Consider the following 57,671-nt stretch of genomic DNA (forward strand, 5'->3'; position numbering starts at 1 on the left):
ATTAACCACCCACAAAATCAGCGTTAATCTATCAGGAGCGCAGTTTAAACAATCAGACTTATTTCATCAAATAACTCAAACTTTGTTTAAAACGTCATTAGAGCCTCATTTTTTGGAATTAGAATTAACCGAATCTATTTTAGTAGAAAATATCAAAACTACTGTTCACAGATTAAATCTGCTCAAAAAAATAGGCATTCAAATATCGTTGGATGATTTTGGTACAGGATATTCTTCTTTGGGGTATTTACAGCAATTTCCTTTTGACACTTTAAAAATAGATGCTTGCTTTATTCGGGATATTAATCAGAATAAGGTCAATGCAGTAATTACTAAAACAATAATTGAAATGGCGCAGCAATTAGGTTTAAAAGTTGTTGCTGAAGGAGTCGAAACTACGGCAGAATTAGAATTCCTAAAAAATGCGCAATGCGATGCAATCCAAGGATTTTTGTTTAGTCGTCCTTTATCGGCACAAGAGTTTCAAAAACTAGCAATGGATTATCTGCATTCAAGTAGGCAGTCATGATTATTTTTTAGCTATTAGCTATTAGCTGTTAGCTGTTAGATTTAAGACTCCGCTAAACTTTCTTTTAGCGGTACATCTTGCTCATGCTTCAGATTGATATTTCTACTTTTCAAGTAGTAATATAAAATCCACAAATGAATTCTACAAATTACTCTTTTACTTCCTCTACTTCCCTACTTTTCATTTCTAGCTAACTTTAAAGTATTTCATATAATAATGAGCTTATATTATCCTAATAAATTAGTTGAAATTCATACTAATGATCGATTTAAACTTGAACGAATGATTGATGAATCAAGTCAAGATTTAGTATTAATAAAAACCTATAGTTCTCAAGTATCAGAAATTGAAGCAAAAAAAAGCTTAAACAGAGAATATGCTTTACTAAAAAGTTTTCAGAATAAAAGTATAGTTAAGCCTTTGAGACTAGAAAATTATGAAAATAAGCTGGGTTTAATTTTAGAAAATTTTGAGGGACAGAGTTTAGTTGAATTTTTGCAGACTCAAACAGTTTCATTTCCCACTTTTGTAGCGATTAGGCTCCGCCTATGCTTCGCGATCGCAATTCAGCTAGCCGAAACTCTACAAGCAATACATCGTCAAGGAATAATTCACCGCAATTTAGAACCTGGCTGCATTTTAATCAATCCTAACAGCTTTGAGCTAAAGCTAATTAACTGTGCTTTTGCTACTACTAAAACGGATTCAGTTGCCAAGACAGCATCAGAGCTATTTTCAGGCTTAAACATAGCCTATGTTGCCCCAGAACAGACGGGGAGAATGAATATTGCTCTTGATTATCGTGCTGATTTTTATTCCTTGGGAATTCTGCTCTATCAAATTGTAACTGGTGTAATGCCCTATGATCCTCAAGATTCTCTAGAGTTAATCCACTGTCATCTGGCTCAAACTCCCCCCACACCTCATGAGTTAAACAATCGCATTTCTCAAGTAATCTCCGCAATGATTATGAAGCTGCTGGCTAAAAATCCTGATGATCGATATCAAAGTGCTGAAGCAATTAAAGCCGACTTGGAACATTGCCAAACACAGTATGCTCACTGCGGTGTAATTGAAGAATTTGAATTAGCTAGATTAGATCGTCGTGGTCAATTTAAGCTTTCAACTCAGCTTTATGCTCGTGCTAGCGAATCAAAAGCGATCGCCGAATCGATCGCGAGAGTTAAATCCTCAGCAAAAGCTGAATTATTGCTTCTCACAGGAGAATCAGGGATGGGCAAAACTGCCTTAGTCAAACAGGTTATTCCTACCCTAATCGGCAAAGAAGGTCACTTTGTTACAGGCAACTTTGAGGATATCAGCAGTATCCCTTACCAAGGAATGATTCAGGCTCTACGGGAGTTAATCCAGCAGTTGCTAACTGAAAATCCAGCCAGTCGTCAGCTTTGGGAGCAAAAAATTCAAACGGCGATCGCCAACAACGGTAAAGTAATTACTAATATACTGCCAGAATTAGAGTTGATTATTGGTTCGCAGCCAGATATACCCGAACTTGCCCCTCAAGAAAGCCAAAATCGTTTTAATACTGTATTTGTTAAATTCTTACAGGTTTTTACTCAAGCAGAATGCCCTTTAATTTTGTTTTTGGACAATCTGCAATGGGCTGATGTTAGCTGTTTGAAATTAATTGAGCTGTTGGTAGAAAATTATCAAAGCCAGTATTTATTAATCATAGGAGCGTATCGCGAAGTAGATTCAGATCACTTCTTAGTTCAAGCGATCGCCAAAATCTCACAAATCACTCAAGTTAAGCAAATTGCCCTGCAACCATTAGCGATCGCCGATATCAATTGTCTGCTGGTGGATACTTTGTGCTGTGAACCTAAAATATCATTACCTCTGGCTCAATTACTGCTTCAACGTACCCACGGCAATCCTTTTTTAATCCATCTTCTCTTGCAATCTTTTGAGCGAGAAAAGCTGCTAACCTTTGACTTTGACTCTTTAAGCTGGCAGTGGTCGATCTCTGAGCTTCTGACTACTTCCGTTGTCAATCATAATATCTTGGAATTAGTTTGTAATAATTTAAATCAACTTCCCGATACCTGTCTGCAAATCTTAAAACTTGCTGCTTGTATAGGTAATCGGTTTGACTTAACGCTTTTAACTCATATTTGGCAGAAGACCGCAAAATTCAATAATAGTAGTAATAGTTCTACTATACAGCTCGATCAAGAAGCAATCGCCCAAGAACTAAACTCTGCTCTCCAAGAGGGAATTATTATTGTTGAGCATCTACAATCAACAGCCTCTTATCAATTTTCGCACGATCGCGTTTATCAAACGGTTTATTCACTCCTCCCAGCAGCAGAATTAAGCCGACTGCATTTGCTCATTGGTCAATTTCTTCTACAGCAGACATCCACTATCGAGATGGAGGAGAAAATCTTTGTTATAGTTCATCATTTAAATCTTGCCAGAACATTACTAATTGAGCAGCCAGCTAAAAACCGTTTAGTTAAATTAAATTTAACTGCGGGCAAAAAAGCTAAAACTGCTAACGCTTATAAAGTGGCGGCCAATTATCTAGAGATCGCGCTGAACCTATTGCCAAGATCTGCCTGGCAAGATAACTATCCTCTAATGTTAGCCGTCTATCAACAAGCAGCTGAAATTCAATATTTGCTCGGTAATTTTATTTATGCTGAACAGCTAGGAAATATCTTACTAACTCAAGCAGAAACTGTACTAGATCGAGTTCAAGTCTACAAAATTAAAATTCATGCCCATATTGCTCAAAATCAAATGCAATTAGCGGTAGATTTAGGCTTATCTGTGCTGAAATTATTAAAGATCTATTTACCCAATGATTTTACTGACAATCCAGAATATACTCTCCGTTTAGATATCAGTCAGCAAAATATTAAGTCTTTAAAAAAACTGCCGATTATGCAGAATTGCTCTGAGATTAGAGCAATGGAAATATTAACGATTATTATTCCTCCTGTTTATATTGTGCGATCGCAACTATTTCCTGTAGTGGTTGCGAAAATGCTTGATCTTTGTCTGCAATACGGTAACTCTTCCCTGTCTGCCTATACTTATGGTCTTTATGGAATGCTGCTGTGTGCTTCAGGCAATATCGAGACAGGATATCAATTGGGTCAATTAGCTTTAGAACTGCAAGAACAATTTCATGCTCAAGAAATTCAATCTAAACTTAGTTTTTTGTTCAACAACATGATTCGTCATTGGCGAGAACCAGCAATTACTATCCTAGAACATTTTTTACAGGGAATTCAAACTGGGATCGATGCTGGAGATCTCGAACATGCCTGTTTCCACGCTAAATACTATTGCACCTATTTATTTTTGTTAGGAGAGCCGTTGCCGACGGTTGAAGCACAATCCTCTAAGCAAATTGAAATGATTGCTCAGTTTAAACAGGATTTTCAGTTAAATTATGCTCGAATTTGGCATCAGCTAAATCTTAACTTCCAGGGAAAAGCCACAGACAAATTCTTACTAATTGGCAAAAGCTTTGACGAATCAGAGGTGATAGTTAAGTGGCAACAAGAGAATAATGCTACCTCCTTATTTGCTCTTTATCTGGCAAAGTTAATTCTCTGCTATTTCTTTCAAGATTATCAGCAGGCTGTAGTTTATGGTCGCCAAGGAAAGCAATATCTGAATGCTAGCGTGGGTACGATATGCTTTGGGGAATATCATTTCTACTATGGTTTAGCTATGCTAGCTACATATCCTCCCAAAACTAAAATTCAACCAATTAATTTACCAGCAGATATTGTTGATTGTAGGCAGAAAATTCAACATTGGGCAAGTCATGCACCCAATAATTATCAGCATAAATATGAGTTGATCAGCGCTGAAATAGCTAGGATATGTGGAGATAATGAACAAGCAGCTACTTGTTATGATCGAGCAATTGCCGAGGTAACTAAAGTCGGGTATCTGCATCTATCTGCATTAGCAGAAGAATTGGCAGGAGAGTTTTATCTATCAAGAGGAAAAATCAAAATAGCAGGTTATTACTTGACTGATTCTTATCAAGGTTATTTACAGTGGGGTGCGTTAGCCAAAGTCCAAGAATTAGAATCAAAGCATTTAACTCTACTCAACTGCATTCCCAAACAAGAATTAATCACTAACCATAATCATCAAGCTGAAGAAATTACTGCTGATGACTATACATCCTGCTCAAATTTGGCTAATTTAGATCTCTTTTCGATCATGAAAGCATCACAAGCAATATCTTCGGAAATTGTTTTAGATAACTTGTTAGCTAAAATGATGAGGATCGTCATGGAAAATGCAGGAGCGCAAAAAAGCACTTTACTGCTTGAGCAAGATTCGGCCTGGATAGTTGCAGCTTCAACATCCATTGATTTAAAAACAATTGATTTACCTAATATCTCAATCAATGAGTATCAAGATTTGCCCAGCTCGATTATTAACTATGTTCAAAGTACTCGCAGTACAGTAATTCTCAAGCAAGCTCATCAAGAAGGGATGTTTATTAATGATCCCTACATTATTAAGCATCAAGCTAAATCTGTTTTATGTTGCCCGATGATTTATCAAGATCAACTACAGGGAATTATTTATTTAGAAAATAGTTTGATTCAGGGTACTTTTTCCGATCAAAAATTATCAGTTTTGCAAGCTTTACTGTCTCAAGTATCTATTTCGATTGCCAACGCTAAATTATATAAAGAACTTGAAGATCATGCTTCGGTGCAAAAGTCGCTCAAACAAAAAGAGATTTTGCTTAAGGAAATTCATCATCGAGTTAAAAACAATTTGTTTGTTGTTTCCACTCTGTTGGATTTTCAGAGCAACTATGTAGACGATCCCAAAGTAATTAAACTGCTGGAAAACTGCCAAAATCGTATTACAGCCATGGCAATGATTCATCAACATCTTTATGGCAATAGTAAGCTAGATAGAATCAATTTTGCTAATTATATTGAATCTTTGCTCGACAATTTAGCCTACTCTCAAGCTAGTCAAGAGAGAAATATCAACTTGATTCTCGACCTTGAACCAATTGAACTGAATATTGAAAGCGCAAACCCTTGCGGTTTAATTGTCAACGAGTTGATTTCTAATGCTATCGAACATGGTTTTTGCGATCGCAGTAGTGGTAATATTTGGCTGAAGCTAAAACATAATTCAGTAAGTAAAGTTGTCATGACTATTCAAGACGATGGCGTTGGCTTTAAACCAGGTTTGGATTTATACAATAGTGATTCCTTGGGACTAGAGTTAGTCTGTACTTTAGTTGAACAGTTAGAAGGTGAAATAAAACTCGATCAAACGCAAGGTACTAAGATTGAAATTGCGTTTGAAGAACTAAATTACGGCAGTAGAATTTAATTGATGAGAATTTATAACCAAATTCATTGTAAGAGCTAAGTATTACTCAACTCTTACACTTAACTATAAGCTTATACGGCTTTTAACATCTGACTGTATTCAAGCTGGCACTCTAAAGACTGAGCTTGGGCGTAAGTTAATAATCCTTGATTCCATTGAGTAAAAAGTTCAAAGACCTTTTCAACTAATTTTATGCTGTGTTGCTTGTTTTCTTCTGGAATATAAATGTTTTGAATATACTCATGCATATCATCTGAATGAGCTTCATGATCCTGTTCTGCTGCTACATGAAGACCACCAAAATATTTATACTCTTTATTAGTAGTCAATTGCAGTTCCTCAGTAACTTTTTTAGTAAAAGATAAAAAGATATCTGCCAGACCTTCAAGTGATTCTAAAATAACTAGCTTTTCGATTTCTGTACTCTCGGCAATATATTTGTACAACTCGTAAGTAACCAACCGTGAGGCTTTAGTTTCCTCATGCCATAAAAAAAATAGGGCATCATTCATTTCTAATTGACAATTAAATCCTAAACTTTCCATATCTTCAAGAAACCATTGCCAGTGATTGGCATCTTCATAGGCATGTTGATTTAAAATTGACTGAATCTTACTATTTGTATGTTCTTGATAAAAAGCATATTTACATAAATCTGTAAATCCCAAAATAAAAGGCGCAGAACAAGGAACAAAAGCTAATCTTTTTAAAGGATTAATACTCTGGTCTTTCATAAAGTGGAATAGAGGAGACTGAGCATAAACTTTCTGTTTTGATTCAATCAAAGCTAGGATACTTTTCATCTCATTCAAATAATTATTGGGTAGTTTGATATTAGGCAACCGAAAATTTGGGGATAAGAATTGTCTAATTCATTCACCCAAGAGATTGCCAATTGATAAAGAAGTTTTCAGAACTAAAGATTAACTTTGCTCAAATACCTCTTAAATTAAACTATCATATTAAGCGCTTAAAATCTAGATATTAATAGATATTATGAAGAAAATATTAAAAATAGAAAAAAAACCAATATTTTAGAGAAAACTAATTATCTTAAAATTTAGTATATTGGTTGACAAAAAAAAGGCAGGAATAAGATAATACCATTTTTAAAAAATAACTAGATCGATACAAAGATAGATATAAAGGGATGGTTAAAGGTTAAAGGCTTGCACCGCTTAGTTCGGTGTAAAGGGTAAAAGGCTTAGTCTATGATGCTTTCTCCTTTCTCCTTTCTCCTTTTCCCTTTGACCAACTGTACTAAGTCTCTTGTTACTTTCGAAAATTGGTATAATAGCGATACGCACTTATATTAGGACAATCATTACTCGTTACTTGTTACTTACGGGCAAATAACTTGAATACGTCCTAACCTAATCTGGTACGGCTATAAATCTTGTTTCTGCCTTGATTGAAGATCAATACCTATTGATACTATTTAAATCATCCCTTCCACGACAGGATGGAAAAAGAAAGCGAGTGCTACCACTGCATAAGTCGCCAACAGTAAACTACCTTCAAGCCAGTTTGACTCACCATCAGAACTAATCGAGTTAGCAATTAACACCGCTACTGTTACCGCAACTAGTTCAAAGGGATTGAAGTTAAGATCCATTGGTTGACCAATAATCCAGCCAGCAATTACCAACACAGGGGCAACAAACAGGGCGATCTGCATACTTGAACCTACCGCCACGGAGACAGAAAGATCCATCTTATCTTTCATCGCTACCGTTACCGCCGTTGCGTGTTCCGCTGCGTTACCAATGATAGGTAGCAAAATTACCCCCGTAAACAAAGCGCTTAAGCCTAATTCAGACGTAGCCACTTCTAAAGAATCCACCAGGAGTTCTGATTCTACTGACACGGCTAAGGTAACAACTAACAGAATAAAAATCCAAAAAGGTAAGTTGACTTTGGGTTCACCTTCTCCTCCCTCTTCTAAACCCACATCGGCTACTTCACAAAGATAGGCATGAGTTTTCATCGAAAAGAGTAGAGTTAGTCCATAAACTAAAATTAGAATTACTGCTACGGCTACAGAGAGATTTTGCAAGGTTTGTTCTTCAATCCCTGATGAAGTATATTGAACCGCTGTCGGTAACAATAAGGCGATTACTGCTAAGTTCATCGTCGAGGCATTTAGCCTGGCTACGGTTGACTGAAATTTTTGCTCTTTAAACTTCAAACCCCCTAGCAACATGGAAAATCCCATGACCAACAGTAGGTTACTGACTATTGAACCTGTAATGGTTGCCTTGACTACTCCAACTAAACCACCTTTGAGGGCAATAAAAGCCAAAATTAGTTCAGTTGCATTGCCAAAAGTGGCGTTGAGCAAACCGCCAATATTAGGGCCTGTAACAACAGCAATTTCTTCGGTGGCTTTACCCATAAAAGAAGCCAGAGGCACAATACCCATAGCAGCGGTGATAAAAACAACTGTCTCCCCCCATTCCAAAAAATGTGCGGCAATAGATACGGGAATAAACACCAGTAAAATTAAGAAAAATGTATCTTTATTGAACATATTTTTAGATCTGCAATTCCTTACGCTAATGACTTCACTGTAATAGCACGTCAGCTAATATTAGTCTTTCTTGAGAAGGAAGACCTTGAGAATTAGCTATTTTGATAGAATTTAGACAGTACTAACTATAAGCTAGACTGACTATCATCAACTTTTTTAATGCTGGAATTTTTACAAACGCAATTATATTTATTAGAACGATTTGCCGATCGCCTTGTCTCCACTCAATTAGATCATCTTAGTCTGGTTAGTATTGGCATTATTTTTTTGGCAGGACTTGTTACCAGCCTTACTCCCTGTATGCTATCGATGTTGCCCATTACTGTCGGCTATATTGGCGGTTATGAATCTGAGGGAAAACTACAAGCAGCAGTGCAGTCTAGCTGGTTTGCTTTGGGCTTGGCGACGACGCTAGCTATTTTAGGTATTATTGCTACTTCCATCGGTAAAGTATACGGACAAATTGGAGTGGGTTTACCCATTGTAGTTAGCTTAGTCGCGATCGCTATGGGACTCAATCTCTTGGAAATTTTGCCGTTGCGCTTTCCTTCTCTAGGCGCAACAGACTGGATTAGCGCTGATTTACCCCGTGGAGTTCGTTCCTATTTACTCGGTCTTACCTTTGGCTTAATTGCTTCTCCTTGCAGTACTCCAGTGCTAGCAACACTTTTAACTTGGGTGGCAACTACGCAAAATTTAGTTTTAGGAGCAGGTTTATTAGTGGCATATGCGATCGGCTATGTTACGCCGTTGGTTATTGCCGGAACTTTCACAGCCTCGATTAAAAAGATTCTAGAACTACGTCGTTGGTCTAGCTGGATTAATCCTATTAGTGGTGCTTTGTTACTAGGATTTGGTATTTTTTCTTTATTATCTCGCTTACCAGCTATGAGCTTTATATAAGATTTTGTGTCCAAACAGGGGCCTCTATCCTTTTAAAGTTTTGGCAAACAGACCGCTCATACGCTGCAATGCAGGAGATACATCTTCGGATAATCAGGGAAAATCAATAATCCTGAAACTTTCGCTTTGATAAGCTTAATCAATAGAAGGCAATCATATTTATTTTTCTATTGATTCTGAACTACTTTATTGTATTTAAAATGGTAGATATTAACTAATAGTTAGTAATCTAATGGCAGTAGTAAATCACACCTTCGTTTTTGACATAACGCTCGTATTAGGCTCATCAGCGATTGGTGGATTTCTTGTTCATCGCTTACGGCAGCCAGTTTTGCTGGGTTATCTGCTGGCAGGTTTGATAATTGGTCCTTTTGGCTTGGGTCAAATTACTCAAATTGAAGAAATTAAATCCTTGGCTGAAATAGGTGTGGCTTTTTTACTATTTGCTTTGGGGGTAGAATTTTCTTTAGCTGAATTGAAACGAGTTAAAGACATTGCGATTAGGGGTAGCTTACTACAAATTGGCTTGACGATCGCCTTAGTTGGTTTGTTAACTACTGTCTTGGGGTGGGTGCAAACTCCCGTAGAAGGAATCTTTATGGGCGCGGTGCTGTCTCTTTCTTCCACAGCAATAGTACTGAAAACACTAACAGAAAGAGGAGAAGTCAATACTATTCATGGTCAGGTAATGCTGGCAATTTTGATTGCTCAAGATTTGGCTTTAGGATTGATGCTGGCTGTATTGCCAGCCTTAAACCAGCCCGATAATTTATTTCCAGCGTTGGTTATAGCGGTATTAAAAGCTGTACTATTTTTTACTGGTGCGATCGCTGCGGGGTACTGGGTTATTCCTCACCTAATGACTACCGTTGCCAAAACTGAGAATAGCGAGTTATTTCTACTGACAGTAATTGCTCTATGTTTGGGTATAGCCCTAGTTACCGCTAGCTTGGGTTTATCAATTGAAATGGGTGCGTTTGTAGCAGGATTAACCATTGCTGAAATTGACTATGCCGATCAGGCATTAGCTAAGATGATCCCGCTAAGAGATACCTTTGCTAGTTTATTTTTCGCATCTATCGGCATGTTAATCAATCCCGTTACTCTCTGGCAAAACTTGGGTGTAATTATTGGTTTGGTCGTATTGGTGATGATCGGCAAGGCAGGGATTATTTTGCCGATCATTTGGAAATTTGGTTATTCTTTCAAAACGGCTGTCATAAGTAGCTTAGGTTTAAATCAAATTGGTGAATTCTCTTTTGTCTTAGCAGCATTAGGGGAAAGATTGGGATTGATTAACCAAGAACAATACGATCTATTAATTGGGACAACGGCGATTACTCTGGTATTGACTCCGATTAGTATGAAACTTGCACCAGAGATAGCTCAAAGATTAGCTACTACTCCTATAATTGCTGAGTTATTAAAACAACGACAAAATAAAGGTGTATCTATTCCGCAAACTATTTGTGACCATGTTGTTGTAGCAGGTTATGGCAGAGTGGGACAAGTCTTAGTTAGGGTATTACGCGATCGCCATTACACTGTCTTAGTCATTGAAAATAGTGAAGCTGCTGTTCGGAGTTTACGCCAGGCGAAAATTCCCTATATCTTTGGTGACGCAGATTCTGAATTAGTTTTGGAAAAGGCGCACTTAGATAAGGCCAAGGCGATCGCGATCGCCCTTCCCGATCCTTCTAGTACCCGTATTTTACTCAAGCTAGTAACCAAAATTAATTCTCATCTTGATATAGTTGTTCGCTCTCACAGCGATAAAGAAATCGATCTATTAACTCAACTTGGTGCAGTAGAGGTAGTACAGCCAGAATTTGAAGCGGCGTTAGAAATGGGCAGGCAGATTTTAAGTACCTTGGGAGAAGATAAACAAAAAACAATTAACGTTATTCAAGAAATTCGTACAGATCGTTATCTTCGTGTCCGAGATTCTCCTTAGCTAACTACATTAGAATAACTTTCCGACTCTGATTGGGGTTTAGCAAAAATCATTCGTCCTGCGGAGGTTTGCAGAGAGGATGTGACTACTACCTGTAGTTCTCCACCAACACTGTCGCTACCTTCTTCAACCACTACCATTGTGCCGTCTTCGAGATAGCCAATACCCTGTTCGGGTTCTTTCCCTTGCTTGAGAATTTTTAGCTCTAAATAATCACCTGGAAGATATACAGGGCGAAGTGCGCGAGCTAGATCGTTGATATTGAGGATCTGAACTTTTTGCAGATTAGCTACTTTGCTTAAGTTGTAGTCATTAGTTAACAAAGTACCGCTTATTTCTTGCGCTAAATTTACCAACTTCGCATCAACTGTCTCGATCTCTTCATAATCCGCTTTGTTGATTACAATGCGATCGGGATAATTTTCTTGCATTTGGTTGAGGATATCCAGACCCCTTCTACCCCGAATGCGCTTCTGAGAATTGCTAGCATCCGCTAAGTTCTGTAATTCTTGCAGCACAAACTGAGGAATCAATACTTGTCCTTCCAGAAAGCCTGTTTTAAGTAGCTCTTCTACCCTCCCGTCGATAATGCAGCTAGTATCTAAAATCTTGGTTGGCATCGCTTCTAGAGTACCTTCTGCGACCAACATCGACTCAATACTATTAGGATTAATCAGGCGTAAAAAAGTTCGTCCGTGGGTATCAGCTAAACTAATCCCCAGATAGGAAAACATGACGCTACCAAGCACGGCAAAAGCTGGTTTAAAAAAGCTCAACTCTTTGGGAATTGGCAGCAGAAAGACTGGTGCTAAAGTCAAATTAGCTACCAATAAACCCATGACTAGACCGATCGCTCTGGTAATAATAACTTCAATCTTGGTTTGACGAATTTGATTTTCCAAACGCCGATAGGTAGTTTGGACTGCAACCCCTACACCCAAACCGATAATGGCAGCAAATCCTGCAATCACAAACCGCAAAGCTTCAATGTTAGATACCCCTTCCAAGATATCTTGAGGTAGCAACTGTAACCCATCGAATCCGATGTTTACTGCTGCAATAATGCAAATGATAATTATGATGGCATCAACCATTGTTTTAGTTGAATAAAATGATTTAGATATATTTCTTCTTTACTGTAATAAATTCTGAGGGATTATGTGCAAAACAATGGGAGTTCTTAATATTGGTCTAATCTATTAGTCTGATTATGATTAGCCAAAATTTCAGACGCAGAACATATTAACCAAAAAATTGAACAGTTTTGCCAGAAAAATTACTCAAATTAATTTCTGGTTAAGTACAGAAAATTGCTGAATGACTATGGATAAATGATCCCAAAACTACTGTTAGCAGCTTGGTAGCAAACTTAAAATACCTATTTGCCAAACTTTATTTTATTCCTTTGAACTGTTGTAAATCTTTGAATATTATCCTGGGCGGTTTTTAATGTAGCAAAATTGATTGTGCGCTAGAAAACTTTTTCTATATTAAAGCAGACTCAGCGTCTAAAATTAGTAAAAGTTTTGATGAGTTAGTTAAGATTGGGGTATAAATTGTCCAATTAAAAATGACTCATACAAGATCGTCTAAAAACGATGATTTAGCATATACTTGTTCGAAAATAATTCCTACTGCCGCCTATATACATATTCCCTTTTGTCGTCGCCGTTGCTATTATTGCGATTTTCCCATTTCGGTAGTGGGCAAAGGTAAATCGACGTTGACAATGGTTGAAGATTATCTTGCTGCTTTAATTAAAGAGATTCAGTTAACTCATCCTCTACAACAACCTTTAACCACAGTTTTTTTTGGTGGAGGGACTCCTTCTTTACTTGATCCAAAACAGCTTGCGCGAATCATTCAGGCGATCGCTTTACAGTTTGGTATTGCCAGTAATGCAGAAATCTCGATGGAAATCGATCCAGGTACGTTTGATCGCGATCGCTTACTCGGATATTTAGCTGCTGGTGTCAATCGTTTTAGTCTAGGGGTACAGACTTTTGATGAAGAACTATTAAAAATCTGTGGGCGCTCTCATACCCGATCAGACGTGATGCAGGCAGTAGAGATAATTCAACAATTGGGCATTAAAAATTTTAGTTTAGATCTCATTTCAGGTTTACCCCAGCAAACTCTACAGCATTGTCAGACATCTTTACAAAAGGCGATCGCGATCGCGCCACAGCACCTGTCTTGCTACGATTTGGTACTTGAACCCGTTACTGCTTTTGGCAAACAGTATCAGCCAGGAGAAACTCCCCTACCTAATGATGATGATACCGCCATGATGTATCGGTTAACCCAGCAAACTCTCACTGCTGCGGGATATGAGCATTACGAGATCTCTAATTATGCTCAATCTAGTTATCAATGTCGCCACAACCGAGTTTATTGGGAGAACAAACCTTATTATGGTTTTGGCATGGGTGCAGCTAGCTATGTTGCAGGACAAAGATTTAGCCGTCCGCGCACCCGTAAAGAATACTATGCTTGGTTAGAAGCAGGGGCAGTTATTGACGTGCCAGAGACATCGCCAACAGACTATTTATTAGAGACTTTGATGTTGGGTTTACGTCTAGCTTCAGGGGTTCATTTAGAGCAGTTTAGCCCACAGGTTCAACAGGCAATTTTGTCTGCTATTAAGCCTTATTTACAGCAAGGATGGGTAAAAATTATTGTTAAGGATAATCAATCAGGTAAACGTAAACTACGCCTAAGCGATCCTGAAGGATTTTTATTTTCTAATCCGATTCTTGCTACTTTATTTGAGAAATTTGCCTGAAATCTGGTTTTAACAATGTTTGTCAAAAGTAACATGAGACTTAGTTATTGACTTTTGACTTGTGAACAACTTGGGCTAAAAGCGATCGCCTATATCGAAAATAAATTTTGTCTCCCCTTCGTCATTGAGGGCAAATTCTGTCCGTACTGTACCAATAGGAGTTAAAGCACGTAGCCCTAAACCATAACCGAAGCCGTTTCCAGGACGATTACGCACAATAGCGGGTTGACCAATCACCGCATCTGCTGAACCTAAGTCGTTAGTGTAGTCCAGAAAAAATGTTCCCCCGAGATCGATCTCGGTTTTAAATGCATTAACGGTCAAAATCGGGTAACGGTATTCTATTGTTCCCTGAACAAAACTACGAGCCGTGCTAATTTCACTTGCGCCATAACCCCGCACTAGACTAGAACCACCTAAGATAAAAGATTCATAGGGAACAGCATCTCCCAAAATTGTACCTGTTTGAAGATTGAGAACTAGAGTTTTTGCCCCTTTACTAAACCCAAACAAAGGCAAAGGAAAATAATGAGTATAGTTAGCAGCCAAACGATTAGCCAAAATACTGGCATCACCAATCGGTAAATACTGATCGCTACCAAACTGAAACTTATAACCACGAGTCGGATTGCGGGGATTATCCGCGCGATTTAAAACAGTGGCGAAGTTGAGAGTTAGTAAATCGTCTTGTCCATTATCACTCACGGTAAGGCGATTACCTAGAGCATCCTGAGATTCAATATTAGCCGAAAATACCCCGTCCCTGACAGACACTCGCTGGTAAGAAATTCCTACTGCACTTTGCCAATCTTTAGCCAAGGACTGAAAATACTCTACTCCACCGCCAAAACGATGCACTACAGGATCTGTGCCATTATCTAGATTTATCTCAGGGTTACCCTCATCATATTCTGCCTCTATGCCCCTGCGATTATATAGGTTGATGCCAAAACCGCGATCATACCTAAGAAATTTTCGATATCCAAGATTAAACCCGAAAGCTTCTGTGCCACCTTCCACACCTAGACTAACTCCCTGATTACTTCCTCCAAGGTTAAGCAGTCCAATCTGTACTCCAGTCGTAAAACCACTGCTACTATCCGACAGTGCCTGAACTGTAAGTGGTCTAACCGATCCCTGTAAGGCTGTTGGTGGGGGGAGAGTGAGGTCAAAACCAATCGACAGATTGCTATTTTCCTCTATAGCGATCGCCATAATTACCTGATTAGCGCCTACTTTTTCGAGGCTAAGACTGGCGCGATTAACAATAACTAAGTTGAAAATTCTTTGTAAACCTGATTGAGCTAAATCTTCTCGATAAATATCTCCTGGCTGTAATTTAAATTCTTGAGTAATAATTTCTGGCTTAGTTTTACTTTGAATTAAATTACCTTCTGCATCGACAAAAAGCACTACAATATCGGTAATAATTTCTTGATTACCAACAGGAACAACTACTTTATCCTTAACTTTTTGCCATGAAAATATAGGAGTTTTTGCTCGTTGCTTTGGCTTTTTAATGAAACTATTTGTTTCGACTGCAATTAATTGTTGATTGTCGAAACTAGGATTAAATTGAGCAATAACATTATAATCTATCAAAATCTAAAAATAATAATCATATTGCCATAATCAAGACTAAATTTCAAATAGCGATTTGAAACACAATAACAATCTTATAGTGAAATTGAAATATTTAAGATTTTTTAAATATTAGTTTTCAAACATTAAAACCAGAGGTCAAAACTTTTGAGCGGGAAAAGGAACGGGATTAATAACTACAGAAACCGCAGGATTTGACTTAAGTAAAACTAAAAAATCCTGTACTCCAGGAATATAATCAATGATGTGAAAGTATGAGCCAAAAACTCTAATTACTTCGGCACGAGTTTGAATTACATCCCAGCCAGAACCACCCAGGCGGGTAGAATAGGTAGCATTAGAATCTTTAGAAGTTAAGGTAAAGCTACCTTCAGTTTCTAATTCTTGTAGTTGCTGATTACCTAACAATGTTGAGGCGTGAAATTTACCTAATACTGAACAGATGAAGATTCCACCAGGACGTAAAATTCTTTGCATTTCTGCTAACCATAATTCTTGAGTATTTAAAGGAATATGAGTAAATACGGAAGAGGCTAACATTAGGTCAAATGAGTTATCTTCAGCAAAAGCAAGCGGTGGCTTTAGTTCGTTGCGATAAAACTCAATTTCAGGAAGATTTTGCTGACACCATTCAATCATTTCAGGATTCACATCTGAACCTACAAGCCTGACTCCTTCAATACAGCGAAAATGCCTTAATAATCGGGCTGTACCACAGCCTAATTCATAAATTGAACCAATTGTTCTTGGGTTAATCGAAAAATGCTCTAGAATCTGGAATAAACGTAAAATTTCCCAATATCCAGTTTCAAAATAAACATCGTTATTACTTTGCCTGTCTAGTTCTTGCTCATTGAAAGCAGCGGTTTTAGCAATCAATTCTTTCGGTGGGGCAAAACCTGAATCGACTAAACGGTAATTAAGTTCTAACTTTTCTTGAGTATATTTTTGAAACCGCTTTTCTTCTCTTTGACGTTTGATGCTATAAATAGTAGATTTTGGTAGTAATGTTTTGGCTATTTCACGAGCGATTTTTAGCATATAAATTTATCAAATTTATCGAGGCTAATTTTGCAGGTCAACTTATTATAAAATCAGAAAGCTTCAAATCTAATATATTGATAATAATAAAGCAATAATGAGTAGAGAAAATAGGGCGCTATTCATAACGTCCCTATTGTGCAGTATTTATTTGTGAAAAAATTGGTAATTTGTAATCAATTAACAGGATTTAAACTATCGTCGAACTATGCAGCGCGACGGGTTAGTAGACCCCAGATAAAGATTAACAACATTGCACCCACCACGGCAGTAATAATGCCTGGAAGACTAAATGCGGTTGTGCCGACCCCCAGCAAGGTTTGTCCAACATATCCCCCAACTAAAGCGCCTAAAATACCTAAACCGATAGTTGCGATAATGCCACCGCCTTGATTACCAGGATAAATTAATTTTGCTAAAGCTCCTGCGATTAAACCTAATACTACCCAAGCTAAAATACCCATGTCTTGCTCCTAGATTTCTAAATAATTTATGTAAGTAATTTGTTATTAATAATATATATATTTTCAACTTAGACTTCTTCTATCTAAATACATACATTTACATAGATTAGCTATCTATCTAAAGAAGGATAGTCAGTAGACCGGTGTGATTAAATATAAAACGGTGATGACAGGTAAGTAACTAGGCATAATTAATTTAAACACTGATGTGAGGTAGTGGAGTACTGGCGATAGGGGAGAAAAATAAGAATCCATTATTTTATATTTAACTCCACCCACCTACTTAATTTAAAATTTCATTATTTAAATTTAATTTGCTAAAAATTGAGCCTTGTTTTGCCTAAAATCGCTATAAAGACGTAAAAAGAACCATGCTTTATTTTTTGGTGGTTAATTATAACTCTAGTGAGTTGATTCGCCGTTTAGTTAATTCATTAAGCGTTCATTCTTCTGGAGAATATCAAATAATTATTATTAATAATTCTCTTGGTGATCGAAAAATTTTCCAGCTTCAAAGTGAGAAGGTAAAAGTAATTGAGGCTCAAGATAATCTTGGCTTTGGTAAAGCCTGTAATTTGGGTTTAAATTGGATTTATGCTCAAAATAGCCAAGCAGTTGTCTGGTTAATTAATCCTGATGCCTATTTTGATTCAGCATTAGTCGATTTAGATCCAGGTAGATCTCCAACTAGCCTGGCGATCGCTTTTTTTACTCAGCACCCTGAAATATCAATCTTAGGTACAATCGTCTACAATTGTACAGGTGAAATAACCACAGCGGGGGGAACATTTACTCCTGGTACTGCTGCTTTAGCAACTTTAGATTCACTGCCTAAATTAACAGAAGACTATTTTCATACCGACTGGGTAAGTGGCTGTAGTTTACTACTCAATCTGGCTAACTTTCCTCAATGTCCCAGTTTTGATCCTCGTTATTTTTTGTATTACGAAGATTTAGATTTTTGCCTTCGTTATGGTCAACAAGGGCATAAAATTGCTGTAACCTCCTTGCTCAAAGTTTTTCATGACACTTCTGCCATTAGCGATCGCAATTTATTGACTAAATATCAACACGTAACCAAAAGCTATCTAATTCATATTGAAAAACATGGCAGTTTAGCTACTTTTGTTTTAATTAATATTCGTATGTCTTTAAATACGCTCAGGCTCTTAATATTCAAGCCACAGCAAGGTTTAGGCAAACTAATCGGCATTTATAGTTATTGGCAGACAAGATTATCGCAATAGGATAAAAGGGAAAATTGATCCTAAATCCTGTTTGTATAGGTGGTTTATCTATTTTTCAAATCAGAAGTCACAGTTAATTTTAATTTGTCCTACCTACTTAATTTAATATTGGTTTAATATTGATTGAAAAACTCTTGCTCATAGAGATGCTTGACAATGGTTGCATCGGTTAGATTGTATTGCAAGGGAGTAATGGTAATATAGCGATCGCGAATTGCCTGTACATCAGTCAAAATATGCGGTGGCAGATTAATATCCTCTGGTTGTTCAATATCTTCCACAATTTCTCCTTCCAACCAGTAATAACTTTTGCCACGGGGATCTAATCGTTGCTCAAACTTTTCAATATAGCGCCGTAAACCTTGACGAGTGACTAATACCCCCGCTATCTCTGAAGCTGCTACCGCAGGAATATTAACGCTGAGTAATGGAGGTTTGGGATAATTATTGGTCAACTGAGATAGTAATTTGACGGCAAAATCGGCTGCTGGCTGAAACTCCAAAGAGGAAAAACTGGTAAGACTAAATGCCACACTAGTAATGCCTTCTAAGACTCCTTCCATCGCCGCCGATACCGTACCTGAATACAAAACATCCGTACCCAGATTGGGTCCATGGTTAATTCCTGAAAAAACGAAATCGGGGCGGGTTGCTAAAACTGCACTGAGAGCAAATTTAACACAGTCTGCGGGAGTTCCCGAACATGACCAGGCAACCACAGATCGATCAAACACTGACTCAACTTCTTTTGCTCTAATTGGTTGATGTAGTGTTAAACCATGTCCTGTGGCCGAACGCTCGCGATCTGGACAGACCACCGTTACCTGATGACCAGCTTGAGCTAAAGTATTTGCTAGAGTACGTATCCCTAAAGCAAAAATACCGTCATCGTTACTAATCAAGATATTGCTCATCAATTACCCGCTCGATTAAAATTGGTTATTGCTACAAACCATACCAAAAAATAGCTTGAACAAATCTAACGCTGGTGATTGAATTAAATATATTAGTTGCTGATTAGACTGTTACCCTAGGATAAACTTTGAATGACAATATGACGATCTTGGTCAAAATAAACCAAATTTTGCTCTTGAAAATCTCCTAATATTCTCGTAACCGTGACTCTGGTGGTGTGAATAGCCTCTGCCAGATGCTGATGAGTAAACCTAACGGGCAAACGAATACCGTCCTCCATCGATTGTCCAATCTCTTGTTTGAGGAATAAAAGTAAATCTTTTAAGCGATCCTCAACTTTGCTAGTGGCGATAATAGTCAATAATTGCTGTGACTTGAGCAAGCGATCGCTAAACTGCGCTAAGAACTGCCTTGCCAACATCGGATATGCAAGCAGATCATGAGCAGAGTAACGCTTGGCATAAACATCTCCTAAAGCTAACGCACGATAAAGTGAAGGGTTTTCAGTAATATTACCGAAAACTCCATTTGCTGTAATCCAGCCTGAAATTATCTCTCCCCCATCTGGCTGAATCCTGCTCAACTGAACTACACCACGGTATACTTGCCAAATTTCTGAATTTTGAACATAAATTTCATCTCCTTTATGATAATGCTGCAACAGCAATTCTTTTTCTCTTGTTTTTAAGCTGGAGCTGCTTGTCTGGCTAAGTAACATAATTTTAAAGAGTTATTCTTCATTAACCATCTTAACGTTTAGTTTAGATAGTTAAAGTAAACATTGCGTGAAGAGAGGGTTAAGCTGAAAATGTGCTGTGTTGAGAATTATTTAGGTGAATTTTTAGTTTTCAATTTTAATTGGTGCTGTTCACTGGAAGAGGTGTTGGAAATCTGGCGAGATTTCTGCTTTAAATCGAGCAAAAACTGCATCCAGGCGATCGCTGGAAGATGATAGAAAGTGAAAATATCACCATAGGCTAATTGAGCATTTTGATGATGTTGCAAATGTCTTTCTGGGGTAGTAATAAACAGCAATCGGCAACAAAAAGCGATTCCTTTGGGGGTTTGCCAGTTAATAATGGAAACGTGTCGCCAAATTACATGTAATTCTCCCAGAATCAACGCCAAAATCGTTCCTGTTGGTGAAGTTTTCCAGGCGAAAGGAACAAAAATGAAGTATGGTAAAGCTCCTAAAAAGCCATCTAAAATTACTAACGGATTATGACTTAAAACCGCATAGTGAATAAAGCTGCGGTTTTTACCATGATGAACTAAAGTATGAAATTTGCCAAAAACGTGTTCGGGAACATGGTAGAAAAAAGTAGATAAGAAATCACCAATTAGTAGCAATAACATAGTAACAACAATAGTTTGCACAAAAAACATAGCTAACTCCATGGATACAGGTGTTAGCTTATTAGTTATTAGTTAAGAATATTTTATTAAATATTTAAACTATGATTGTTCCAGGATTAAATTGCATTTATTCCTGTTTCATTGGTTCTAATTCTAATTGTTTCATCAATATTTGAGACAAAAATTTTACCGTCGCCAATCTCTCCAGTACGTGCTGCTAAAGATATTTGCTCCACTGCCAAATCGGCTATTTCATCTTCAATAACGGCTTCTAGTTTAATTTTAGTTGTCAAATCAATTTTACGTTCCGTACCGCGGTAGCGAGTAGTCATGCCTTTTCTATGTCCATAGGCTTTAACTTCTGAAATTGACATCCCGATCACTCCTGCGGAGATCAAACGATACTTAACATCTTCCAGTTTATGAACATGAATGATAGCTTCAATTTTTTTCAAGTTACACCTCAAGGATCTAAGGTATGGATTTGTGGGTTTTGTGCCAAAAACCGTATTAATCACTAATGGCACTTAATTGAAACTATAGAATGCCGGGACGCAGACTTGAACTGCGGACACATGGATTTTCAATCCATTGCTCTACCACCTGAGCTATCCTGGCTTACGTTTTTTGGCGCTCAATTAATTTAACAGACTGAATGTCCAATTTGCAACCCCACGAGCAAAATAATTATGCTGCTTGTTATAGCTGAACAGATATTCACACTATAATAAATTAATAAAAGTAATCTACAAATGAGAACTAAAGCAATACTATGACAAACGCCACTGTAGTAAAATGCGATTGCGATCGCTGTAATTGCGAAATTTCTTTAGAGAATGCCATCAAAAAAAACGATCAATATTATTGTTGTGAAGCTTGCGCCAATGGGCATGTTGACGATCAAAGCTGTAAAATGTCAGACTGCAATTGCGGTTAGTTAGATTGAAAAATTCACAATAAAATAAACGGCGTTGGTAATTTGATGTATGACGTATAAAGTGTTTCGGTTCGTAGCTATTAGCTATTAGCTGTTAGCTTAAAAGCAAATGTGTATCAAGCAAATGAATCTAATTTTCATACCTTGATTCACCAACGCCAAATAAACATCTAAATGATGGAGATCTCAATCTTTCAGGCAAACATCATTAGTTAGAGCCTAACATTTGATGCAGCCTACTTTAAGCTAAAAACAAACTGAATTATTCGGGAATTAGTAATTAATAATTAGCAATCAGTAATTAATTATGTCGATTACACCAGATCAATACTTATCCCCTGAAGAATCAGCCGAGATCGATGCAGCGTTACTCTCTTCTAGCGAAAAGTTTCTTACTCGCCTGACTATTTCCTCCCAAAGGTTATTACAGTCGATTGCCCAAGATTACCAAATAGAAATTTCTCAATTAACTCACACCCAGATTATTCAATGGTTTGAGAATGATAGTAAAGTTAAACGAGAACAGGGAGATAATGCAGGAACTTTACAATGGTAGACAAACCAAGCAACACAAACAGGATTTCGTAGTCGCGCGCTAGGGAAAGTAACTTACTTGTAGAAAAAATGTATTTTTTAGCTGTTCAAGAATTTTATCTAGCAGAATTAGCATAGATGGCTATCTGGGATCGATTGCGTAGATTTAGTCGGTTGAGAATATGGGTCACATGAGTTTTGACTGTACCTTCAGCAATATAAAGTTTTTGTGCTATTTCCCGATTAGTACAGCCAGTACCAACCAGATTTAATACCTCGATTTCTCTGGGAGTTAACTCTTCTAGTTCTGGTCTATCTGTTTCAGTTTCAGTTGCGCTGGAATCTAAGACCCCATCCAGCATTTTTTCCATCAGTCCAGGTGCCATTTGGCTATATCCTCGGTATACTAGCCTAATCGACTGAGCCAATTCGTCAACAGGCATGTCTTTGAGTAGATATCCTTTCGCCCCCGCTTTGATCGCCTGAGCAATATAGTCATCTTCATCAAAAGTGCTGACAACTAAAACTTTGGTATCGGTAAATTTTTGACCAATAATTCTTGTTGCTTCTCTGCCATCCATAATAGGCATTCTAATATCCATTAAGACAACATCTGGTTGGAGAGCCTCTACTTGTTGAACAGCGATGCAACCATTATTGGCAATTCCTACTACCTCTATATCTGGCTCTAGATTTAACATTGTCTTTAATCCTTGGCAAACCAGTTCTTGATCGTCTACGAGTAAAAGGCGAATCATGATAATTAACTCCAGAGTTGTAATGTCGACAAGATTTAATTGTGATAATTTTATAATCGGGTATATCTAGCTTAGGAAAGTTGTTATGAATTTATGCAGTTAAGTATTTGTGCTTAAAACATTCAAGATAATAGTTGAATAATAGTATGGTTATATTTAACTTAAAATTCAAACTATCATAAGTTCAAGCTTAATTATTTTTCAACCACTCAACCTCATAAAACTCATCTAAAACCTCATTAATTTTTATTTAAAATCTTTAATCAAACTGGTTCAGCCGATATGCATTTAAACTGCATTTTATTAAACTAGACAATCCCTTTCCTCCACAGAAGTTCTAAAGGATATATCTAAAGCTTTATCCTTTAGAACTTCCATCACAGATAAACCTGCGTAAATTAATTGAAATGACTGTCGCTTATTTAACTCTTAATGCTGACTGATCTTGAGTCTCATTATTAACCTTGATTATTTGAGATTCTAAAATTCGGTTGAGCCACCTGGTCAAATATTTGCGATTAGCTAGCTTTTCTTCGGGGTCATTGGTATCAAGAGGATGGGGGGCTAATCCTTTGACAGCAGCGGTAGTGACGCAAAACATTGATTTTTGAAAACTTTCGCAAATTTGTACCCGTAAATCTCCTAGTCCACGGACACTTTTGACCTGATAAAGTTGGCGGAGATAATCTGGGAGAAAATGGCGCATATCCTGCATTAATAAGGTTGGGGGAATGCCAGCGCCCCCGATAGGCAGAGGATCGGCATAGAGCGCTCCGTAGTTAAACATACCTAGATCGTAAGGAATTTCGTAGGCTTGAGCATTATAAGAAACAGTTCCCGCAAAAGGAGTGCCACGAAAAAAGATCGCCTCTATGTAAGGAACACCAGTATCCATTAAAAAAGTTAATCCTGCTGATTTGGGGATAATGTTGTATTCTTGACCCCGTAAATGAACTGTATAGGTAATTGGGAGGGCTGCATCGGCAACTAAACCATCAAGCACAAACTGCACTACATCTGGAATGGATTTAACTTTTCCTTTCTCATAACTATCAGACAAATTAATAAAGATATCGCTCATTACCCGCCAAAACTGACCCAATGCACTGTAATAAGCCATTTGACGCATTTGCTCGCACATAAAGTCAGGAAATGCTTTGTGGAGCGCCAACATCAATGGATTGTAGCGATGGTAGGCTTTAATCAGGCGTTCTGTTTCTGTGGCAAATTCCGGCGTATCAAGATAGGCATCGACACCCCCACCACCATGCCAAAACATTGCTTTCATACAATATTCAGCATATTCGTAGTTTAGGCGATCGTGAGCAATAAATTTAGCTATGGTATTGGCATTTACCTTGCCGTTGAAATATTTAAAGAAGGGAAACAGCTTCAAAAATTGAGTATCAGCAATATAGTTTAAATTGACGGAATAAGCATCCAAAACTACCCCATAGCTTTTGAGTATGCCCACAACTTCAATCAAGTTCTGTGGAGAATCGTCAAGTAATGCAGATCCTTGTTCGAGTCTAGTAATGTACTCCTCGACCAGCAAGGATTTAGAGCTTTTGGAGATACGAGCCATGGTTATTGATCTAAACAGTATTGAATTGAAGATTTAAGATTGAGAATTTTAAATTAGATTAAAAACACTAATAGCTTAACTACCTGGCAAAAGTGCGATCGCCTGAACCTCGCTCCAGTGAGTCACCCAGTCTGGCTTAAGACCAAAAGCGATGATCAGCAGTAGTAAGACAAAGGCAGGAGCATGTTCTTTCCACTTTACAGGGGGAATCTGCGCTAGTCCTTCAGTCAAACGACCAAAAAACACTTTGTTGATTACCAACAGGAAATATACGGCGGTCAAACCCGTTGCCACTAAGCAAAGTAGAGTTGGGATGGGAAAAATTGGAAAACTGCCTCGAAACACGAGAAATTCGGAGATAAAACCCACCATGCCTGGCAATCCAGAACTTGCCATGACCCCCAAAATCATCATGCCTCCCGTAACAGGAAGTCCTTTTTCTGGGTTGAGCAAACCCCTAAGAAAGTCAACATCTCGTGAACCTGTCTTTTTATAGACCATCCCTACCAAGAGAAACAGAAAAGCAGAGATTAAGCCATGACTCACCATTTGAAATATAGCAGCGCTCATACTGAGACGAGTTGTAGCGCTGGCTGCCAGGAGGATATAACCCATGTGAGATACGGAAGAATAAGCTACTACTTTTTTCATATCTTTTTGCGCGATCGCACAAGAAGCTCCATACAAAGCACTAATGGCAGCTAAAATCGCTAACCAAGGGGCAAGATATAACCAACCATCAAAGAATAAACCAACAGCAAAACGCAAGAGTGCATAAGTACCTAGCTTTAAAAGTACTCCTGCTAGTAAGACAGAAATTGGAGTAGATGCTTGAACATGAGCATCAGGCAACCAAGTATGGAAAGGAAAAATCGGAATTTTAATGAAAATCCCGACCAGTAAGGGCGCGAGGAGTAATAGCTGAGTGGCTAAAGGGAGATGATGCGATCGCAAAAATAGATAGTCGAAATTGTTCGCCTCTGTTACCCAAACTAGCCCCAAAAAAGAAGCTAAGACCAAAATTCCTGAAAGAGCAGTATAGAGCAGAAATTTCATAGCTGCATAACCTCTTTTAGGACCACCCCAGATCGCAATTAAGAAATAAAGAGGGACAATTTCTAGTTCATAAAACAGAAAAAATAACAGCAAGTCTTGAGCTAAAAATGCCCCAGCAGCACCACCACTGAGTAGCAGCAACATTGCGTAGTATAGTTTAGGTCGCTGAATCTGAGGATTGGTGCTAGAGATGGCAATTAGGGTCAAAAAACTGTTGAGCAGCACCAGAGGAAAAGAAAGACCATCAATTCCTAAGTGATAGTTTAAGCCAATCCAGTCAATCCAGGCTATGTCCTCAACAAACTGAAAACCATTGTGCTGAAAATCAAACTGAAAAGCCAGAATTAGATTAACAGCTAAAACGCTGAGGGCTGTAGCAATCGCCAGATTACGAGGACTATTACCTTTTGCAGGTAGTAAACCAATGATAGCTGCACTCAAGCAAGGAATTAAAATTAAAGCACTAAGCATGATGCTGTCTCAAAGAATTTAATAAAATCAATTTAAAATTGCAGTTTAAAGCTAATTAGTATGAGAACTGTTACATCATGGACGACCAATAATTTGTAACCAATGACCAGTGACCATTGATCATCGACCACAACAGCAATCCTACAGCAATGACGATCGTGGCAATGTAAAACTGAGATTGTCCAGAAGTGTTGTACTTGAGAGCATTACTACTAAAAATAGTGGCTAAACTAACAAAATTAACCGCTCCATCTACTATGTAACGGTCTAGCCAAGAGGTTAATTTAGCCAGATTGGATACCGCAGCAATAACCGTCAGCTCATATAGCTTGTCGATATAAAAATCATAAGCCAATAAATCTTGGAAAAAGCGCAAAGTAAGGTTGCTCGATCGCGCCCAGGCTTTACGAACCTTGATCGTCGAACCGATAATGCACCCCAACGCACCAGAGACAATTAATAAAGGTGTTGCATACTGGGTAATCAATTCTGGCTGCGCTAGCACCAAAGGTCTATTGGGACTTAACCACAGCGGCCACTCTATAGGAGCAAAGGCGATAATTAAAGTAACCATCATCAGAGATACCATCGGCACTGACATTTGCCAGGGAACTTCAGGCGCACGACGACTTTTGACTTTAGGTGGACCCAGAAAAATAACTCTAAATAGTCGCGTTAGGTTAATCGCGGAAAAAACATTAACAAACATGACCAGTAGCAGTAGCCACCAATCTACATCCCAAGAGCCACTAAACCAACGATGATATGTCCAGAACATTCCTAAAGGAGAAAAAGCAATTAGTCCTGCTGCACCAACCAGAAAAGATAGACTAGTGGCGGGCATTCTTGACCATAAGCCACCCATTTCCGTAACGTTTTGATTATTGGTGGTTAAAATAACTGACCCCGCACTCATAAATAGTAGTGCTTTAGCGATCGCATGACTAAACAAGAGTAAGAAAGCGATATCTACCTGTCTTAAACCTACGGCAATAAAGACCAAACCCATATAGGCGCTAGTGGAGTGAGACAAAGCTCGTTTGATATCTATTTGGGCGATCGCCATTAAAGATGTCCCAATGGCGGTAATTGACCCCACAATAATCAATCCGTAGGCAGAAACTGGAGAGAGGGTCGTCACAGGTTCTAACTTAATCAAAACATAAGCTCCCGCCGATACCACAATGGAATTCCGCATGATTCCTGCGGGATTAGGACCTTCCATAGCTTCATCAAGCCATAAATTTAGCGGAAATTGCGCGCATTTGCCGATTGGTCCAGCAATCAAAGCTAAACCTAGAAATGCCGCCACGGTAGAATCTAGCTGATTTACTTCTACCCACGTATCTAGCTGAGAAAAACTTAGTCCTTCTCCGTAAGTAGAAAGAGCTACTATGCCCATTAAAAGTAGAATATCGCCGACTCGCTTAGTCAAAAAAGCATCCCTAGCAGCAGTGACCACTAAAGGCTGGGCATACCAAAAACCTACTAGAAGATAGGTTGAAAGGGTTAAAGCTTCCAAAAGACAGTAGCTTAACAGCAAACCATCACTAATAGCCAAACCTGCTAATGCGGCTTCAAAAAACCCCATCAGGGCAAAAAAGCGTGCTAAAGACCAGTCTTTTTCCATATAGCCTAGGGCATATATCTGCACCAGCAGACTAATGCCTGCTACCACTTCCAATGCCCCAAAGCTGACAGGAGACAGTTCAAAGGACAGGGTTAAATCTAAATCTGCCACCTGTAGCCAATGAAAAACCAGCTGTTGTGCTGGTCTGCTCCAGATTAAATTGAAAATAATTGAGCTGTGGATAAAACCCACTATCGTCATGAGGATATTAATATATGCTGCTGGACGAGGTCCTGTTTGGCGCACAATGCCTAAAGACCAAGGCAAAGTTATTAATGCACCTATTAAGCTATATATAGGTATAATCCAAAAGTTTTCTAATAAAAAGTCGGTCATCCAAACTGTTTAATAATTTACTATGCCAAAATTTATAATGGTGAATCTTAAAACTGGCTACTGCTAATTCGTCTCAGGTCAAGCGTAAGATTGTTTTTTTCTTAAAAGCTTATTTTATCAGCTATTAGGTCGCTAATTTTTTTAAATTTAACCCCTACTTATTCTTGGTGCAGACTGTTACTTATAAATAAATTATAAAAAACACCATTACCACTAAGATGCACAATTAGCTATCAAATATTATGTTGCTTTTTAAAACAGGTATTAATTCTCATTAACAATCAAATTAAAAAATATAATCATGTTTTATATTGTCAAAGGAGTCATGGTTACTTATGCTTGATCATAGGAGTAAATAAATCAGCATGGGCTTGTTTGTTGCTACCCAATGATTTATTTTTTTAATGATGTGGTTTAGCAATCTTTATGTCCAACCTTGAAAGAAAAATAGTTAATTATACTGATACAGTTTGTAGTTTTCTAGGCATCATTTCAGGTTGGGTTGAGCAAGCCACATTGAGGAGTAGAGTCATAAAGCACGGCTAGTTGGCAAGGTCAAAGAGACCCCGCCTTAAAACGACGGGTCTTCCTCTGACTTCGTAAATTTCTTACCCCAACTGTCAGACATGTTTGTTGTGTGTATATTTGGTTTGAAGAGGAAAAAAAATGTCAATTGCGGTTGGAATGATTGAAACTCTGGGATTTCCAGCAGTAGTAGAGGCAGCCGATGCGATGGTGAAAGCAGCCCGTGTCACTCTAGTAGGATACGAAAAGATTGGTACAGGTCGCGTGACAGTAATTGTTCGCGGCGATGTATCTGAAGTCCAAGCTTCTGTAGCAGCAGGGATCGAAAATGTTAAAAGGGTCAATGGTGGTCAAGTGCTTTCTACTCACATCATTGCTCGTCCTCACGAAAACCTCGAATATGTGCTACCAATTCGCTACACCGAAGAAGTAGAACAATTTCGCTCCTACTAATCAGTTAGCAACTCAAATTAGTAATCACAATACTTAAAACACTTAGTCAATTTAGCAAAATGTAGCTAGTAAACTAAACTAGCTGTAAAGGAGAAAAAATTATGTCAATTGCAGTTGGAATGATCGAAACATTAGGTTTCCCAGCGGTGGTAGAAGCAGCCGATGCGATGGTGAAAGCAGCCCGTGTCACTCTAGTCGGATACGAAAAAATTGGCACAGGTCGTGTGACAGTAATCGTTCGTGGCGATGTGTCGGAAGTCCAGGCTTCCGTTGCCGCAGGTACAGAGAATGTAACTAGAGTAAATGGTGGTCAAGTATTGTCTACTCATATCATTGCTCGTCCTCACGAAAACCTCGAATATGTACTGCCGATTCGCTATACCGAAGAAGTAGAGCAGTTCCGCACCTATTAATAGATTATTAAAAAATTAATAGTAAATTAGGCAATTAAATGACCATGTTCCGCCAAGGCGGAACATTCTTAAAAAAAATCAGGAGAAAAAATTATGTCAATTGCAGTTGGAATGATCGAAACATTAGGTTTCCCAGCGGTGGTAGAAGCAGCAGATGCGATGGTAAAAGCAGCCCGTGTCACTCTAGTCGGATACGAAAAAATCGGTACAGGTCGCGTGACAGTAATCGTTCGTGGCGATGTGTCGGAAGTCCAGGCATCTGTATCAGCGGGTACTGAAAATGTTAGTCGAGTAAACGGTGGTCAAGTATTGTCTACTCATATCATTGCTCGCCCTCACGAAAACCTTGAATATGTACTGCCGATTCGCTACACCGAAGCTGTTGAGCAGTTTAGAGAAAGCGTTAATCCTCGTCCTTTAAGAAGACCATAAAATTAGTTTAGGCAACATGGTATGCAGATAGCTCAAGTTCGCGGCACGGTAGTTAGCACACATAAAGTTCCCAGTATGAGAGGGATTAAATTGCTTCTAGTCCAATATATTGATGAAGAGGGGCAGCTTCTGCCAAAATATGAAGTTGCTGGGGACTTAATTGGTGCTGGTGTGAGTGAATGGGTCTTAGTTAGTCGCGGTAGCGCGGCCAGAATTGAGGCAGGTCAAGAATCAAAACCCCTTGATGCTACCATCGTTGGCATTATTGATACGGTCAACGTCGAGCGCAATGCCCTGTACAGTAAAAAAGAAGCTGAAAGACTGTCATAAAGACAATTGGCATAAAATACAGTTATATCGACATCGATTTAATAGATAGTCATTTCGCGCGTTTCTTGGCTGACGAAACATCAGTAGGTTCGCTCGTAAAATTAGTTTTAGTTTAGGAGGAATTGAGACAATGGCAGCCCGCACCAAGGCGGCTCCCCCGACTCCGTGGTCAAACAATTTAGCAACACCCACAGTGGATAAGACTGCTTACGTGCATTCTTTCTCTCGTTTAATTGGTGATGTGCGAATTGGCGCGAACGTTTTTGTTGCTCCAGGTAGTTCTATTCGAGCCGATGAGGGAACGCCTTTTTTCATTGGAGAAAGCAGCAATATTCAAGATGGTGTTGTAATTCATGGTCTAGAACAGGGTCGAGTAGTTGGTGATGATAACCAAGAATACTCCGTCTGGATTGGCAAGAACACCTGCATTACCCATATGGCACTCATTCATGGGCCAGCTTACATTGGGGATGAATGCTTTATTGGTTTTCGCTCCACTGTGTTTAATGCCAAGGTGGGGAATGGCTGTATTATCATGATGCACGCCTTAATTCAAGATGTGGATATTCCTCCTGGGAAGTATGTTCCGTCAGGAGCAGTGATTGTCAATCAGCAACAGGCAGAACGCCTTCCAAATGTAATTGATAGCGATCGCGATTTTGCCAACCATGTAGTCGAAATTAATGAAGCTCTTTTAGCTGGGTATCGCTGTGCCGATGATGAGGCTTGCGTTAATCCTCAAGTATATAAAGTATCGAAAGGAACAGATGCAGCGCCCAATTACGATATTAATGACCAGAGTGAATATACAAATTCAGTAAGTAATATGAGTTTAAGTTCAGATATTAAAACCCAAGTGCGATCGCTGCTAGCGCAAGGCTGCATCATCAGCACCGAACATGCTAACCAACGTCGGTTTAAAACTAAATCATGGCTAACTGGCGAAAAAATTGAAAGCCGCAATGAAAGCCAAATAATGGCTGAATTGGATTCTGTACTCCGTGAATACCAAGGAGAATTCGTTAGATTAATTGGCGTAGACCCCAGAGCCAATAGAAGAGTAGTGGAGATGGTTGTTCAGCGACCAGGCGACAATCCAGGTGAAGGAACAGTCAGAAATGTTGCCAATCACAATAGAGGGCACAACCGCAGTGGCAGAAACCGCTCTAGCCAAAGTAATCATAGCGGCAGCCTCAACGGTGACGTTTCTCAACAGATCGATAGCTTGGTTTCCCAAGGCTGTAGTATTGGTATCGAGCGTGCTAGCAAACGTCGTTTTAAAACCAAATCCTGGCTAACGGTTGGGCAAGTTGCAGGTTCTAGCAACAAGGTATTTGATGCTATTGAGAAAACTATAGCGGAATATCCTAACGAATATGTTCGCATTGTTGCTGCTGATAACCATGTCAAAAGAAGAATGGCTGAAATAATTGTGCAGCGTCCTGGAGAAACTCCTGTACAGTCTTCTAGAAGTTATTCTGGCTCTAACTATAGCAATGGTAATGGTGGCAAAGCTAGTTACAGCAGTAACGGTAATAGCAGTAGTTTAGATTCAGAGGTAATTCAAGAAATTCGCTCTTTGCTGGCTGCTGGTTATCAAATTGGCTCAGAACACGCCGACAAACGACGTTTTAGAACCAAATCTTGGAAAAGCTGTTCTCCTATTGAAAGTAACCGCGAATCAAATGTTATTGCTGCCTTAGAAGATTGTTTAAAGGAACATTCTGGCGAATATGTGCGAATGTTGGGCATCGATTCTCAAGCTAGACGCAGGGTTGCTGAAACTATCATCCAAAGACCTGGTGATAATCCTCAAGCCAACGGCAAAGCCAATGGCAGCAGAAACGGTAATAGAAACGGTAATAGTAATGTCAAGGATCGAGGCTACTTTGTAGCTGACTATACTAACGACAATAGTAAAAATGGTCGTCCCGCTCACTATAACGACTTCAGTCAAAAACTTCTTAGTAACGAAGCTGTTCAAGAAGTACGCTCTTTGCTAGCTGCTGGCTATAAAATTGGCACAGAACACGCAGACAAAAGACGTTTTAAAACTAAATCTTGGCAAAGCTGCGCTCCTATGGATAGTCGCAATGAGTTGGATGTAGTTGCTTCTTTAAACGTTTGTTTAGCCGAACACCATGGTGAGTACGTCCGTTTGTTGGGAATCGATCCTAAAAGCAAAAGAAGAGTGGCAGAAACCATTATTCAGCGACCATAAGCCAATTTAGAGGTGGCGCGATCGCGATCGCGGGTTAGGAAGCGGTTACTGTCTAGATACATACCGCTCCAACCTTCATCAACAAATTTATTTTTCTCCATGATTTATCTCCCACCTCCACAACCTAGTTTAAATAAAGATATCCGCATAAGTGGCGATGTTGAGATTCATCCTACGGCATCTTTGGCTTCAGGCGTAATCTTACAAGCTGCGCCCGATCATAAAATTGTTGTAGGTGCAGATGCTTGCATTGGCATGGGAGCAATTATTAACGCGGCTCAAGGTTCGGTTAAAATAGGTAGTGGAGCGATTTTAGGTGCTGGAGTACTGATTATTGGAGCGAGTAAGATTGGGAGTAATTGTTGTATTGGTACTTCAACCACTATTTTTCAATCAGATGTAGCGGCAATGATTGTGGTTGAACCTGGCTCGATTATCGGTGATGGTTCTCGTCAGGCAGAAAAAAATAGCCATGAGCAATCAGAAACTCAATCAAGCAAAAATAGCAAAAATAGCAAAAACGCCAATCACATCGGGGTCAAGTCTAATAGCAAGTCTGATAGCGTAGATAAACCGAAGCATCAGTCAGTTCAAAATTCTAATTACGTTCCAGATTTACCTTCGGTTACTCCAGTTGAAACGGCAACTCAAAATCCTCTTAACCAGAATAAAAAACCGGTAGTCGGTCAGCTTTATATTAATGAACTTTTAATCACTCTCTTTCCTCACAATAAAACTCCTCATTCTGGTTCTCAAAGCCCATAAAATTCGCCTAAAGATCAAATATATGCCGAATCTACGAGAAATACTGACACATTTCTTTTGCCTTAGATAGCCGATACAAATAGTTATTTGTGTTGGTTTTTTTGTTTAAGCAACTATTAATCAAATTCAGAAGATATCTAATTAAAAATAGATGAGTAAAAATACTTATGGTCTTAAATTTAAGCTTCGACAGAGTATCTTGTAAGCAACCAAATAAAGAAAATATTAATAATTCTTAATTTTCGGGATTATCATGAAAAAATGATTAGTTTATTTTATGCTTTATAAAAAATAAACCAATCAAAACAGAGCTAAAAATACTGACCAAGTATTAACATTCATGATATTCTATGAAGATAAGAAATTACTGAAGAAAAATAGCTTACTCTGCTATTTATAGCAACGGTTTTTTTAAGACTGCAAAACATCTTTCTACTGATTTTTTTTAACGGTATTATAGAGTCACCTATTAATTTTTATCTGCCGATCTTGTGAGATCTAGATTTTAATGAATGGACTGGGGTTTGATCGGAGCAAGATTTAGTCTTAATTCAAAAACCTTCGCATGGTATGGCTATCAGTCTGCCGTAACGAGTGGCTCTATAGGGAAAGTAAAAATTAAGCGTTTTATTTATGGAGGAATGACCAAAGATGGCAACTAAGACAGGTGCTGGATTTAAGGCTGGTGTACAAGACTATCGACTAACTTACTACACCCCAGACTATACACCCAAGGATACAGACCTTTTGGCTTGTTTTCGGATGACACCCCAACCTGGTGTTCCTGCTGAAGAGTGTGCTGCTGCGGTAGCTGCAGAATCTTCTACTGGTACATGGACAACAGTATGGACAGATGGTTTAACCGATCTCGATCGCTATAAAGGTCGTTGTTATGAAGTTGAGCCTGTTCCTGGTGAAGATAATCAATACTTCTGTTTTGTTGCTTACCCCATGGACTTGTTTGAAGAAGGTTCTGTAACCAACATTCTAACTTCTTTGGTAGGTAACGTATTTGGCTTCAAAGCTTTACGGGCGCTACGTTTAGAGGATATTCGTTTCCCTGTAGCTTTACTTAAAACTTTCCAAGGACCTCCTCACGGGATAACTGTGGAAAGAGACTTGTTAAACAAATATGGTCGTCCTTTATTGGGTTGTACCATTAAGCCCAAGTTAGGTCTATCGGCTAAGAACTACGGTCGTGCAGTATATGAATGTCTTCGTGGTGGTCTAGATTTCACCAAAGATGATGAAAACATTAACTCACAGCCTTTCATGCGTTGGCGCGATCGCTTCTTATTTGTTCAAGAAGCCATTGAGAAATCTCAAGCGGAAACAAATGAAGTAAAAGGTCACTATTTAAACGTGACTGCTGCTACTTGTGAAGACATGATGGAACGTGCTGAGTTTGCCAAAGAAATTGGTACTCCTATCGTTATGCATGACTTCCTGACTGGTGGTTTTACTGCTAACACTACTTTGTCTAAATGGTGTCGTCGTAACGGTGTCTTACTCCACATTCACCGCGCAATGCACGCTGTAATTGACCGTCAAAGAAATCACGGTATTCACTTCCGCGTTTTGGCTAAATGTTTGCGTCTGTCTGGTGGTGACCACCTCCACTCAGGTACTGTGGTTGGTAAACTTGAAGGTGAACGCGATATCACTCTAGGTTTTGTTGACCAAATGCGTGAAGACTATGTAGAGGAAGATCGCTCTCGCGGTAACTTCTTCACTCAAGATTGGGCTTCTCTTCCTGGAGTCATGCCTGTCGCTTCTGGTGGTATCCACGTATGGCACATGCCTGCACTGGTGGAAATCTTTGGAGATGATTCTTGTCTTCAGTTTGGTGGTGGTACTTTAGGACACCCTTGGGGTAATGCCCCTGGTGCAACTGCTAACCGTGTTGCTTTAGAAGCTTGTGTTCAAGCTCGTAACGAAGGACGTAGCCTAGCTCGTGAAGGTAATGATGTTATCCGCGAAGCTTGTCGTTGGAGTCCTGAGTTGGCTGCTGCTTGTGAACTTTGGAAAGAAATCAAGTTCGAGTTTGATGCAGTAGATACTCTCTAAATTTAGAGCATAGTTTGTGAATAACAAGTAGTTGATTCTGGGATTAAAAATGAGGAACTAAATTGGATCGAGTTTAAAATCTCAGAATAACTATCAAAACTAAATGCAACCTCAAGATATTGCCAAAGAGACGGCAAAAGTTGTCCAAAACTATTTGACCTTTAAAGCGGTGCAGCTAGTTATTGCTCAATTGGCTGAAACTAATCCTCAAGAATCTATCTGGCTTAGACAGTATTCTTCGGGAGGAAAGTTGCGAGATGCCGAAACCTATATTCAGGAGATTATGTCCGAGCATAGAGGTAAAGAATTAGCTTTACGGATCATGACTGTACGCGCTGATATAGCAGAGCAAACTCTAGAATTTTTACCAGAAATGGTCACTGCTGGAATTAAAGAGAGTAATTTAGCCCATCGCCGTCATCTTTTGGAACGTCTTACTCAAACGTCTTCAGAAACAATAAATCAAGATGCTTCTGAGGCAACGGAAGAAACCGAAGATTCTGATTAGAACATATATACAGAAAAAGAAAACATGAAAACTTTACCTAAAGAGCGTCGTTACGAAACCCTTTCATTTTTACCACCTTTAACAGATCAGCAGATTGCCAAACAAATCGATTTTATGATCGATCAAGGTTATATTCCTGGTGTGGAATTTGAAAAAGATCCTACTCCTAAGCTGCATCACTGGACTTTATGGAAACTGCCTTTATTTGATGCTCGTAGTTCTCAAGAAGTATTAAACGAAGTGCGCGAGTGCCGTTCTGAATACTCTGACTGCTACATTCGAGTGGTTGGTTTTGACAACATCAAGCAATGTCAAACTGTTAGCTTTATTGTTTACAAACCTAACACCCAATCTCGTTATTAAGAAATAGAGAACTTAATTGTTAGTGATGTTTAGATGCTGGTGTATTTGACCAATCGCTAATAAAGAATTAGGGATGATTCTAGCTGTCGATGCTAGTGTCGTCCTTTTTTCTTGTGGTAGTAGCAGGAAAATTCTGAATTTAAGAAATTGCTATCCTTTTGCTAGACTAAATGGTGATAGTTTGCGATCGCCTTGAAAATATCTATCAATTGATCTGTTAAATTTTAACGCCACAAATATTTTGCTCAACTACTAACTAAACTATGCTTGCTAAACGAATCTTACCTTGTCTTGATGTAAATGCTGGGCGAGTGGTGAAAGGGGTTAATTTTGTCGATCTTAAAGATGCGGGAGATCCTGTAGAACTAGCTAAAGTGTACAATGACGCAGGAGCAGATGAACTAGTATTTCTAGATATTACTGCTACCCACGAAGATCGAGGAACAATTGTTGATGTCGTGTATCGCACTGCCGAACAAGTTTTTATTCCTTTGACTGTTGGTGGAGGAATTCAATCCTTAGAAAATATTAAAATTTTGTTACGAGCTGGTGCAGATAAGGTGAGCATTAACTCAGCAGCAGTTCGCCACCCAGAGTTAATTAATCGAGCCAGCGATCGCTTTGGCAAACAGTGTATTGTCGTCGCAATTGATGCTCGTAAACGGATCGATCCTCATAATCCTGGATGGGATGTCTATGTGCGTGGAGGACGGAAAAATACGGGCATAGATGCGATCGCCTGGGCCACAGAAATGGCTCAAAGAGGAGCTGGAGAATTACTCGTAACTAGTATGGACGCTGATGGAACTCAAGCAGGATATGATTTAAAACTGACTCGAACTATTGCCGAACAGGTGGAAATTCCAGTAATTGCCTCTGGTGGCGCGGGGAACTGCCAACATATCCTAGAAGCCTTTGAGGAGGGCAAAGCCGAAGCCGCTTTATTAGCATCCTTACTGCATTTTGGTCAGTTAAGCGTTCAAGAAATTAAATTATATTTACAGGAACATAAAATTCCCATCAGAATGATTTAAACTTCTAATCTTGAGCAAAGCTTAAATTAATTAGACTACTTATCAAAAACTAAAATTTGTATATTAAGATAGATACATGTTTACATTTCGTAAAGTATGCTGATTCCAATTCTCATATTTGATGTTGCCCTAGTGGCATGGTCGTTGCACTTAATGCAATCAGCTTTGGAACGGCAAGAATTTTCTCTAATGCTCGCTGGAACTTTAGTCGGGGCATCCGCAGCAGCCATGTTGGTAGTTTATTTTATCATCAACAGTTGTTTAGGTCGTCTTGTTTAAATTTATCTACAGTGAGTCAGATAAATGAATTGTGATAATATTGTCTTGTTAAGGGGGCATTAGCTCAGTTGGTAGAGTGCTTGCATGGCATGCAAGATGTCAGCGGTTCGAATCCGCTATGCTCCATCCTTGCCTTAAGGCTTACCATATAAACTTTTGGCAACTATAATAGCTCACTAAGCTATATGCCCAGTTTTAAGTTTAGTTATTGTGAGTTGGAAAAGGCGATCGCTCTTATGACTATTATGAAAACAGTGTTAAATGACTTAAAAGTATGAGCTTGTCTTCAATTGCTCCAATTCCACCTTACAAAGCATTAATCTTTGACTGTGACGGTACTCTAGCCGATACATTGCCTGTTCACTTCCAAACATGGTCGGCAGCGCTACAAGCAGTAGGAGCAGACATTTCTAAAGATTGGTACTACAAATACTGTGGCACTTCTGCCGAGGAGATGCTCCAAATCCTTAAAAACTTATTTGGGTATCAATTTGATTCGGCATCAGTCATTGCTAAAAGACAAAAGCACTATCAATCACTAATTAATACAGTAAAAGAAGTTCGAGCAGTTGCAGAAATTGTTCATAGTCATTACGGAAAAATGCCGATGGGGGTTGCTTCAGGTGGAGAAAGAATTGTACTTGAGGCGACACTTAACAATATCAGCTTACGCAAGTTTTTTGATGTTGTTGTGAGCATTGATGATGTGGAAAGAGGAAAACCTGAGCCAGATATATTCTTGCTTGCAGCTCAGAGATTGGGGGTTGCTCCTCAAGACTGTATTGTTTATGAAGATAGCGATGGAGGTTTAGAAGCAGCTCGTCGTGCAAGAATGCGATCAATTGATGTGCGTGTCCTGTTGCGACCTAAAATTTAAGAGACATAAGCAGTTCCAGATTGAGCGGCTAAATGTTAACGATTTGTATAAGAGCGATTAGGCTTACGCCTAGCCTTCGGATCGCTCAGTTTAAAGTTTAGTTGTTATGAGTTGGAAAAAGCGATAACTTTGTTAAGCTTCGCTAGCGCGTATCTTAAGGAACAGTTTGAAGTTGGGCGATCGCGGCATCATAATATGGCGCATCAGCGGACGGAATCGAGATTTTGGAGGGGATACAAAAACAGAAGGTGAATATAAAGAATCATTCGGGATAACATTCCACACAGGGGGATTATACAGAAAGTTTCCGTATAATAAATAGTTATACGGAATTCTTTCATAAAGAGATGGAGTGAATTTGTGAGAATCAAACTCCGCACAGCAGGTTTAGATGACCTTACCTTCATCTATGCGATTCGTCGAGATTCCATTCTTGGAGTTCCATCTGAGGCTAGTTTAAGTGATCGTCAGGCTTGGGCAGACAAGCGATCACCTAATTACTACCAAGATCGCATTACTGCTGGTCATGTCGTTATTGCCAGTTTTGAAGAAGACAATATCGGTTGGGGGAGTAGTTCCGACGATTGTATTACTGGACTATACGTTTGCTCATCATGGTGTCGCAGAGGTATTGGTCGTATAATTATGGACAGTCTTGAAATGGAAATCTTGAGACGTGGGTATACGTGCGCGAGACTAGGATCGAGTCCGGATGCTGTCAGCTTCTACACTAAGCTCGGTTATGAATCAGTTGGATTTCTGGATGAAGATAGAGCAGTTCCAATGAAGAAACATCTTAGAATAACTGACTCTAAATCTACGGCTGTATAACAAGCCTGTTGCAACGGGCAGTTTGAGAATCTTGGTTACAGTTCAAGGTTGTCTGCCGCCGTTGAACAGGGTCGTTAACAATTACTTAAGCGATCGCCTGTACCTAAATTCAGATTTAAATTTAAACCTGGTGATAAGGACTAGTTAGCTTGTCTAGTTGATTGACCAACAAACTGAGGAATAAGCCGACATCTGTGACTACACCGACTGACTCTACTGACCCGCGATCGCTTAACTTGGTGACCACCGCAGGATTAATATCCACACAGACCATTTTTACGCCCGCAGGGGTCATATTCCCCACGCCGATAGAGTGCAGCATGGTAGATAACATCAGGATCATGTCTGTTCCTTCTAAAAGTTGGGCATATTCTGACTGAGCCTTAATTAGATCCATTTGGGTATCGGGTAAAGGGCCATCATCGCGAATTGAACCAGCTAGGGCAAAGGGAATATTATGCTTAACGCACTCATACATAATGCCGTGGGTAATTACTCCCGCGTTAACTGCTTGAGCAATACTGCCGTAACGTCGTACTGTATTGATTACTTTTAAATGGTGGCGGTGTCCCCCACGCACAGGAGTGCCTTTTTGCATATCCACACCCAGGGAAGTACCCATCAGAGATTGTTCTATGTCATGAACGGCGATCGCATTTCCCCCTAGTAAGCCTTGAACATAACCGTCCCGTATCAAGCGAGAAAGGTGTTTTGCGCCTCCTGTATGGATGACCACAGGGCCTGCTGTCACGACAACTTTGCCACCGCGATCGCGAATTTGGCGTAGTTCCCAAGCGATCTGCTCAACTACTAATTCAACTCTCCTTTCACTAGATACCCCCGCACCCATGAAGCTAAATTCTTCTTTGGCTTTTAGTTCTCGATTGGACTTTTTCCGCACAGTACGAATCCCTTCTACGCCGACTACAACGCGATCGCCCTGCTTTAAATCCCTAAGAATGCGACATTCTGCTGTTACGCCATGGCTACCGTCACTAATGACAATTGCCCCATCCATGCGTTGCTTTTGGACTCGAATCCATTGACCACTAATCTTGACTTCGGTGGGATAGATATTGCTGACATAGAAGTCATCGGGGGCGACTCCATCGAGATCGCAGGTTTCCACGATCGCATTATCCACCTCCTGGTTAGCAGTAACCGCGCCCAGTTCAATCAACTGAGTCATGATTTTTTCCATCACTTCATGGTCAGGGGCTGATACGCGCACTTCTGCACTAGAGGTACTTTGTCTTTCTACACCCAGGTTAAAGTTCAAAACTTTAAAGCTACCGCCATTGTCTACTACCAGGTCTAGAGAACGATTCATAATCCCTGCATCCAAAAGATGTCCTTCCATGTGCAGTACACGGCTTTCTACGGGGGTACTGGCATGAACATCTGGCAATACAGGCTCATTAATTCTCAGGGTGAGACATTTAGCTGCACCACCAGCTTTGAGAAATTCAGTGAGAGGAGTTTCAATTACTTCAAAGCCAACATCAGCTAAACGTTGTTTAAGACTATCACTCGCCTTATTCATCACTACCGACTGCCCAACGTTGACAGAATTACAGGCAAAATTAATCGCATCTGTTTCGGCGATCGCAATACGCTTCTCGGCTGGGACACGTCCTTCGATGATGTGATTGGAATAGGAGTCAAACGCCCCAGGATAGTAAAGTAGATAGCCTCCTGACAGCGGACAGAAACAGGTGTCTAAATGGTAAAAGCGATCGTCAATTAAACGCAGGGATAAAACTTCAATATCTAACCACTTAGCTAGATAAGGATGAGAATCTAATTCAGAACGGAAACCATAGCCCGCCCATAACCATCGTCCTTCACGGTCGAGTAATGCATCTCCTGCACCTTCAAAGGGTAAGTCTTGAGGTAGTTCAAAGACGTTAAAACCATTGTCTTCAAACCACTGTTTAAAATAGGGTTCTTCTCCCTGACGTTCGGGATGGTAAAAACGACTAAGAACTGCATTATCTCCTAATACCAACCCCGCATTGGCGGTAAATACCATATCGGGAACACCTGGTTGTCCTTGAACTAGATCTACCTGGGCAATGTCATTCAGGACAAAATTTAGTTTTGACCATTGTTCTACCGCCTTGTCACGGGAAGATTTATGAATATTGCCTTCCATCCAAGGATTGATCACGTAGTCTACATCGTAGTGATCGGGAGCGCACATTAAGATGCGAATTGGTTCAGTCATATCGATTTTATGTGTGAGTAGGTAAAAAAGATCAAACAGTTTAAGAATTAAGCATTAGCTACCAGTGTATTGAGCAATCCAACCCCCAAATAAGAAAGCATTGTAAAACTTGGCGATCTGACTAAATCCAGCAGCCTCTAGCAGTTCGATGATTCTGGCTTCGGTGACAAAGTGGATTGAGTTACTAATAGAAGTCTGAAATTTGGCTTCTGCTTTGGTTCTAGTTTCATCATCTAACTGACTAAAATAAAGAACCTGCCAAGCTTTAGTAAATTGACTAAAGTAAGACGCTGATCGATCCCCATAAATATCGGCAAGGATAAATTTTGCGCCAGGCTTTAGACGTTGAGTAATGTCTTGTAATAGCTGTAATTTAGCTCCATCATCAGTCAGAAAATGCATCACTAACATTAGGGTAGCTGCATCCATCGGTTCGGTTTCAGGTAAGCTATTTACATAACCCGTATGTAAATTAACTCGCTTTTGTAACCCTTGAGCAGTAAGTTCTGCTTGAGCGATCGCCATCATCTCTGAGGCAGGATCGACACCCGTTAAGAACCATTCTGGATTAGGCTTTGAGTAATTAACCAACTCCATCCCCGTACCCGAACCAACAATCAACAGCCTTGCCGATTTACTGAGGCTAGTTTGTAATAAACTCTGTGTCATTCCATGGAGAGACTCATAGCCTGGAATCGATTTACGGATATCAAGATCGTATTGACTAGCGCGCTCGCGATCAAATTCAATTTTTGCCTCTGTCATATCTGTATCTTAGCCAAAATCGATTGCACGTTGGACTCTATCAGACCTGAATTATCCTACTATGAAAAGCGTCTGCTTAATGTATCTTAAGTCTCAATCATGTTAAGCAATGGTGACATCCAGCCGATCTCAACTAAGACTTTTAACTTTTGTTTTTAGGTGCTGTACGATGTTCACCAAAATATTTTTCACTACGATAACGCAGCCAAATTCTTAGCTGTTGGGGAATTTGCTCTTTTTGTTCTGGAGTCAAAGTATTGTAAAGGGCGATCGCTTTCTCTCTTTCCCCACGACAAGCAGCATTATTATGAGCATCCCAGTAACTCCTCGCTACTCGAATACGCCGACATACTTCCTTAACTAATGCTTTGCCCTTTAATTCTTTATTTTTATTTTTCTTAGCAACCATTATTTAGTTTCAAGGCAACTTAAGGCTATTCGGATAATGTAGATTTGATCTATTGCTATGGGGAAGTAGGGAATTAGGGAGGTAGGGAGATCATATGATTATTGCCCCAAGTCCCCAAGTCCACAAATCCCCAATCTTCTAGCGATAAACTTGAGCTAATGCAGCACTAATAACCAAAGAATCGGCACCTGATAAACAAGCCTTCTCGGTAATATAGCGTTTCCAGGCTTTTGTACCTGGCTGTTCGGCAAATAGCTGTAACATATGACGAGTAATCGAATTAAGTCTTATTCCCTTGCCCAGCCAATAGTCGATATAGGGTAACATCCCTTCAACAATTTCTGCTCGAGATTTGACGATCGCATCCTCGCCAAATATATCTCGATCTACCGTAGCAAAAAGATAAGGGCGATCGTAAGCAGCACGCCCAATCATGACCGCATCTACCGATTTCAAGTGCGCTTGAGTTTGCTCAATGTTAGTAATCCCACCATTAATTTCGATCCAGAGATGAGGAAAATCTTGCTTCAGACGATAGATATCTTCATAACGTAATGGGGGGACATCTCGGTTTTCCTTGGGACTCAAACCCTGTAGCCAAGCTTTACGAGCATGAACGCTAAAGTTAGTACAGCCAGCCTCAGACACAATCCGCACAAAGTTAACCATGTCTTCATAGCGATCGCATTCATCTACGCCAATCCGATGTTTAACCGTCACAGGAATACTAACCGCCTGCTGCATCGCCTCAACTGCTGTAGCAACTAATTCTGGTTGGGTCATTAAACAAGCGCCAAAATTACCGTTTTGCACTCTAGGGCTAGGGCAACCAACATTGAGATTTATGCCATCATAGCCCCAATCTGCGCCAATTTTGGCACATTCTGCTAACAAAGTGGGATTATCCCCCCCAATCTGCAACACTAAAGGTTTTTCTACGGCAGAAAAGTCTAGTAGCTTAGGGCGATCCCCGTGTAGAATTGCTTGAGCAGTAATCATCTCGGTATAGAGTAGAGTACGTCGAGTAATTTGGCGCACAAAGTAACGATAATGGCGATCGGTGCGATCCATCATCGGTGCAATACTTAGAGGTAAATTAATTTTGGTTTGATTATTTCGGCTACTGTTCATTGAGTAATTATGCTAAAAGCTTATAGCTATAAGATCGGCGATCGCTTCTAGAGCATCAATGATCTATATATCTATTATTGGTCTTTTTCATCACGCTAATAATGTGTGTCCCGCTATCCAAACAGCCATCTTCAGCACAAAAATCTAGCTCCCACCTAAGAAAGTTCGCCCATGCATCGGTAGTTAACATTTCCTCTAGCAATTCATGACGATTAAGACTCAAATAATTAGAAGCTGACATCGCCATAATTTCGCATTGATGGCTTTGGCATAATTGCTTTAACTCTTTTGCCCGATACATTTTAAGCTGATGTCCATTATTAGTGCTTCCATTAAGAAAGCCATTAGTATTCACTCGATCGACAAGTCGCGTAAAATTGGGGATTTCTGTTATGGCTTCAAATTTTGCTTGAGTTGTGCCAATCAAAGACATCACGCTGAGTAATAAATAGCCTTCAGGTTTTAATACTCGTAGCATTTCATTTAGAGCAATATTAGCTTGTTCCAAAACGTAGCTTAATGCACCGCCATAACAAACGACGACATCAAAGGTTGCTGCTTCAAACATGCTTAGGTCAATAATATCAAGCTGTACGCGCGAACTTACCGATGTTTCACTCTGATATTCCACAGCATATTTCTGGTTGAGTTTAAGCTGTTCAAAAGATATATCCCCAACCGTAATCAATGCACCTAGTTTGGCAAGTTCAATCGTAAATCGACCTGCACCTGCACCGACTTCCAACACCGAATCGCTTGTTTTGACGTACTTTTGCAGATAATGCTGGTGAATGTGAAATGAAACTAGTGCAGCAGGACTTTTGCTAAGTCGATCCCACTCTTGTTCGCCATAAGAATCGTAAAAAGCTGCAACTTGCACTGGATTATATTTCACAATCAATCAAGATAATTTTGTTTGATATCGCCATTTCCAATCAAAACCTATCACAATTTATTAGTGATTAAAAACCGCGATCGCAATTTCATAAGTAGTTCTATTGCAAAAAATTGCAAAAAATAGTGAGAAGACCTGCTTTTGGGGTTCTGTCCGTGTTTCGATCCCAAAAGCAGGTCTTTATAAAGTTCACTCCTCACCACATTTAAAATTCTTACCTATTAGCCCAATAAACTCTCTTAGAGGTGTAACAGTTTAATGATTGTCACTGCATATTTAGCAATGAGCAATTAATTAATTTTTTATTTACAATCCTCTTCTTTCAAAAAGAGGTAATTGCTCACTGTTGACTGTTGAATGACCAAAAGTTTAGCTGTCAGTGCAAGGTACTAATACTAATTAAACTGATTCTGGATAATTACTTGTTCTAAAATAGTCACTGCCTGCTCTATTTCGACTGCCGATACTACTAAAGGAGGAACAAAACGGAGTACCTTCGCCCCAGCAGGAGCAAGCAACAAACCTTTATCCATTGCTGCTTTAACTACCTGTATCGAAGTAAGATCGATATCTGAGCGTAATTCCAGACCGTTAATTAGACCCCAGCCACGAACTTCCGTAAATAAATGAGGGTATTTTTTGGCGATCGCTCTTAATCTCACCCGCAGTTGTTCTCCTCGCTGCTGAACGTTTTGGAGGATATTTTCCTCTGTCAAAGTTTGCAGCACAGCTAAAGCAGCAGCACAAGCAAAAGGATTTCCGCCAAAAGTACTGGCATGGTTGCCTGGCTCAAACGCAGCACAGGATTGTTTACAGAGCATTGCACCAATGGGAATACCACCTGCTAAACCTTTGGCGCTAGTCAAAATATCTGGTTCAATTCCTAAATTTTCATAACCCCAGAGTTTGCCGCTTCTACCAATGCCTACCTGTACCTCATCAAAAACCAGTAAAATACTATTTTCGTCGCAAATTTTACGTAGTTTCAGAAAATACTCCAAATCTCCAGGGCGCACTCCTCCTTCCCCTTGTAGAGGTTCGATCATAATTCCCACTACTCGACTCAAAGTACCTTCATCCAGGTCAGTAATGGCGTTTTCTACCGCAGTAATATCGTTATACGGTACGTAGGCAAAGCCAGGCATAAGAGGGCCAAAACCTTTTTGATATTTTTCTTGTCCTGTAGCGGTAACGGTTGCGAGGGTGCGCCCATGAAAGCTAGCTTTAGCAGTGAGAATAATCGGATTTTCTACCTTGTCTAAATAGGTATGGGCATATTTTCTGACTAGCTTAATTGCCGCTTCGTTAGCCTCCGCGCCGGAATTGCAGAAAAATACTTTGTCCATGCAGGAGTGATTAACTAACCATTCTGCTAGCTGCCCCTGTTCGGGAATATAATATAAATTTGAAACATGATGTAGCTTTTTGATTTGCTCGGTAACAGCTTTAATTAAGGCTGGATGAGCATGACCTAGAGTACAGGTGGCAATTCCAGCCACAAAGTCAAGATACTCTTTACCTTCGGTGTCCCAAAGACGGCAGCCTTCTCCTTTGTCGATGGCAATGGGAAAACGACCATAAGTTTGCATTACGCTCTGGTCAAAGCGATCGCGATCAAATTCAGTGATGTTTAAAGTAGTTAGAGAATTGTTAATGGCTGTAGATTGAATCACAAGATACCCTTGAATAAAGATTATTTTGACAGAATGATGTGTAAAAAGACGGTTATTATTTGATAAAACTAATCTAATGTGGTTTGATTTTAATTCCAATTTAATCTTAATGTAATTAATTTTGGGAAAAGAGTGTTATCAAATACAGCAGCGCTGAATATTGAATGTATAGTTACACTTTTGAGGAAAAGTATGGTCGTTTACGCCAGGAGTTAATCAGGGGAGGGGTAGTATTAGCTAGTATCGTACTGGTGGGTACTTTCTGGTTCTGGTTAGTTGAAAAGTGGACTTTTACTGAGTCAGCCTATATGACCATAATTACTCTATCTACGGTAGGGTTTTTGGAGGTGCATCCGTTAGGAGCAAGAGGGCGATTATTCACCATAGCTCTGATTTTAATGGGTTTATTCACCATTGGTTATATTGTCAATCGTTTTACTGAAGCCCTAATCCAAGGGTATTTTCAAGAAGGAATCAGACTGAGGCAGGAGAAGAGTTTGATTGAATCTCTAGATCAACACTATATAGTATGTGGTTTTGGGCGTACAGGTCGTCATGTTGCCAGCGAATTTTTTGCAGAAGGTATTCCCTTCGTTATTATTGACGACAATGTTGAAGAAGTTGAAGAAATTAAGCAGCTTGGCTATACGGTAATTTTAGGAGATGCAACTTTAGATGAATCATTAATTCGCGCTAGAATTGAATGTGCAAATTGTCTAGTCACCGCCTTGCCTTCAGATGCCCAGAATCTTTATACAGTGCTGTCAGCTAAGACCCTTAATCCACGGATTAGGGCGATCGCTCGTGCCAGTAATGAAGAAGCGGTTCAAAAACTCCAGCGTGCAGGAGCTGATGCGGTGGTTTCTCCCTACATTACGGGAGGAAAAAGACTAGCAGCAGCAGCATTAAGACCCCAGGTGATGGATTTTGTGGATGGGATTATTGCGGGGTCTAACAGTTCTTATTATATGGAAGAATTTTTAATTGACTCAGCAGCCTGTCCCTATGTTGGTCAAACCATTAGAGACGCTAAGTTACGCTCCCAGTCAGGGGCGCTAGTCTTGGCAATTCGTCGCTTTGACGGCAATTTAATTGCTGGGCCTGATGGAGATACGAAAATTCTCGAACGTGATGCCTTAATCTGCATGGGAACGGCAGACCAACTGCGAACCCTCAATAAAATTCTTGGTCCAATTAATCCTAATGCTGGGTTAAGACTACCGAAAAATCAATAGACAAGACTTTTTAAGCTTTTTTAGGCTTATTTTAGCTAGAGTAGAATTTTAATTCTTTGTCCTGTGTCATTAGATAATCTAGATAATCTGGTCGATAAATTAAATCCCTTGAAAACTAAGGCATTGTCTTTAGTTCATCAAGCTACCGAAAAAGCGTCCTCCGCCGACAATTATTTGATGGAGAGGATTGGTAACTCAATTGGTTCTTCCATAGCTGTTTGGTTGAACCAACATCCTTTGGTCGCATGGTTAGTTAGTCATCCTGTCATGGCTATGCTGATCAGTTTAGTTGCCATCATTTTGGTGGTTAGATTACTCCTCACAATTTACCGAGCGATCGCCAGCGCCATAGATCGTCTTTGGCTGGCAATATTGCGATCGCCTTTGCGGTTACTCAAATTTCTGTTTGGCTGGCAGCCAAAGCCCAAAACAATTACATCCAACACCACAGTAACTAACTACGAAGTAACCAGCGACTCTCAACAGCTTCAGGAAATCATGGCTCGTTTAGATCAAATTCAACAACAGCAGCAGGAAATAATTCGCGAGCTAGCACTCTTGAAACAACCGTTAACTATTGAACCACAGCATCTACAGTTAGTAGAAAAGAAAATCAGTAATCAGTAAAATTAATCATTACTTATCTTTAAGAAAAATTTGATAACCAATTCCTGCAATAATTCCTGCCAGGATTAAATAGGTAATCCACATCCCGATTAAAAAGCCCACTCTAATCATGGCAATTCCCGCCACCACGAACCCAACAAATTTAGCAAACTTGACTATTTTTCTGCCAAATTTCTGAATTGAATTATCCGTAGGATGATGTTTTTTCGTCTTATGTAAAGGCGGTTCCCCAGCAATCACTTCAGTCTCCAACTCGCGCAATCTTAATTCTCGTTTTGCCTGTAATTGGGCTTCTCTACGCTTATATTCGCGCTCTTTGTCCTCGGGAGTATTCATCAGACCAGCTCTTTAATATATTCATTACTAACTACTAGATTATCAATTATTAGATTGTGTTGCTCTGTAAGCCGTGACAATTTTCCCTTGATAAATTAAAGTCTGTATCCCCCAAAATAAAGAGATCAACCTTAACTTAAAATTAATTGCTGACGATGGACATGAAGTAATTGCATCTCAACCTTAGCAATCTTTTCCAACATATAAACCAGATTATCTGGCGAGAGGTTAGTACCATCATTGCGACAGCTACCAGTAAAGCGAATTATGGCTTGATTATTGTCTGCTGATTCTAAGGTAAGGGCAAATAGGCGATCGCGTAAGTTTATTTGTTTTTTATTCCCCGACTTAGTAAATTTCTCCCAAAGAATTACCTGAGCATTATTAATCTCATCAATCCATTCTTGCCAAGGAGTTTCTAGATCTGCTGTATCTTCTGCTAGCTTGAGAGTAATTAAATATTCGGCGCGATCCATGATCCGACTAGCGTTAGGGGACTTAACATCTACTTCTTGTACCTTATAAATCGGCACATTTTCGGGTAATTGACCCGCTAATCTGATCTGGAATTCCTCAACATCCATGTCTTCGGTTAATTCAAAATCAACTATTTCTCCGTTGCTGGTAATACCCAGAGATAGGGCGTTAGCAATAGAAATTTTCGGTCCAGGATGATATCCTCCTGTAAAAGAGATCGGTAAAGCTGCACGACGGATAGCGCGATCAAATAAGCGCACTAGATCTAGGTGGCTAATTAGGCTCATCTCGTCAATTTTGCCAAACCACATCCTAATCTTTTGTTCTTTATCTTGATTGGGTTTAAAGTGTCCAGCAAACTTAGGAATAGCAGGGGGTTTAACCACAATATTATGTCCAAAGTCTGTGCCACATACACCACAGTGAGAACAACCCTCAAAGGCACAGTCAGGGACAGTGGCAGCATCCAATGCCCTTTGTAAGTCTTCTTTGAGCCACTGTTTATCTATGCCCGTATTAATATGATCCCAGGGTAGCGCTGCATCGGTAGCATCTGCGATAGTTGCATCACGATCTTGAAAGATATTCCACTCGCCGTTTTCTACCTGACGGTATTTCCAGGTTAGATCTGCTTCGGCGATCGCTTGCGACCAAGCACCATATGCTTTATCTAAATTCTCCCACCAGGAATCCATCCCTGCACCTAACTCCCAGGCACGTTTGACTACAGAAGCTAAACGGCGATCGCCTCTACCAACAAAGTCTTCCATGGCTGAGATACGGACATCGGTGTAGTTAACTTTAATTCCCCGTACTCGTCGAAATTCATCTTTGAGTAGTTCCTGTTTCCGTTTGAACTCACTAGTTGATACAGAATGCCATTGAAAAGGCGTGTGTGGCTTGGGAGTAAAGTTAGAAATGGTGATATTAAAGTTGAGGCGTTTATTACTCATCTGACTACACTCACGGCGCAACCAGCGTACTGTATCGACAATCCCCACCACGTCAACGTCAGTTTCGCCAGGTAAGCCAATCATAAAGTAGAGTTTTACCTTATTCCAGCCACGGGTGACGGCGGTTTGAATCCCCCGTAACAACTCTTCGTTGGTCAATCCCTTATTAACTACATCCCGCATCCGCTGAGTTCCAGCTTCAGGTGCAAAGGTTAGCCCCGACTTGCGTATACCGCCAATAATATCGGCAATATTGTCATCAAAACGATCTACCCGTTGGCTGGGAAGAGATAAAGAAATATTCTCCTCTTGCAAGCGGTTTTTGATCTCCATGCCTACCGCAGGTAAAGCTAAATAGTCTGAACAACTCAAAGAAAGTAAAGAAAACTCATTGTAGCCTGTTGCCCGCATCCCCTTTTCGATCGCATCTACCACTTTTTCTGGTTCAACATCTGTTGCGGGGCGAGTTAACATCCCTGGCTGGCAAAAACGACAGCCACGGGTACAGCCTCGTCTAATTTCTACCGTCAGGCGATCGTGTACGGTTTCAATATAGGGTACTAAGCCAATCGAATAGGCGGGAATCGGCGTAGCTACCCGACGCAAAACCCTTTTAGGCACATCTTTGGTAATGCGATCCACAGAGCCATCTTCTGCCATCTCATAAAATCTGGGTACATATACCCCAGGAACTTGGGCTAAATCAAGTAATAACTCCTCTTTACTCAATCCTGCTGCTTTACCTTCTTTGATAATTAACCCAATCTCAGGTAATAATTCTTCTCCATCACCCAAAGCAATAAAGTCAAAGAAATCAGCATAAGGTTCGGGGTTGGAAGTAGCGGTTTGTCCTCCTGCAAAAATCAAGGGATAATCTCCTGTATTCCTTTCCTTCCAGGTAAGGGGAATCTGCGCCAAACTCAGCATTTCTAAGATATTTGTCGCCCCCAGTTCATAGCTAAGACTAAAGCCTAAAATATCAAAGTCTTGGAGCGATCGCTTTGATTCTAAAGCAAACAAGGGTGTATGAGTCTCTCTTAACTTGGCTGATAAGTCTGGCGCAGGAAGATATGTGCGATCGCATAACTGTTGCGGTTGCGCGTTAATAATATTGTAGAGAATAATATGACCCAGATTTGATGCCCCTACCTCATAAACTTCAGGATAAGTCAACACCCATCGCACCTCGGCATCTGTCCAAGGCTTATGTACTGCACCAAGTTCGTTACCTAAATATCTGGCTGGCTTGGCTATAGTTGAATCAATGGGACTATCACTTATCAGGGTCAAAACTTAAATCTCCTAATGGATAAAGTAATTATCTTAAATATCTACTATATCGAATATTTGGAGGTTCTTATCTAAGTAGACAAGCTACTAATTGCTCATAAAACCAAAAAATTTGGCTGCACCGCCAAGAATTACTAAAATTAGTCCTACTAATACACCACGATTAGTAAATTCTTGGTTACTAACTCTTTTGTCTAATCCGCTTACCGTAGCTTCTAAGGCATCTATTTTTCCTGAAAGTCTTTCATCGACTGATTTAATTTGACCAGATAATTTTTCATCGACTGACTTAATTTGACCAGATAACTTTTCATCAACTGATTTAATTTGACCAGATAACTTTTCATCAACAGCATTAATTTTGCCTTCTAGCCTGGCTTGACCTACTTTTAATTCTGTAACGTCGTCCGTCAGTTTATCTAGCTTGCCATCTAATTTATCAAGTTTTTGATCGAACTTAGCAAAGATTTCTTTCAAGTCAGACTCAATCTGAATACTCATTGATGTTATCTATAATTTAATTTAGGCATACTCTACTATTTTAATTTTAAGTTGCTAACTAAACTGTTAGACATCATTGCTGCTGGAGAAAATCGGTAAATGCCCAAACTGCATGAGAAAGATCGGTATCTTTGGGGGTTGCTGCCACCACAATGCGCTGAAGAGGTTGGGGTAACTGACAGATAGTAACTCCTTCAGGCAGATAAAACACTGATAGTTGAGGCAGAATAGCTGCACCCGATCCCGTAGCAACCAGACTAACAATAGTATCGCTTTCGCGAACTTGTTCCGATGGACTGAACTGATACCCTGCCGATTCAAAGTAATGTTTGATCTGTTTAAAACAGCTATTTTGATTGGGATAAGAAATAATTGGGATTGACAGCAGTTGTGTCCAGCTAATACACTGTCCGTCTGATGATGTATCCAGCTTTAAATTTGGTGGCAATAAGACAACGTAATTATCCCGCAGCACTTCAATCGTAGCCAAATCTTTAGAAGTGGGCAAAATTGTCAAACCGAGATCGGCTTTACCCTCATAAACCATTTGTTCGACTTGAGGACAATCTTTTTCTTCCACAATTTTGACTTCAATTTGGGGATGCTTAGATTGAAACTCGGCTTTAATTTTAGGCAGTAACTGCGCTGCTGCACCACGAAAGGCAGAAATTCGTACTTTTCCCCCACCTAAGCTTTTACATCGGTTAGCTTCCTGTTTAATATCTTCAACCGACTGTAATACGCGATCGCAGTGCCTTAAGACGCTTTCACCTGCGGGAGTAAGATTTACCCCTTTTTTGCCTCTAAACAGTAATTGCACCCCTAAATCTGCTTCTAAAGTAGCGATCGCATGGCTTACAGTAGGCTGGGTAAGATCTAATTCAACTGCTGCCTGACTAAAATTACCGCACCTTGCCACGGCGACAAATGATCTAATCTGAGAAAGTTTCATGAGACGCGATGTTCACCAGTTCTTTAATTTAATGATATACCTGGCGATCTTTTAATCTTGTCATCAATTTACAGCTTAAAACCAACTACTTTACAGCCGACGTAAAGAATATTTAGTTAACAGTTTAAGTTTTTATGGTTCAGATAGAGACGACGAAGACGACGAAGACGATGGGGACAAAGGTTCAGTAACAGGGGCAAGAGGAACAGTGTCAGAATTGCTTGGGGATGATTCAAGCAAGCTGTCATCTTCTAGAGGTTCGATCAGGCTGTTGTCTTGAGTATCATGATAATTGTTGCTAGAAGCAGGCGCACTATAGTCGGGAATTGAATGATCTATTGAATCATTTGAATCATTCATGGATTGCTGGATTGCTCGATTGCGATCGACACTTGATTCAAAATTATTAATTGGACTTTGACTTGTTTTAGGAACTAAGTCTTCGCTACCAGTTTCAATTTTAGTAGGTGGGTTGGAATATGTTCCAGTAGGAATACCAGTCGTTGAATCAGTGTTACTGCCTGCACCACTAGATTCAACTGAGGGGAATGGTGCAGATTTAATCTGATCTGTGCCTGTTCCTCCCAAGGAGTCAGTTTCTGTTTTAGATTCTCCTGCGGTATCGGTTGAATCAGCACGAAAAGATGAATAAACAAATCCGCCAATACTTAACGAAGTTATGAGCAAAAGGCTGACGCCAGCTAGGAAGGGTACTGATTTATAATTATCTAGCATTGGTTTTAATTTTCAAAATCTCTTGCCTTTTAACCTACCTAGCAATAGTAAAACAACCGATTATTGCATCTGGTTAGAGTAGTTGAATAAATTTAATTTGTTATAAAGGAGAAAATTATATTTAATCATATTTATTGGTATGAAGTATCAAAGATGTAGACCAGAAAAACGAATTTATCGTAACTTAGCTTTGGGCATTATTACTTTTATTCTTCTGGCAACAGTCTTGCCTATAATGACTTCAGCAAGTATCTCGTAATCGTTGTTTTGAATATAACCATCCTGTATTTATCGATACGGTATTTATTTGAATAATTGCATATTGTATACAAGTCAGTAAAAAAGTAAAGGTTTGAGCCTTTTGATTTAAGGTGAATTACGCATTTGATTTCTCCGTAGTTTGGGAAAATATTGATGTCTTGCTGGCTGGAGTTTGGCTAACTTTAAAAATTTCGCTGTTGGCGATCGCTTTTGGACTAGCTATTGGGATTGTGGGTTCTTTATGTCGAACTTCTGGTAATAAAATTTTTAATGCGATCGCTTTGGCTTATGTCGAGATTATTCGCAATACGCCTTATTTGATTCAGCTATTTTTGATCTTTTTTGGCTTGCCCAATCTGGGTATTAAGCTATCGGCAGAACAAGCAGCAATTCTCTCTCTAGCAGTTAATTTTGGAGCCTATTCTACAGAAATCATACGTGCTGGAGTCGAAAGTATTGCCAAAGGACAATGGGAAGCAGGTTTAGCAATTGGCTTTAAGAAACTGTCGGTGTTTCGTTATATTGTCATTCCACCAGCTTTAGCTAACTTTAGCTAACATCTATCGAGCTTTAATTGGTCAAGTAATCCTGGCTGTTCTATTCACTAGCGTCGTCAGGCAGATTGCCGCCGAGGATTTAACCTATGCAGGAGATTACTTAAACTCTCGTACTTTTCGTAGCTTTTTTCTGGGGGGCAACAACAAAAAGTTGCGATCGCTCGTGCCTTAGCCATGCAGCCTAAAGTAATGCTGTTTGACGAACCTACTAGCGCACTCGATCCAGAGATGGTTAGAGAGGTATTGAATGTCATGAGAGGTTTAGCAGAATCAGGGATGACGATGGTATGCGTTACCCATGAGGTTGGCTTTGCCCGCGAAGTAGCCGATCGCATTATCTTTTTATTTGACTTAAATTTTAAGGATGAACGTTTTGTTTATACTCATATAGTAAATGAAGACATTCGCTCAAGCCAAGGTGGTTAGATCCCAATAGTATGATCGGAAATTGAAATTACTGGTAAGTTAGACAGCGATCGCCTTCATGAGTCAATGTTTTTACTGATTGTGCTTGAAGATGCATTGGCAACTTTTACTTTCAATTGTTCACTACCTACACTGTAACTGGCTAAACAAATGTAGTATTTTAAGTACTCAAACTCTTGATTGACTATATGACCTCAAATAAACCGACTGCCGTCACAACTATTAGACCGATCGCAGCTAGTTCAATTTACGGTATGGTGTTCCATGAAGATTTTATTTGGGCGATTGACTCTAACAATGGTTATCTATTGCAAATCGATCCAGCCACAGATAACACGACTATTCTTAACAGTCGTACTTGTCTGGATTTCATCGGTGCAACAGGTTTAGCCATTACTGATGATATTCTCTGGTTTACTAACGGTGAATATGTTTACTGTTGTTCCTTAATCACTAAAGATTTTGAACCGCAGTTATTTTTACATTTAGATGGCGAGCTTAACGGGATTGCTGTTTCAGGATCGACGATTTATTTGACTAGTCAAAGACAGGGCAAAATTCTCGTTTATGATCGAAATCGAGCCAGCAAGATTACGCATTTTTATGCGCCAGGTATCGGTTTAGAAAATATTACCGTTAAATCAGAAGAAATCTGGCTGACGGACACCCTAGAGCAAACCGTTTACTGTCTAGATCGAGCCACAGGAGAAACGATTTTTAGCGTCTTGACTCCTTTTGTATCCCCTACAGGATTAGCATTTAACTCTGATGATGAAGGGAAAGAAACTCTCTATGTTGCTTATGCAGATCGAGAAGTTTATATTCGTGATAATCCTAACGCCGAACCCAACTACGAATTACAATATCGCGATCGCACTTTTATTCATCCCCTCTATTTCCATTACAGTCGCCAGCACAACTATGCTTTATCTAATGGCTATCTAGTGGAGATGTCCTACAGCGAAGAAATCTCTCCCCTAGATCCAGTTGCAATCGACAATTTAGAATGGCGTATTGCCCTACCTGCGGAAACAGATCGACAAAAAATTCGCTCCGTTCAGGCGATCGGCTTACCCTTTACTGAAGAAGTTAAAGAGGGACAGCGCATTGCCGTATTTAAGTTTGATAAGTTTAATTCTGAACAGCGTTATATATTTGGCTGGAAGGCAATTTTAGAAGTTTGGAGTATTAAATACCAAATTAAGCCCGATGATTGCGAAAAAATACCTCAGCTTAGTCCAGAATATCAGCAAAAGTACCTGCAAGATAACGATAATCTGGCAATGGACACGGAGATTATTAAGCAGGCTGCCAAAATAGCGATCGGCTCAGAAACTAATCTTTTGCGTCAGGTATATAGTATTCGCAACTACGTCTATGACAAATTAGCCTACGGTATCAAACCCCATATTGATACCCCTGACATTGCCCTTAAACGAGGAATAGGTTCGTGCGGGGAATATCTTGGTTTACTTTTGGCTTTATGCCGTCTTAACGGTATTGCCTGTCGCACCGTCGGTAGATACAAATGTCCTGGCGATCCTCTCAAACGCAACCTACCTCTTCAGCCAGACTATAATCACGTTTGGATGGAGTTTTATCTTCCTGGCTATGGCTGGCTACCAATGGAGTCTAACCCCGACGATCTATTTGAAGGAGGTCCATATCCCACCCGCTTTTTTATGGGGTTATCTTGGTATCATGCCGAAATGGCAAAAGATACTTCCTTTGAGTTTATTACTAGTGGAGGGATAAAAATCGATAAAGAAACGGTTTCTATTGGGGATTTGTCCTTAAATCATATTAGATTTATGATTTTGGCAGAATTACAGCCTGAAGAATCAAGTAACTAACCTCAGTTGGGGATTTAGTTTAAATCTGATTAAACAAATATTAGCAACAAACTTTATTGGCGCGATCGCGACTACTCCAGTTCTACTTCTTCTCGCTCTTCAGAATCCGAATGTTTCGGCTAGATTAAAACTTATCTTTTCAGAATCCTGCTCACACAATTTACCAATGATTTTAACCACTAATGAATTGTCTAAAGTAAACAGCTTCATTCTGATGATTGAGGGTGAATTCAGCCCCGCTGCAACTAAATCGTCTATTTCAACATCTAATGGCCAGGGATGATGTAATGAACTAGTAATCATTGCCAAGATACTTTTATCGATTGTTAAGCTAGATGAATCGCTCAAAATCAAAGCTGGTCTTCGTTTATTAGCATTGCGATCGGTGAAGGGGAAAGGAACGACGACGATCTCATATTGTTTAAAGGTCTGCATAAGCTGCCTCATCTGCTTCACTTAGCCATTCAGATTCTAAGGTCATTCCTACTGCTCCCAAATAGTCACGATCAACTTGTTCAACTTTGCTAACAACAACTTGTCCGTTTTGTTCGTGAAACTGGATGTAGTCCCCAGCCTGCAAAGCCAATTTTTTTCTAATTAGTTTAGGTATGGTTGCTTGGTGTTTAGTCGTCAATTTGGAAAATTCCATGATTCACTTGGAAAATACTACTTTAATTTAGCATACCGTAATAAAGTAATGATTTCTTACTTTATTGTTTTATCTTTCATTATTACCCAAACCATTAAGCTAGTATGATGAGCAGCGAATCCTCTAGGGCTAGTCCTTGAAGGCATATTCGCCGTATGTTAAGCTTCGCAAATTAAAAGTACCACCAGGGCATAACATCAGAAGCATTCAACTGTGAGGCTTTGATAATTTATGAATGGTAGCTTTATTGATGCCCAAGTCTACTAGTTTTTGACCCATAACTCCGACTGTTGCCAAATAAATACCCCAAGCAGTTCGATCTTCGGCAAATTGACAGTAGATTTGAATATCTGTTAGCGTTGCTTTTCCTGTAGCGATATATTTTTCTGCCAGTTGCTGCGCCGAGAGTTTCATCAGCCTAGCAATATCTGAATTGCCCGCAGCTATGGAAACATCGTTTTCTACCTGTATCTGCTGTAATTCTAATTGCTGTAGAATCGACGGTAGCTTAATTCCCAGGGCATAGTCTTTTCCTTGATTGGTAAACATCTGGCAAATAGCTTGATGTACCTTTTCTACTGATTGCTGCTGGAGTGGAGTTCCCGAAATAAATCTGGTAGCAGAAAAATC

The 57,671-nt window shown here is 39.6% G+C and carries 54 protein-coding genes, 2 tRNA genes and 1 pseudogene (1 of these 57 running past the window's edge); 28 read left to right on the forward strand and 29 right to left on the reverse strand.

Going from position 1 to position 57,671, the window contains the following annotated elements; genetic code table 11:
• Both C7B62_RS05835 and C7B62_RS05840 read left to right on the forward strand, forming a co-directional pair.
• The coding region (locus C7B62_RS05835; RefSeq protein WP_146132051.1) for an EAL domain-containing protein at positions 1 to 529 on the forward strand (529 nt) is incomplete at its 5' end.
• A 216-nt stretch (positions 530 to 745) separates the two neighbouring features.
• On the forward strand, positions 746 to 5,887 hold the full coding sequence (locus C7B62_RS05840) for an AAA family ATPase (RefSeq protein ID WP_106233683.1): 5,142 nt from the start codon (positions 746 to 748) through the stop codon (positions 5,885 to 5,887).
• Positions 5,888 to 5,958: 71 nt separating this feature from the next.
• On the opposite strand, the gene C7B62_RS05845 is transcribed toward C7B62_RS05840, so the two are convergent.
• Together C7B62_RS05845 and cax are read right to left on the reverse strand one after the other, a co-directional pair.
• Entirely contained in the window at positions 5,959 to 6,729 is a 771-nt protein-coding gene (locus tag C7B62_RS05845; protein WP_233219828.1) for a hypothetical protein, read from the reverse strand.
• Positions 6,730 to 7,325: 596 nt separating this feature from the next.
• Positions 7,326 to 8,417, reverse strand: coding sequence for a calcium/proton exchanger (gene cax, locus C7B62_RS05850; RefSeq protein ID WP_106233685.1), 1,092 nt, complete (start codon positions 8,415 to 8,417; stop codon positions 7,326 to 7,328).
• Positions 8,418 to 8,576: 159 nt separating this feature from the next.
• On the opposite strand from cax, the gene C7B62_RS05855 reads away from it, so the two are divergent.
• Both C7B62_RS05855 and C7B62_RS05860 read left to right on the forward strand, forming a co-directional pair.
• A complete protein-coding gene (locus C7B62_RS05855) occupies positions 8,577 to 9,320 on the forward strand; it encodes a cytochrome c biogenesis protein CcdA (protein ID WP_106233686.1) in 744 nt (247 codons plus the stop codon).
• A gap of 232 nt (positions 9,321 to 9,552) precedes the next feature.
• On the forward strand, positions 9,553 to 11,274 hold the full coding sequence (locus C7B62_RS05860) for a cation:proton antiporter (RefSeq protein WP_106233687.1): 1,722 nt from the start codon (positions 9,553 to 9,555) through the stop codon (positions 11,272 to 11,274).
• Here the strand turns inward: C7B62_RS05860 and C7B62_RS05865 are convergent.
• A complete protein-coding gene (locus tag C7B62_RS05865) occupies positions 11,271 to 12,368 on the reverse strand; it encodes a PIN/TRAM domain-containing protein (RefSeq protein WP_106233688.1) in 1,098 nt (365 codons plus the stop codon). The genes C7B62_RS05860 and C7B62_RS05865 overlap by 4 nt on opposite strands.
• 476 nt (positions 12,369 to 12,844) lie before the next feature.
• Here C7B62_RS05865 and hemW point away from each other — a divergent pair, with 476 nt between their 5' ends.
• Positions 12,845 to 14,059, forward strand: a complete 1,215-nt coding sequence (gene hemW, locus C7B62_RS05870; RefSeq protein ID WP_106233689.1) for a radical SAM family heme chaperone HemW — start codon at positions 12,845 to 12,847, stop codon at positions 14,057 to 14,059.
• A gap of 75 nt (positions 14,060 to 14,134) precedes the next feature.
• Here the strand turns inward: hemW and C7B62_RS05875 are convergent, their stop codons facing one another.
• From C7B62_RS05875 to C7B62_RS05885, 3 genes are all read right to left on the reverse strand, one after another.
• Positions 14,135 to 15,661 (reverse strand): BamA/TamA family outer membrane protein, encoded by a 1,527-nt coding sequence (locus C7B62_RS05875; protein WP_106233690.1) that lies wholly within the window; start codon positions 15,659 to 15,661, stop codon positions 14,135 to 14,137.
• Positions 15,662 to 15,799: 138 nt separating this feature from the next.
• Positions 15,800 to 16,702, reverse strand: coding sequence for a class I SAM-dependent methyltransferase (locus tag C7B62_RS05880; protein WP_106233691.1), 903 nt, complete (start codon positions 16,700 to 16,702; stop codon positions 15,800 to 15,802).
• Between the two features lie 206 nt (positions 16,703 to 16,908).
• Positions 16,909 to 17,166: a GlsB/YeaQ/YmgE family stress response membrane protein gene (locus tag C7B62_RS05885; protein ID WP_106233692.1), complete on the reverse strand. Its 258-nt coding sequence runs from the start codon at positions 17,164 to 17,166 to the stop codon at positions 16,909 to 16,911.
• A gap of 371 nt (positions 17,167 to 17,537) precedes the next feature.
• On the opposite strand from C7B62_RS05885, the gene C7B62_RS05890 reads away from it, so the two are divergent.
• Entirely contained in the window at positions 17,538 to 18,413 is an 876-nt protein-coding gene (locus tag C7B62_RS05890; RefSeq protein ID WP_106233693.1) for a glycosyltransferase family 2 protein, read from the forward strand.
• 113 nt (positions 18,414 to 18,526) lie between these two features.
• Here C7B62_RS05890 and surE read toward each other — a convergent pair whose 3' ends face one another.
• From surE to C7B62_RS05915, 5 genes are all read right to left on the reverse strand, one after another.
• On the reverse strand, positions 18,527 to 19,327 hold the full coding sequence (surE, locus tag C7B62_RS05895) for a 5'/3'-nucleotidase SurE (protein ID WP_106233694.1): 801 nt from the start codon (positions 19,325 to 19,327) through the stop codon (positions 18,527 to 18,529).
• 116 nt (positions 19,328 to 19,443) lie between these two features.
• Positions 19,444 to 20,046, reverse strand: a complete 603-nt coding sequence (locus tag C7B62_RS05900; protein WP_106233695.1) for a Crp/Fnr family transcriptional regulator — start codon at positions 20,044 to 20,046, stop codon at positions 19,444 to 19,446.
• A gap of 107 nt (positions 20,047 to 20,153) precedes the next feature.
• Positions 20,154 to 20,714 (reverse strand): sterol desaturase, encoded by a 561-nt coding sequence (locus C7B62_RS05905; protein ID WP_106233730.1) that lies wholly within the window; start codon positions 20,712 to 20,714, stop codon positions 20,154 to 20,156.
• Positions 20,715 to 20,800: 86 nt separating this feature from the next.
• On the reverse strand, positions 20,801 to 21,139 hold the full coding sequence (locus C7B62_RS05910; protein WP_106233696.1) for a P-II family nitrogen regulator: 339 nt from the start codon (positions 21,137 to 21,139) through the stop codon (positions 20,801 to 20,803).
• Positions 21,140 to 21,229: 90 nt separating this feature from the next.
• Positions 21,230 to 21,302 (reverse strand) — tRNA-Phe (locus tag C7B62_RS05915).
• A gap of 154 nt (positions 21,303 to 21,456) precedes the next feature.
• On the opposite strand from C7B62_RS05915, the gene C7B62_RS05920 reads away from it, so the two are divergent.
• Positions 21,457 to 21,621, forward strand: a complete 165-nt coding sequence (locus tag C7B62_RS05920) for a metallothionein (RefSeq protein WP_106233697.1) — start codon at positions 21,457 to 21,459, stop codon at positions 21,619 to 21,621.
• Between the two features lie 307 nt (positions 21,622 to 21,928).
• On the forward strand, positions 21,929 to 22,177 hold the full coding sequence (locus C7B62_RS05925; RefSeq protein WP_106233698.1) for a hypothetical protein: 249 nt from the start codon (positions 21,929 to 21,931) through the stop codon (positions 22,175 to 22,177).
• A 94-nt stretch (positions 22,178 to 22,271) separates the two neighbouring features.
• Here the strand turns inward: C7B62_RS05925 and C7B62_RS05930 are convergent, their stop codons facing one another.
• From C7B62_RS05930 to C7B62_RS05945, 4 genes are all read right to left on the reverse strand, one after another.
• Positions 22,272 to 22,913: a response regulator transcription factor gene (locus C7B62_RS05930; protein WP_106233699.1), complete on the reverse strand. Its 642-nt coding sequence runs from the start codon at positions 22,911 to 22,913 to the stop codon at positions 22,272 to 22,274.
• A 418-nt stretch (positions 22,914 to 23,331) separates the two neighbouring features.
• A complete protein-coding gene (locus C7B62_RS05935) occupies positions 23,332 to 24,498 on the reverse strand; it encodes a CO2 hydration protein (RefSeq protein ID WP_106233700.1) in 1,167 nt (388 codons plus the stop codon).
• A 75-nt stretch (positions 24,499 to 24,573) separates the two neighbouring features.
• Positions 24,574 to 26,025, reverse strand: coding sequence for an NADH-quinone oxidoreductase subunit M (locus tag C7B62_RS05940; RefSeq protein WP_106233701.1), 1,452 nt, complete (start codon positions 26,023 to 26,025; stop codon positions 24,574 to 24,576).
• A gap of 70 nt (positions 26,026 to 26,095) precedes the next feature.
• On the reverse strand, positions 26,096 to 27,991 hold the full coding sequence (locus tag C7B62_RS05945; protein WP_106233702.1) for an NAD(P)H-quinone oxidoreductase subunit F: 1,896 nt from the start codon (positions 27,989 to 27,991) through the stop codon (positions 26,096 to 26,098).
• Positions 27,992 to 28,657: 666 nt separating this feature from the next.
• On the opposite strand from C7B62_RS05945, the gene C7B62_RS05950 reads away from it, so the two are divergent.
• The 15 genes from C7B62_RS05950 to C7B62_RS27075 all read left to right on the forward strand — a co-directional run bounded on the left by C7B62_RS05950 (position 28,658) and on the right by C7B62_RS27075 (position 39,089).
• A complete protein-coding gene (locus tag C7B62_RS05950; RefSeq protein WP_106233703.1) occupies positions 28,658 to 28,969 on the forward strand; it encodes a carbon dioxide-concentrating mechanism protein CcmK in 312 nt (103 codons plus the stop codon).
• Positions 28,970 to 29,070: 101 nt separating this feature from the next.
• On the forward strand, positions 29,071 to 29,382 hold the full coding sequence (locus tag C7B62_RS05955) for a carbon dioxide-concentrating mechanism protein CcmK (RefSeq protein ID WP_019504424.1): 312 nt from the start codon (positions 29,071 to 29,073) through the stop codon (positions 29,380 to 29,382).
• Between the two features lie 93 nt (positions 29,383 to 29,475).
• Positions 29,476 to 29,814: a carbon dioxide-concentrating mechanism protein CcmK gene (locus C7B62_RS05960; protein WP_096721604.1), complete on the forward strand. Its 339-nt coding sequence runs from the start codon at positions 29,476 to 29,478 to the stop codon at positions 29,812 to 29,814.
• A gap of 21 nt (positions 29,815 to 29,835) precedes the next feature.
• The gene (locus C7B62_RS05965; RefSeq protein WP_106233704.1) at positions 29,836 to 30,144 is read left to right on the forward strand and encodes a EutN/CcmL family microcompartment protein; all 309 of its coding nucleotides are present in this window, start codon (positions 29,836 to 29,838) and stop codon (positions 30,142 to 30,144) included.
• A 130-nt stretch (positions 30,145 to 30,274) separates the two neighbouring features.
• Positions 30,275 to 32,365, forward strand: coding sequence for a ribulose bisphosphate carboxylase small subunit (locus tag C7B62_RS05970; protein WP_106233705.1), 2,091 nt, complete (start codon positions 30,275 to 30,277; stop codon positions 32,363 to 32,365).
• Positions 32,366 to 32,464: 99 nt separating this feature from the next.
• Entirely contained in the window at positions 32,465 to 33,130 is a 666-nt protein-coding gene (locus tag C7B62_RS05975) for a hypothetical protein (protein WP_106233706.1), read from the forward strand.
• Between the two features lie 512 nt (positions 33,131 to 33,642).
• Entirely contained in the window at positions 33,643 to 33,792 is a 150-nt protein-coding gene (locus C7B62_RS25610) for a hypothetical protein (protein ID WP_158260634.1), read from the forward strand.
• A complete protein-coding gene (locus tag C7B62_RS05980; protein ID WP_106233707.1) occupies positions 33,782 to 35,197 on the forward strand; it encodes a form I ribulose bisphosphate carboxylase large subunit in 1,416 nt (471 codons plus the stop codon). The genes C7B62_RS25610 and C7B62_RS05980 overlap by 11 nt, the downstream gene beginning before the upstream one ends.
• Positions 35,198 to 35,300: 103 nt before the next feature.
• Positions 35,301 to 35,705 carry a chaperonin family protein RbcX gene (locus C7B62_RS05985; protein WP_106233708.1) on the forward strand — a complete coding sequence of 135 codons (405 nt, stop codon included), beginning with the start codon at positions 35,301 to 35,303 and terminating at the stop codon, positions 35,703 to 35,705.
• A gap of 24 nt (positions 35,706 to 35,729) precedes the next feature.
• Positions 35,730 to 36,068: a ribulose bisphosphate carboxylase small subunit gene (locus C7B62_RS05990; RefSeq protein WP_106233709.1), complete on the forward strand. Its 339-nt coding sequence runs from the start codon at positions 35,730 to 35,732 to the stop codon at positions 36,066 to 36,068.
• A gap of 263 nt (positions 36,069 to 36,331) precedes the next feature.
• Positions 36,332 to 37,102 carry an imidazole glycerol phosphate synthase subunit HisF gene (gene hisF, locus C7B62_RS05995; protein WP_106233710.1) on the forward strand — a complete coding sequence of 257 codons (771 nt, stop codon included), beginning with the start codon at positions 36,332 to 36,334 and terminating at the stop codon, positions 37,100 to 37,102.
• 96 nt (positions 37,103 to 37,198) lie between these two features.
• Entirely contained in the window at positions 37,199 to 37,381 is a 183-nt protein-coding gene (locus tag C7B62_RS06000; RefSeq protein WP_106233711.1) for a hypothetical protein, read from the forward strand.
• Positions 37,382 to 37,434: 53 nt separating this feature from the next.
• Positions 37,435 to 37,507, forward strand: a tRNA-Ala gene (locus C7B62_RS06005).
• Between the two features lie 148 nt (positions 37,508 to 37,655).
• Positions 37,656 to 38,258 (forward strand): HAD family phosphatase, encoded by a 603-nt coding sequence (locus C7B62_RS06010; RefSeq protein WP_106233712.1) that lies wholly within the window; start codon positions 37,656 to 37,658, stop codon positions 38,256 to 38,258.
• Between the two features lie 360 nt (positions 38,259 to 38,618).
• A complete protein-coding gene (locus tag C7B62_RS27075; protein WP_158260635.1) occupies positions 38,619 to 39,089 on the forward strand; it encodes a GNAT family N-acetyltransferase in 471 nt (156 codons plus the stop codon).
• Between the two features lie 121 nt (positions 39,090 to 39,210).
• On the opposite strand, the gene C7B62_RS06020 is transcribed toward C7B62_RS27075, so the two are convergent.
• From C7B62_RS06020 to C7B62_RS06045, 6 genes are all read right to left on the reverse strand, one after another.
• Positions 39,211 to 41,316, reverse strand: coding sequence for a TIGR00300 family protein (locus tag C7B62_RS06020; protein WP_106233714.1), 2,106 nt, complete (start codon positions 41,314 to 41,316; stop codon positions 39,211 to 39,213).
• Between the two features lie 54 nt (positions 41,317 to 41,370).
• Positions 41,371 to 42,081, reverse strand: a complete 711-nt coding sequence (locus C7B62_RS06025) for a class I SAM-dependent methyltransferase (protein WP_106233715.1) — start codon at positions 42,079 to 42,081, stop codon at positions 41,371 to 41,373.
• Positions 42,082 to 42,223: 142 nt separating this feature from the next.
• Positions 42,224 to 42,490 carry a Precorrin-3B methylase gene (locus tag C7B62_RS06030; RefSeq protein ID WP_106233716.1) on the reverse strand — a complete coding sequence of 89 codons (267 nt, stop codon included), beginning with the start codon at positions 42,488 to 42,490 and terminating at the stop codon, positions 42,224 to 42,226.
• Between the two features lie 138 nt (positions 42,491 to 42,628).
• On the reverse strand, positions 42,629 to 43,621 hold the full coding sequence (dusA, locus tag C7B62_RS06035; RefSeq protein ID WP_106233717.1) for a tRNA dihydrouridine(20/20a) synthase DusA: 993 nt from the start codon (positions 43,619 to 43,621) through the stop codon (positions 42,629 to 42,631).
• 55 nt (positions 43,622 to 43,676) lie between these two features.
• Positions 43,677 to 44,516 carry a class I SAM-dependent methyltransferase gene (locus C7B62_RS06040; protein WP_158260636.1) on the reverse strand — a complete coding sequence of 280 codons (840 nt, stop codon included), beginning with the start codon at positions 44,514 to 44,516 and terminating at the stop codon, positions 43,677 to 43,679.
• A 395-nt stretch (positions 44,517 to 44,911) separates the two neighbouring features.
• A complete protein-coding gene (locus C7B62_RS06045; protein WP_199194083.1) occupies positions 44,912 to 46,189 on the reverse strand; it encodes an aspartate aminotransferase family protein in 1,278 nt (425 codons plus the stop codon).
• Positions 46,190 to 46,353: 164 nt separating this feature from the next.
• Here C7B62_RS06045 and C7B62_RS06050 point away from each other — a divergent pair, with 164 nt between their 5' ends.
• Together C7B62_RS06050 and C7B62_RS06055 are read left to right on the forward strand one after the other, a co-directional pair.
• Positions 46,354 to 47,424 carry a TrkA family potassium uptake protein gene (locus C7B62_RS06050; protein WP_106233719.1) on the forward strand — a complete coding sequence of 357 codons (1,071 nt, stop codon included), beginning with the start codon at positions 46,354 to 46,356 and terminating at the stop codon, positions 47,422 to 47,424.
• Positions 47,425 to 47,487: 63 nt separating this feature from the next.
• Positions 47,488 to 48,051 (forward strand): hypothetical protein, encoded by a 564-nt coding sequence (locus tag C7B62_RS06055; RefSeq protein ID WP_106233720.1) that lies wholly within the window; start codon positions 47,488 to 47,490, stop codon positions 48,049 to 48,051.
• A gap of 9 nt (positions 48,052 to 48,060) precedes the next feature.
• Here C7B62_RS06055 and C7B62_RS06060 read toward each other — a convergent pair whose 3' ends face one another.
• The 5 genes from C7B62_RS06060 to C7B62_RS06080 all read right to left on the reverse strand — a co-directional run bounded on the left by C7B62_RS06060 (position 48,061) and on the right by C7B62_RS06080 (position 53,295).
• A complete protein-coding gene (locus C7B62_RS06060) occupies positions 48,061 to 48,387 on the reverse strand; it encodes a UbiA family prenyltransferase (protein ID WP_106233721.1) in 327 nt (108 codons plus the stop codon).
• 131 nt (positions 48,388 to 48,518) lie between these two features.
• Positions 48,519 to 51,107 carry a TIGR03960 family B12-binding radical SAM protein gene (locus C7B62_RS06065; protein ID WP_106233722.1) on the reverse strand — a complete coding sequence of 863 codons (2,589 nt, stop codon included), beginning with the start codon at positions 51,105 to 51,107 and terminating at the stop codon, positions 48,519 to 48,521.
• Positions 51,108 to 51,194: 87 nt separating this feature from the next.
• Positions 51,195 to 51,608 (reverse strand): hypothetical protein, encoded by a 414-nt coding sequence (locus C7B62_RS06070; RefSeq protein ID WP_106233723.1) that lies wholly within the window; start codon positions 51,606 to 51,608, stop codon positions 51,195 to 51,197.
• Positions 51,609 to 51,681: 73 nt separating this feature from the next.
• Positions 51,682 to 52,560, reverse strand: a complete 879-nt coding sequence (locus C7B62_RS06075; protein WP_106233724.1) for a LysR family transcriptional regulator — start codon at positions 52,558 to 52,560, stop codon at positions 51,682 to 51,684.
• A gap of 132 nt (positions 52,561 to 52,692) precedes the next feature.
• Positions 52,693 to 53,295, reverse strand: a complete 603-nt coding sequence (locus C7B62_RS06080; RefSeq protein ID WP_106233725.1) for a hypothetical protein — start codon at positions 53,293 to 53,295, stop codon at positions 52,693 to 52,695.
• Positions 53,296 to 53,666: 371 nt separating this feature from the next.
• Here C7B62_RS06080 and C7B62_RS06085 point away from each other — a divergent pair, with 371 nt between their 5' ends.
• From C7B62_RS06085 to C7B62_RS06095, 3 genes and pseudogenes are all read left to right on the forward strand, one after another.
• Positions 53,667 to 54,113: an amino acid ABC transporter permease gene (locus C7B62_RS06085; RefSeq protein ID WP_199194084.1), complete on the forward strand. Its 447-nt coding sequence runs from the start codon at positions 53,667 to 53,669 to the stop codon at positions 54,111 to 54,113.
• A gap of 129 nt (positions 54,114 to 54,242) precedes the next feature.
• Positions 54,243 to 54,539 (forward strand): annotated as a pseudogene (locus C7B62_RS06090) (ATP-binding cassette domain-containing protein); the annotation flags it as partial.
• A gap of 188 nt (positions 54,540 to 54,727) precedes the next feature.
• The gene (locus C7B62_RS06095) at positions 54,728 to 56,392 is read left to right on the forward strand and encodes a transglutaminase domain-containing protein (RefSeq protein WP_106233726.1); all 1,665 of its coding nucleotides are present in this window, start codon (positions 54,728 to 54,730) and stop codon (positions 56,390 to 56,392) included.
• Between the two features lie 99 nt (positions 56,393 to 56,491).
• Here C7B62_RS06095 and C7B62_RS06100 read toward each other — a convergent pair whose 3' ends face one another.
• The 3 genes from C7B62_RS06100 to C7B62_RS06110 form a co-directional block, all read right to left on the reverse strand.
• Entirely contained in the window at positions 56,492 to 56,827 is a 336-nt protein-coding gene (locus C7B62_RS06100) for a type II toxin-antitoxin system PemK/MazF family toxin (RefSeq protein ID WP_106233727.1), read from the reverse strand.
• Positions 56,814 to 57,041 carry a type II toxin-antitoxin system PrlF family antitoxin gene (locus tag C7B62_RS06105; protein WP_106233728.1) on the reverse strand — a complete coding sequence of 76 codons (228 nt, stop codon included), beginning with the start codon at positions 57,039 to 57,041 and terminating at the stop codon, positions 56,814 to 56,816. Before C7B62_RS06105 ends, C7B62_RS06100 begins: the two co-directional genes overlap by 14 nt.
• Before the next feature lie 207 nt (positions 57,042 to 57,248).
• Positions 57,249 to 57,671, reverse strand: the 3' portion of a protein-coding gene (locus C7B62_RS06110) for a bifunctional 2-polyprenyl-6-hydroxyphenol methylase/3-demethylubiquinol 3-O-methyltransferase UbiG (protein WP_106233729.1). Its footprint extends 420 nt past the window's final position; 423 of the gene's 843 nt are visible here — the last part of the coding sequence; its start codon lies off the right edge, out of view — the gene reads right to left on this strand; the stop codon is at positions 57,249 to 57,251.

It is taken from the genome of Pleurocapsa sp. CCALA 161 (genome assembly GCF_003003995.1).
Taxonomy (GTDB): Bacteria; Cyanobacteriota; Cyanobacteriia; order Cyanobacteriales; family Xenococcaceae; genus Waterburya.

What these genes read in the sequence shown, in the direction of transcription:
- C7B62_RS05905 (WP_106233730.1), bottom strand. Translation starts at nt 20,714, where the DNA reads ATGTTTTTTGTGCAAACTATTGTTGTTACTATGTTATTGCTACTAATT.
- C7B62_RS06105 (WP_106233728.1), bottom strand. Translation starts at nt 57,041, where the DNA reads ATGGAATTTTCCAAATTGACGACTAAACACCAAGCAACCATACCTAAA.
- C7B62_RS06010 (WP_106233712.1), top strand. Translation starts at nt 37,656, where the DNA reads ATGAGCTTGTCTTCAATTGCTCCAATTCCACCTTACAAAGCATTAATC.
- C7B62_RS05950 (WP_106233703.1), top strand. Translation starts at nt 28,658, where the DNA reads ATGTCAATTGCGGTTGGAATGATTGAAACTCTGGGATTTCCAGCAGTA.
- C7B62_RS06080 (WP_106233725.1), bottom strand. Translation starts at nt 53,295, where the DNA reads ATGCTAGATAATTATAAATCAGTACCCTTCCTAGCTGGCGTCAGCCTT.
- C7B62_RS05935 (WP_106233700.1), bottom strand. Translation starts at nt 24,498, where the DNA reads ATGGCTCGTATCTCCAAAAGCTCTAAATCCTTGCTGGTCGAGGAGTAC.
- C7B62_RS05885 (WP_106233692.1), bottom strand. Translation starts at nt 17,166, where the DNA reads ATGGGTATTTTAGCTTGGGTAGTATTAGGTTTAATCGCAGGAGCTTTA.
- C7B62_RS05955 (WP_019504424.1), top strand. Translation starts at nt 29,071, where the DNA reads ATGTCAATTGCAGTTGGAATGATCGAAACATTAGGTTTCCCAGCGGTG.
- C7B62_RS05880 (WP_106233691.1), bottom strand. Translation starts at nt 16,702, where the DNA reads ATGCTAAAAATCGCTCGTGAAATAGCCAAAACATTACTACCAAAATCT.
- C7B62_RS05970 (WP_106233705.1), top strand. Translation starts at nt 30,275, where the DNA reads ATGGCAGCCCGCACCAAGGCGGCTCCCCCGACTCCGTGGTCAAACAAT.
- C7B62_RS06095 (WP_106233726.1), top strand. Translation starts at nt 54,728, where the DNA reads ATGACCTCAAATAAACCGACTGCCGTCACAACTATTAGACCGATCGCA.
- hemW (WP_106233689.1), top strand. Translation starts at nt 12,845, where the DNA reads ATGACTCATACAAGATCGTCTAAAAACGATGATTTAGCATATACTTGT.
- hisF (WP_106233710.1), top strand. Translation starts at nt 36,332, where the DNA reads ATGCTTGCTAAACGAATCTTACCTTGTCTTGATGTAAATGCTGGGCGA.
- C7B62_RS05940 (WP_106233701.1), bottom strand. Translation starts at nt 26,025, where the DNA reads ATGCTTAGTGCTTTAATTTTAATTCCTTGCTTGAGTGCAGCTATCATT.
- C7B62_RS05860 (WP_106233687.1), top strand. Translation starts at nt 9,553, where the DNA reads ATGGCAGTAGTAAATCACACCTTCGTTTTTGACATAACGCTCGTATTA.
- C7B62_RS05960 (WP_096721604.1), top strand. Translation starts at nt 29,476, where the DNA reads ATGTCAATTGCAGTTGGAATGATCGAAACATTAGGTTTCCCAGCGGTG.
- dusA (WP_106233717.1), bottom strand. Translation starts at nt 43,621, where the DNA reads ATGAACAGTAGCCGAAATAATCAAACCAAAATTAATTTACCTCTAAGT.
- surE (WP_106233694.1), bottom strand. Translation starts at nt 19,327, where the DNA reads ATGAGCAATATCTTGATTAGTAACGATGACGGTATTTTTGCTTTAGGG.
- C7B62_RS05980 (WP_106233707.1), top strand. Translation starts at nt 33,782, where the DNA reads ATGGCAACTAAGACAGGTGCTGGATTTAAGGCTGGTGTACAAGACTAT.
- C7B62_RS06025 (WP_106233715.1), bottom strand. Translation starts at nt 42,081, where the DNA reads ATGACAGAGGCAAAAATTGAATTTGATCGCGAGCGCGCTAGTCAATAC.
- C7B62_RS06000 (WP_106233711.1), top strand. Translation starts at nt 37,199, where the DNA reads ATGCTGATTCCAATTCTCATATTTGATGTTGCCCTAGTGGCATGGTCG.
- cax (WP_106233685.1), bottom strand. Translation starts at nt 8,417, where the DNA reads ATGTTCAATAAAGATACATTTTTCTTAATTTTACTGGTGTTTATTCCC.
- C7B62_RS06075 (WP_106233724.1), bottom strand. Translation starts at nt 52,560, where the DNA reads ATGAAACTTTCTCAGATTAGATCATTTGTCGCCGTGGCAAGGTGCGGT.
- C7B62_RS05855 (WP_106233686.1), top strand. Translation starts at nt 8,577, where the DNA reads ATGCTGGAATTTTTACAAACGCAATTATATTTATTAGAACGATTTGCC.
- C7B62_RS05920 (WP_106233697.1), top strand. Translation starts at nt 21,457, where the DNA reads ATGACAAACGCCACTGTAGTAAAATGCGATTGCGATCGCTGTAATTGC.
- C7B62_RS05930 (WP_106233699.1), bottom strand. Translation starts at nt 22,913, where the DNA reads ATGATTCGCCTTTTACTCGTAGACGATCAAGAACTGGTTTGCCAAGGA.
- C7B62_RS06050 (WP_106233719.1), top strand. Translation starts at nt 46,354, where the DNA reads ATGTATAGTTACACTTTTGAGGAAAAGTATGGTCGTTTACGCCAGGAG.
- C7B62_RS05990 (WP_106233709.1), top strand. Translation starts at nt 35,730, where the DNA reads ATGAAAACTTTACCTAAAGAGCGTCGTTACGAAACCCTTTCATTTTTA.
- C7B62_RS06030 (WP_106233716.1), bottom strand. Translation starts at nt 42,490, where the DNA reads ATGGTTGCTAAGAAAAATAAAAATAAAGAATTAAAGGGCAAAGCATTA.
- C7B62_RS05925 (WP_106233698.1), top strand. Translation starts at nt 21,929, where the DNA reads ATGTCGATTACACCAGATCAATACTTATCCCCTGAAGAATCAGCCGAG.
- C7B62_RS05945 (WP_106233702.1), bottom strand. Translation starts at nt 27,991, where the DNA reads ATGACCGACTTTTTATTAGAAAACTTTTGGATTATACCTATATATAGC.
- C7B62_RS05865 (WP_106233688.1), bottom strand. Translation starts at nt 12,368, where the DNA reads ATGGTTGATGCCATCATAATTATCATTTGCATTATTGCAGCAGTAAAC.
- C7B62_RS05890 (WP_106233693.1), top strand. Translation starts at nt 17,538, where the DNA reads ATGCTTTATTTTTTGGTGGTTAATTATAACTCTAGTGAGTTGATTCGC.
- C7B62_RS06070 (WP_106233723.1), bottom strand. Translation starts at nt 51,608, where the DNA reads ATGAGTATTCAGATTGAGTCTGACTTGAAAGAAATCTTTGCTAAGTTC.
- C7B62_RS25610 (WP_158260634.1), top strand. Translation starts at nt 33,643, where the DNA reads ATGGACTGGGGTTTGATCGGAGCAAGATTTAGTCTTAATTCAAAAACC.
- C7B62_RS05965 (WP_106233704.1), top strand. Translation starts at nt 29,836, where the DNA reads ATGCAGATAGCTCAAGTTCGCGGCACGGTAGTTAGCACACATAAAGTT.
- C7B62_RS06060 (WP_106233721.1), bottom strand. Translation starts at nt 48,387, where the DNA reads ATGAATACTCCCGAGGACAAAGAGCGCGAATATAAGCGTAGAGAAGCC.
- C7B62_RS06020 (WP_106233714.1), bottom strand. Translation starts at nt 41,316, where the DNA reads ATGACTGAACCAATTCGCATCTTAATGTGCGCTCCCGATCACTACGAT.
- C7B62_RS06100 (WP_106233727.1), bottom strand. Translation starts at nt 56,827, where the DNA reads ATGCAGACCTTTAAACAATATGAGATCGTCGTCGTTCCTTTCCCCTTC.
- C7B62_RS05985 (WP_106233708.1), top strand. Translation starts at nt 35,301, where the DNA reads ATGCAACCTCAAGATATTGCCAAAGAGACGGCAAAAGTTGTCCAAAAC.
- C7B62_RS05975 (WP_106233706.1), top strand. Translation starts at nt 32,465, where the DNA reads ATGATTTATCTCCCACCTCCACAACCTAGTTTAAATAAAGATATCCGC.
- C7B62_RS05840 (WP_106233683.1), top strand. Translation starts at nt 746, where the DNA reads ATGAGCTTATATTATCCTAATAAATTAGTTGAAATTCATACTAATGAT.
- C7B62_RS05900 (WP_106233695.1), bottom strand. Translation starts at nt 20,046, where the DNA reads ATGTTACTTAGCCAGACAAGCAGCTCCAGCTTAAAAACAAGAGAAAAA.